The 57,671-nt window shown below is 47.4% G+C and carries 47 protein-coding genes (2 of these 47 cut by a window edge); 37 read left to right on the forward strand and 10 right to left on the reverse strand.

The window, feature by feature from the left end; all coding sequences use genetic code 11:
- The 4 genes from PIL01S_RS15945 to rlmD all read left to right on the forward strand — a co-directional run.
- Window positions 1–470, forward strand: partial view of a ketopantoate reductase family protein gene (locus PIL01S_RS15945; protein ID WP_127538351.1) — the 3' portion only. Its footprint begins 448 nt before the window's first position; only the last 470 of its 918 coding nucleotides appear in the window; its start codon lies beyond the left edge, outside the window; its stop codon occupies window positions 468–470.
- A gap of 99 nt (window positions 471–569) precedes the next feature.
- Window positions 570–986, forward strand: coding sequence for a DUF4395 domain-containing protein (locus tag PIL01S_RS15950; RefSeq protein ID WP_127538352.1), 417 nt, complete (start codon window positions 570–572; stop codon window positions 984–986).
- Between the two features lie 429 nt (window positions 987–1,415).
- Complete coding sequence (locus PIL01S_RS15955) at window positions 1,416–2,297, forward strand: diacylglycerol kinase (RefSeq protein ID WP_127538353.1); 882 nt, start codon at window positions 1,416–1,418, stop codon at window positions 2,295–2,297.
- A 152-nt stretch (window positions 2,298–2,449) separates the two neighbouring features.
- Window positions 2,450–4,189, forward strand: a complete 1,740-nt coding sequence (rlmD, locus tag PIL01S_RS15960) for a 23S rRNA (uracil(1939)-C(5))-methyltransferase RlmD (protein ID WP_127538354.1) — start codon at window positions 2,450–2,452, stop codon at window positions 4,187–4,189.
- 108 nt (window positions 4,190–4,297) lie between these two features.
- Here rlmD and PIL01S_RS15965 read toward each other — a convergent pair whose 3' ends face one another.
- Together PIL01S_RS15965 and PIL01S_RS15970 are read right to left on the reverse strand one after the other, a co-directional pair.
- The gene (locus PIL01S_RS15965) at window positions 4,298–6,160 is read right to left on the reverse strand and encodes a leucine-rich repeat domain-containing protein (protein WP_127538355.1); all 1,863 of its coding nucleotides are present in this window, start codon (window positions 6,158–6,160) and stop codon (window positions 4,298–4,300) included.
- Between the two features lie 184 nt (window positions 6,161–6,344).
- The gene (locus PIL01S_RS15970; protein WP_127538356.1) at window positions 6,345–7,226 is read right to left on the reverse strand and encodes a GNAT family N-acetyltransferase; all 882 of its coding nucleotides are present in this window, start codon (window positions 7,224–7,226) and stop codon (window positions 6,345–6,347) included.
- A 423-nt stretch (window positions 7,227–7,649) separates the two neighbouring features.
- On the opposite strand from PIL01S_RS15970, the gene PIL01S_RS15975 reads away from it, so the two are divergent.
- The 3 genes from PIL01S_RS15975 to PIL01S_RS15985 all read left to right on the forward strand — a co-directional run bounded on the left by PIL01S_RS15975 (window position 7,650) and on the right by PIL01S_RS15985 (window position 15,004).
- On the forward strand, window positions 7,650–12,095 hold the full coding sequence (locus tag PIL01S_RS15975; protein WP_127538357.1) for an endo-1,4-beta-xylanase: 4,446 nt from the start codon (window positions 7,650–7,652) through the stop codon (window positions 12,093–12,095).
- A gap of 334 nt (window positions 12,096–12,429) precedes the next feature.
- Window positions 12,430–13,329, forward strand: a complete 900-nt coding sequence (cysD, locus tag PIL01S_RS15980; protein WP_095288547.1) for a sulfate adenylyltransferase subunit CysD — start codon at window positions 12,430–12,432, stop codon at window positions 13,327–13,329.
- Between the two features lies 1 nt (window position 13,330).
- On the forward strand, window positions 13,331–15,004 hold the full coding sequence (locus PIL01S_RS15985) for a GTP-binding protein (protein WP_127538358.1): 1,674 nt from the start codon (window positions 13,331–13,333) through the stop codon (window positions 15,002–15,004).
- 218 nt (window positions 15,005–15,222) lie between these two features.
- Here PIL01S_RS15985 and PIL01S_RS15990 read toward each other — a convergent pair whose 3' ends face one another.
- Complete coding sequence (locus PIL01S_RS15990) at window positions 15,223–15,429, reverse strand: DUF2536 family protein (protein ID WP_127538359.1); 207 nt, start codon at window positions 15,427–15,429, stop codon at window positions 15,223–15,225.
- Window positions 15,430–15,968: 539 nt separating this feature from the next.
- Between PIL01S_RS15990 and PIL01S_RS15995 the strand changes: the two genes are divergently transcribed.
- Window positions 15,969–16,958 carry a tRNA dihydrouridine synthase gene (locus PIL01S_RS15995; protein ID WP_127538360.1) on the forward strand — a complete coding sequence of 330 codons (990 nt, stop codon included), beginning with the start codon at window positions 15,969–15,971 and terminating at the stop codon, window positions 16,956–16,958.
- Window positions 16,959–17,135: 177 nt separating this feature from the next.
- Here the strand turns inward: PIL01S_RS15995 and PIL01S_RS16000 are convergent, their stop codons facing one another.
- Window positions 17,136–18,221 carry an ankyrin repeat domain-containing protein gene (locus PIL01S_RS16000; RefSeq protein ID WP_246058346.1) on the reverse strand — a complete coding sequence of 362 codons (1,086 nt, stop codon included), beginning with the start codon at window positions 18,219–18,221 and terminating at the stop codon, window positions 17,136–17,138.
- A gap of 197 nt (window positions 18,222–18,418) precedes the next feature.
- On the opposite strand from PIL01S_RS16000, the gene PIL01S_RS16005 reads away from it, so the two are divergent.
- The 18 genes from PIL01S_RS16005 to PIL01S_RS16090 all read left to right on the forward strand — a co-directional run bounded on the left by PIL01S_RS16005 (window position 18,419) and on the right by PIL01S_RS16090 (window position 41,817).
- Window positions 18,419–18,988, forward strand: a complete 570-nt coding sequence (locus PIL01S_RS16005) for an SF0329 family protein (protein ID WP_127538361.1) — start codon at window positions 18,419–18,421, stop codon at window positions 18,986–18,988.
- A gap of 372 nt (window positions 18,989–19,360) precedes the next feature.
- Window positions 19,361–20,260, forward strand: coding sequence for a DUF5655 domain-containing protein (locus PIL01S_RS16010; RefSeq protein WP_127538362.1), 900 nt, complete (start codon window positions 19,361–19,363; stop codon window positions 20,258–20,260).
- 245 nt (window positions 20,261–20,505) lie between these two features.
- A complete protein-coding gene (locus tag PIL01S_RS16015; RefSeq protein WP_127538363.1) occupies window positions 20,506–21,666 on the forward strand; it encodes a cobalamin-independent methionine synthase II family protein in 1,161 nt (386 codons plus the stop codon).
- 379 nt (window positions 21,667–22,045) lie between these two features.
- Window positions 22,046–25,417 (forward strand): HEAT repeat domain-containing protein, encoded by a 3,372-nt coding sequence (locus tag PIL01S_RS16020; protein ID WP_164764252.1) that lies wholly within the window; start codon window positions 22,046–22,048, stop codon window positions 25,415–25,417.
- A 104-nt stretch (window positions 25,418–25,521) separates the two neighbouring features.
- Window positions 25,522–26,331 carry an AAA family ATPase gene (locus PIL01S_RS16025; protein WP_127538364.1) on the forward strand — a complete coding sequence of 270 codons (810 nt, stop codon included), beginning with the start codon at window positions 25,522–25,524 and terminating at the stop codon, window positions 26,329–26,331.
- Window positions 26,332–26,602: 271 nt separating this feature from the next.
- Complete coding sequence (locus PIL01S_RS16030) at window positions 26,603–27,190, forward strand: TetR/AcrR family transcriptional regulator (RefSeq protein ID WP_281280804.1); 588 nt, start codon at window positions 26,603–26,605, stop codon at window positions 27,188–27,190.
- A 38-nt stretch (window positions 27,191–27,228) separates the two neighbouring features.
- A complete protein-coding gene (locus tag PIL01S_RS16035) occupies window positions 27,229–28,518 on the forward strand; it encodes a cytosine permease (protein ID WP_127538365.1) in 1,290 nt (429 codons plus the stop codon).
- Window positions 28,519–28,522: 4 nt separating this feature from the next.
- On the forward strand, window positions 28,523–29,638 hold the full coding sequence (locus tag PIL01S_RS16040) for a DUF917 domain-containing protein (RefSeq protein ID WP_127538366.1): 1,116 nt from the start codon (window positions 28,523–28,525) through the stop codon (window positions 29,636–29,638).
- Window positions 29,635–31,218 (forward strand): ROK family protein, encoded by a 1,584-nt coding sequence (locus PIL01S_RS16045; RefSeq protein WP_127538367.1) that lies wholly within the window; start codon window positions 29,635–29,637, stop codon window positions 31,216–31,218. Before PIL01S_RS16040 ends, PIL01S_RS16045 begins: the two co-directional genes overlap by 4 nt.
- A gap of 497 nt (window positions 31,219–31,715) precedes the next feature.
- Window positions 31,716–32,894: a DUF4317 domain-containing protein gene (locus tag PIL01S_RS16050; RefSeq protein ID WP_127538368.1), complete on the forward strand. Its 1,179-nt coding sequence runs from the start codon at window positions 31,716–31,718 to the stop codon at window positions 32,892–32,894.
- 33 nt (window positions 32,895–32,927) lie between these two features.
- A complete protein-coding gene (locus tag PIL01S_RS16055) occupies window positions 32,928–33,314 on the forward strand; it encodes a hypothetical protein (protein ID WP_127538369.1) in 387 nt (128 codons plus the stop codon).
- 210 nt (window positions 33,315–33,524) lie between these two features.
- A complete protein-coding gene (locus PIL01S_RS16060) occupies window positions 33,525–34,229 on the forward strand; it encodes an ABC transporter ATP-binding protein (protein ID WP_127538370.1) in 705 nt (234 codons plus the stop codon).
- Window positions 34,229–36,568 (forward strand): ABC transporter permease, encoded by a 2,340-nt coding sequence (locus PIL01S_RS16065; RefSeq protein ID WP_127538592.1) that lies wholly within the window; start codon window positions 34,229–34,231, stop codon window positions 36,566–36,568. Before PIL01S_RS16060 ends, PIL01S_RS16065 begins: the two co-directional genes overlap by 1 nt.
- 111 nt (window positions 36,569–36,679) lie before the next feature.
- Window positions 36,680–37,387: a DNA alkylation repair protein gene (locus tag PIL01S_RS16070; RefSeq protein WP_127538371.1), complete on the forward strand. Its 708-nt coding sequence runs from the start codon at window positions 36,680–36,682 to the stop codon at window positions 37,385–37,387.
- 251 nt (window positions 37,388–37,638) lie between these two features.
- Complete coding sequence (locus tag PIL01S_RS16075) at window positions 37,639–38,448, forward strand: ABC transporter ATP-binding protein (protein WP_127538372.1); 810 nt, start codon at window positions 37,639–37,641, stop codon at window positions 38,446–38,448.
- Between the two features lie 91 nt (window positions 38,449–38,539).
- Window positions 38,540–39,295 carry an ABC transporter permease gene (locus tag PIL01S_RS16080; RefSeq protein WP_246058347.1) on the forward strand — a complete coding sequence of 252 codons (756 nt, stop codon included), beginning with the start codon at window positions 38,540–38,542 and terminating at the stop codon, window positions 39,293–39,295.
- A gap of 104 nt (window positions 39,296–39,399) precedes the next feature.
- The gene (locus PIL01S_RS16085; RefSeq protein WP_127538374.1) at window positions 39,400–40,410 is read left to right on the forward strand and encodes an ABC transporter substrate-binding protein; all 1,011 of its coding nucleotides are present in this window, start codon (window positions 39,400–39,402) and stop codon (window positions 40,408–40,410) included.
- A 48-nt stretch (window positions 40,411–40,458) separates the two neighbouring features.
- Window positions 40,459–41,817 carry an LLM class flavin-dependent oxidoreductase gene (locus PIL01S_RS16090; protein ID WP_127538375.1) on the forward strand — a complete coding sequence of 453 codons (1,359 nt, stop codon included), beginning with the start codon at window positions 40,459–40,461 and terminating at the stop codon, window positions 41,815–41,817.
- 112 nt (window positions 41,818–41,929) lie between these two features.
- On the opposite strand, the gene PIL01S_RS16095 is transcribed toward PIL01S_RS16090, so the two are convergent.
- Entirely contained in the window at window positions 41,930–42,871 is a 942-nt protein-coding gene (locus PIL01S_RS16095) for an AraC family transcriptional regulator (protein WP_127538376.1), read from the reverse strand.
- Between the two features lie 401 nt (window positions 42,872–43,272).
- On the opposite strand from PIL01S_RS16095, the gene PIL01S_RS16100 reads away from it, so the two are divergent.
- The 6 genes from PIL01S_RS16100 (at window position 43,273) to PIL01S_RS16120 (ending at window position 48,274) form a co-directional block, all read left to right on the forward strand.
- The gene (locus tag PIL01S_RS16100) at window positions 43,273–44,292 is read left to right on the forward strand and encodes a glycoside hydrolase family 88/105 protein (protein WP_095288562.1); all 1,020 of its coding nucleotides are present in this window, start codon (window positions 43,273–43,275) and stop codon (window positions 44,290–44,292) included.
- A gap of 12 nt (window positions 44,293–44,304) precedes the next feature.
- Window positions 44,305–46,485 (forward strand): 1,3-beta-galactosyl-N-acetylhexosamine phosphorylase, encoded by a 2,181-nt coding sequence (gnpA, locus tag PIL01S_RS16105; protein ID WP_127538377.1) that lies wholly within the window; start codon window positions 44,305–44,307, stop codon window positions 46,483–46,485.
- A 166-nt stretch (window positions 46,486–46,651) separates the two neighbouring features.
- Complete coding sequence (locus PIL01S_RS16110; protein WP_127538378.1) at window positions 46,652–47,095, forward strand: NUDIX hydrolase; 444 nt, start codon at window positions 46,652–46,654, stop codon at window positions 47,093–47,095.
- A gap of 1 nt (window position 47,096) precedes the next feature.
- Window positions 47,097–47,603, forward strand: coding sequence for an SMI1/KNR4 family protein (locus tag PIL01S_RS16115; protein WP_246058350.1), 507 nt, complete (start codon window positions 47,097–47,099; stop codon window positions 47,601–47,603).
- Window positions 47,564–47,827 (forward strand): hypothetical protein, encoded by a 264-nt coding sequence (locus tag PIL01S_RS29865; RefSeq protein ID WP_246058352.1) that lies wholly within the window; start codon window positions 47,564–47,566, stop codon window positions 47,825–47,827. The genes PIL01S_RS16115 and PIL01S_RS29865 overlap by 40 nt, the downstream gene beginning before the upstream one ends.
- 231 nt (window positions 47,828–48,058) lie before the next feature.
- Window positions 48,059–48,274, forward strand: a complete 216-nt coding sequence (locus PIL01S_RS16120) for a hypothetical protein (RefSeq protein WP_127538379.1) — start codon at window positions 48,059–48,061, stop codon at window positions 48,272–48,274.
- Between the two features lie 136 nt (window positions 48,275–48,410).
- Here the strand turns inward: PIL01S_RS16120 and PIL01S_RS16125 are convergent, their stop codons facing one another.
- A complete protein-coding gene (locus PIL01S_RS16125) occupies window positions 48,411–48,734 on the reverse strand; it encodes a hypothetical protein (protein WP_127538380.1) in 324 nt (107 codons plus the stop codon).
- Between the two features lie 164 nt (window positions 48,735–48,898).
- A complete protein-coding gene (locus PIL01S_RS16130) occupies window positions 48,899–49,822 on the reverse strand; it encodes an alpha/beta hydrolase (RefSeq protein WP_127538381.1) in 924 nt (307 codons plus the stop codon).
- Between the two features lie 216 nt (window positions 49,823–50,038).
- Between PIL01S_RS16130 and PIL01S_RS16135 the strand changes: the two genes are divergently transcribed.
- Entirely contained in the window at window positions 50,039–51,028 is a 990-nt protein-coding gene (locus tag PIL01S_RS16135) for a phosphotransferase (protein WP_127538382.1), read from the forward strand.
- A gap of 104 nt (window positions 51,029–51,132) precedes the next feature.
- Here the strand turns inward: PIL01S_RS16135 and PIL01S_RS16140 are convergent, their stop codons facing one another.
- Window positions 51,133–52,125 carry a DUF4003 family protein gene (locus PIL01S_RS16140; RefSeq protein ID WP_127538383.1) on the reverse strand — a complete coding sequence of 331 codons (993 nt, stop codon included), beginning with the start codon at window positions 52,123–52,125 and terminating at the stop codon, window positions 51,133–51,135.
- Window positions 52,126–52,158: 33 nt separating this feature from the next.
- Window positions 52,159–52,308 (reverse strand): DUF6713 family protein, encoded by a 150-nt coding sequence (locus PIL01S_RS30130; protein ID WP_307720992.1) that lies wholly within the window; start codon window positions 52,306–52,308, stop codon window positions 52,159–52,161.
- Between the two features lie 199 nt (window positions 52,309–52,507).
- Here PIL01S_RS30130 and PIL01S_RS16145 point away from each other — a divergent pair, with 199 nt between their 5' ends.
- The 4 genes from PIL01S_RS16145 to PIL01S_RS16160 all read left to right on the forward strand — a co-directional run bounded on the left by PIL01S_RS16145 (window position 52,508) and on the right by PIL01S_RS16160 (window position 56,396).
- Window positions 52,508–53,887, forward strand: a complete 1,380-nt coding sequence (locus PIL01S_RS16145) for an amino acid permease (protein ID WP_127538384.1) — start codon at window positions 52,508–52,510, stop codon at window positions 53,885–53,887.
- 225 nt (window positions 53,888–54,112) lie between these two features.
- Window positions 54,113–54,532 carry a hypothetical protein gene (locus PIL01S_RS16150; RefSeq protein ID WP_095288570.1) on the forward strand — a complete coding sequence of 140 codons (420 nt, stop codon included), beginning with the start codon at window positions 54,113–54,115 and terminating at the stop codon, window positions 54,530–54,532.
- Between the two features lie 15 nt (window positions 54,533–54,547).
- Entirely contained in the window at window positions 54,548–54,895 is a 348-nt protein-coding gene (locus PIL01S_RS16155; protein WP_095288571.1) for a hypothetical protein, read from the forward strand.
- Window positions 54,896–55,493: 598 nt separating this feature from the next.
- Window positions 55,494–56,396 (forward strand): SDR family oxidoreductase, encoded by a 903-nt coding sequence (locus PIL01S_RS16160; RefSeq protein WP_095360984.1) that lies wholly within the window; start codon window positions 55,494–55,496, stop codon window positions 56,394–56,396.
- A 93-nt stretch (window positions 56,397–56,489) separates the two neighbouring features.
- Here PIL01S_RS16160 and PIL01S_RS16165 read toward each other — a convergent pair whose 3' ends face one another.
- Window positions 56,490–57,671 carry the 3' end of a transglutaminase domain-containing protein gene (locus PIL01S_RS16165; protein ID WP_127538385.1) on the reverse strand. It continues 1,284 nt past the right edge of the window, so 1,182 of the gene's 2,466 nt are visible here — the last part of the coding sequence; its start codon lies beyond the right edge, outside the window; its stop codon occupies window positions 56,490–56,492.

Raw genomic sequence — 57,671 nt, forward strand, 5'->3', positions numbered from 1 at the left:
TGATTGGCGCACTGGACGGTAAGATTCTACCTCTGCTGGATCAGGCCTTTGCAAAAGCAAAGTATAAGCTGGATGTGATGAAGGATATCGACGCTTGGCTGAAGAGTCATCTCATCCCGATTCTAATGCTGAATGCGGTAAGCTTCAATGAAGAGCGAGAGTTGAAGAAGCTGGAGGGAAGCCGAGAGCAGCTCCTGCACATGATCGGCGCCTTGGATGAGGGAATTGCTGTACTGGAGGCGATGGGCATCGACATGATTCCGCGAGCACAGGCGAAGCTGATCCGCAAGCATAAGCGGCTGCTTTATCTTTTGCTGAAGATTTACAGCATGCTTCCGGTGCATAAGCTCGTTGCAGGTTCTTATGGCGAAATAGAGGCAATGGACCGAGCATTTACCGATTGGAAAAGCGTCACGAAAGTTCCTACACCCCATTGGGATGCACTCCGAAGGGATTTTACCATCCTATAATAAGATATGCATATGTTCAAATCATCTTTCTGTTGCTCAAAACTTCGATCCCGATTACAATAAAACCAACTAATAAAATGGGGATAAGGAGATATGAGGATGCGGGAAGTGCCTATGCGTTATGTCAAAGCGAATCAGGTCGGGATCGTGCTGTTTGTACTTCTATCGTTTGGGTTCAATCAACCGCTGATCTTGGGTGCGTTATGGATCATTCAGGTGGTCGGGCTCGTCTCTGGGGGGAAGCTGAATCTATTTGTCCAGATCGGGAAGGCTGTGCTTAAGGGAAAAGGTACGGAAACCCAGGCGGTGGAGCTGCAGCGTTTCAATAATATTCTGGCGGTCTTGTTCCTGTCTCTGGCTCTCATCTCATTCTCCCTGAGCTGGCAGGTAGCCGGTTATCTCTTCTCCGGAATGCTCCTGCTTGCAGCAAGTGCTGCTTTGCTCGGTTATTGTGTGGGCTGCACCGTTTATTTCTGGTACAAACAGCTTCGTGCAGGCAGAAGGATCGGGTTCTAAACCATTGATGAAGGTAAAATATAAGGTAACGTTGATGCGGCTTCGTAATTCGGAGCCGTTTCTTTGTGCTTTTTGAAGGAGAGAAAGGTTAAATTCTTGTCAGACGGGCAGAATGGGTGTCTATGAAATGGGTTAAATACAGTTGAAGAGAAAATCGCTGAATGTGTAAAATGAGAGGGAACCTTCTTGTCGGATGGCGTAAATACGTTACAGGCTAGGACATCTTCACATTTGATGATATGATAGAATATAAAGGCTCTGGAATGAGATGGAATTCCTTATGCATAGATATAGGTATGGATGAAGATTCGGGCAGGATTAACGGACGTGGGTGATCATGTAAAAGGTTCCCCGGTTGTGGACGCTCGCAAGTGAAAGAGAATGAGGTCGTTCAGACTCATGGATAATGTGGAATAGGTGGCGTATGAGATGAAAAAGGCTCGCTTAATATATAATCCGACCTCAGGCCGGGAAGAAATGAAGAAACGTCTGGCTGATGTGCTGCAGCGTTTGGATCAAGGTGGCATCGAAGCTTCAGTACACGCAACAACGGGTGAGGGAGATGCAACCCGTGAAGCGGAGCTGGCGATTGAACGTGGATATGACATGATTATTGCCGCAGGTGGCGACGGTACGCTGTACGAAGTCATCAACGGCATGGCCGAGCGGGAGAATCGTCCGCCGCTGGGTGTGTTCCCTTTGGGAACAACGAATGATTTTGCGCGTGCGCTCGGGATCCCGAGACAGTGGGAGGATTATGTGGATCTGGTCATTAATCAGCAGACCCGTCCTCTCGATCTGGGGAAGGCAAATGATAAATACTTCATTAATATCGCAGGCGGCGGCTCGTTGACCGAATTGACATATGAGGTGCCAAGCCGTCTGAAAACGATGATTGGGCAGCTCGCCTATTATATGAAGGGCATCGAGAAAATGGCCAGCCTGTCACCGCAGGAGCTGATTATCCGTGCGGCAGGCCAGGAAGAGATTCATGACGAATTCATGCTGTTCCTGATCGCCAATACAAATTCCGTCGGGGGCTTCGAGAAGCTTGCACCAGGCGCAACGATAGACGATGGAATGTTCGATGTGATCGGTGTGCGCAAATGTAATCTGGCCGACATGATCCGCCTCGTGACGCTTGCGCTGCGTGGGGAACATCTGAACGATAAGAAAGTGATTCATTTCCAGACGGATTATATGGAAGTGACGTCACCGGGATACGTACAGCTGAACCTGGATGGAGAGCTTGGCGGCACTTTGCCTGCGACGTTCCAGAACCTGCAGCACCACCTGCTGCTGTATCGTTAAGAGAACGGGGTAATGGTGCAGGTGGCAGAGTGTTTTTCCAGTTGCCGTCTGCGTGGGGATCACGTATAATCTCAGGGTGATATTGAAAAGATGAAGTGGAATGAACTCCCCATGCGTGGGGTGATATATAAGAAGAAAGAAGTGAATGTACGTTGTCTAATACGAACCGCAGCGGTCGTGGAAAAAACCGCCGGAATTCGGCTGCCTCTCAGGGGCAAGGGAATGCGATCGCATCCCGTCAGCCAGGTAAATCATCTCGTCCATCATCACGTCAGCAAGGGAAAGAGGTGCGGCCACAAGGCGCATCTCTTTCTGCCGTTCGTCCGAAGGGACGTGGACGTGAATCCGCGCCAATCGAAGGACTTCCGGTCAGCAAAAACGAAGAGACCGTCATCGACATCATTGGCATGAACCATGACGGTGAGGGTGTAGGTCGTGCGAATGGATACACGCTCTTCGTACAAGGTGCGCTCCCGGGTGAAACTATCCGCGTACGTGTGATGAAGACCAAGAAGCAGTACGGCTACGCCAAGCTGCTGGAGATCGTGAAGGCGAGCCCGGATCGCGTATCCGCCCCCTGTCCGATCTATGATCAGTGCGGCGGCTGCCAGATCCAGCATATGAGCTATGCCGGACAGCTTGCGTGGAAGCGCCAGCTGGTGGTGGATAATTTGCAGCGGATCGGGAAGCTGAACGTGATGGTTGAGGATGCAGGCGCTCAGGGTGATGAAGCGAACCTGAATAGACTGTCTGAAAAGAATATGGATCAGGCAGCTGAACTGGCTATTTCCGAAGAACAAGGGAACGGCAGCAATCGTATTCGTCTTCGGCTGGAAGGTGTCATGAACGAAGAAGCTGCTGCGCAAGGTATTCGTGTGCTGCCTACCATGGGTATGGACGAGCCGTGGCGTTACCGGAACAAGGCACAGGTGCCTATTGGAGTGACCGAAGGCGGCTTGGTGGGTGGGTTTTATGCCAAAGGAAGCCATCGGATCATTGACATGGAGACCTGCCTTATTCAGCATGAGCATAACGACGAAGTCGTAGCGAAGGTGAAGGAGATCGGCAGCCATCTTGGGATCAGTGCTTACAACGAGGAGACAGGCCGCGGCCTGCTGCGTCATGTGGTCGTGAAGAAGGCATTCCGCACAGGTGAGATGATGCTTGTTCTGGTCACCAATGGCCGAGATATCCCGCACAAGGATGAATGGATCGGCAGTATCCGTGAAGCGATCCCGCATGTGGAGAGCATCTGCCAGAACGTGAACAAGAAACAGACCAATGTCATCTTCGGCGACGAAACCCGTGTCCTGTGGGGCCGTGATGTAATCTACGATTATATCGGGGATGTGCAGTTTGCCATCTCTCCACGTTCATTCTACCAGGTCAACCCAGTACAGACGGAAGTGCTGTATGGTAAGACGGTAGAGTACGCTGGGTTGAGCGGCAAAGAGACAGTCATTGATGCCTACTGCGGCATCGGAACGATCTCTCTTTTCCTCGCGCAGCATGCGGATCAGGTGTACGGGGTAGAGATCGTGCCCGAAGCGATCGAAGACGCTCGCAGCAATGCGAAGCTGAACGAGATGAAGAATGTGAAGTTCGAAGTCGGTGCATCGGAAGATGTCATCCCGCGCTGGAAAGAGCAGGGCATCGAAGCCGATGTCATCGTCGTTGATCCGCCACGTAAGGGCTGTGATCCACGTTTACTGGATACGATCCTGGAGATGAAGCCGGAGCGCGTGGTATACGTGAGCTGTAATCCAAGCACGTTGGCACGTGATCTGCGTGTGCTGGAGGATGGTGGGTATCGGACGGTTGAGGTAACGCCGGTGGACATGTTCCCGCATACGGTACATGTGGAGTCGGTGGCGATGTTGGTTAGAGGCTAAACATAAACAGAAGGGGTTCGAGAATTCATATATGATTCTCGAACCCCTTCTTGTCTTTGTTTTAATACCATTCATTAATTTGTGAGTAATTCTGGAGTGAGGCGGTAATTAATATACGTGCACACCCGTACCAAGCACGGATTTGTTTTGTACGGAATTACCGGATAGATATACCTTTTGCAGATTAGGCAGCTGGCTCAGGGTCTCGATATTGGAAATGGCATTGTTCTCGAGGTGAAGCTCTTCTATGGCCTGCCAGTTACTCATAAATTCGAGAGAAGCCAAATTGCTGTCTTGCAGGGTGAAGGAACGCAGAGCGGACAGTTTGGCAAAGTAAGACATCATTTGGTCAACTTCATTTACAGAGGTGTTGGTTATGCTGAAATACGGCTGCTCTAAAGTTAAATGTTCAAGCACGCTGTTCTCCGCGGCGGCCGTTTGTTCAAAGTTCAGCCTGCACTCGGAGCATATCAGAGATTTGACCTGCTTCAAACGAAATAAAGCATCGCTCTCCTTATATAGTGACGAGTCATAAATGCTTAGGGCCTCTAGGCTGGACAAGCCGTCCAGGGCGCCAAGACGGGTTACTTCACTGACCTCCGAGAGGGAGAGTTGCTTAAGTTTCGGAAATTTCCCCAGCGCCGCCAAATTCAACTCTCCGCTTCCGCCACGGAGCGTCAGGCTGGTTGCGGCGGGCGCTTTCAGCCCGGGGAGAAAGGCGCTCGGAATTTCTACTCGCTCTACTTTAGGCAGTGTCAGCGCTTCTGCATTCTCGTAGTAGCCGGACAACGCTAATTCCCGCAAAGAGGATAGGCTATTGATGGCATTTACTGAACTAAGTTGACTTAGTGAAGCCAGACGTAATTTCGTGATGGAGGCCTTGCCGGTCAGGGGCTTCAGACTGGAGAAGTTTACATTTTCAATATCTAACATTTGTAGAGCAGGCATATTTTGCACAAAGTCGATGGATTTTACGTTGGTTAAGTAAGAAAGCCGGAGCTCCTGAAGCTGAGTTAAGGCGTACAGCGGCTGCAGGTCTGTGGCTTCACTGTAATCGATGGACAGGGAAGTCAGCCCGGTCATGGACGACAACCATCCCAGTTCATTGATATAGGTGAGCGACAGGGACTTTAGCGGCAGTTTGTTCAACAAAGAAAAATCCGTTACCGATTCATCCACATAGGTAATGGATAACGAGTTCAGATTGGGGAATTCCAGCAGTAGGGCCAATTCCTGATTGCTGCGAAGCTGAGTGGAAAGCTCCGTAACTTTGGACTTGTCACCAAAGTAGCTCGAAAATGTACTAAAGGATTCGTTAAAAGCGCCTCCGTAGCTTTTTAATCCGGACATATGAGCAAACGTGGTTTGGTTCGACTGGGAGATTTCATAGGTATTCGTCAGGTCCAACACCGTCAGACCGTTAAAAGCTTCAAAATCTCGCTGATCAATCTGCTGGCTATTCAGTTTCTTGTCTTGAGTAACATACGTGATCTTCTTGGCCTTTTCGTCGCTGAAGGGATCGGAGAGGCTATATGTAAACTTCCACTGATCATTCTCCGAATGCTCTACGGTTAAATAGCGAAGGCGAGCCAATTCCTCCTCTGTCGGCAGGGCAGACCCTTTATCGAAGATATCCCGCAAAAAGGAGAGCAGAACCTCGCTTTCAGGCATCTTTCGCACAGGCAGATTGGCTTCTGCTTGGGGATGAGTGGAGCTGACGCTGTAATAAAAATAAGTGCCAATGGCCCCGGTCAGGAGCATCAATATCAGCAGCAGCCTTACAGAGACGTTCAGCTTCGGTGCTGTTTTTGGGGGCGTTCCGTGGTAATGATTAATGGTCTGGTCCACGTAATAGACATGATTTTGCTTCAATAAAAGCTCTGTTTCACAATAGGGACACTTTAATATCTCACCCTCTTTGTATTCAATTCTTCCGTTGCAATTGGGACAGTTTAACGGGATAAAAGCCACGAATGTCCCCTCCTTCATTATGATGGTCATAAGATTATGCTGAACGGGCATCTAATTGCATTATACCTTGTGAATTTACGTTTGATGAGAGAAAGAAGTTTCGCATAGCGAAGGAGCAGGGAAACCCTGCTCCTCTTTGATCTTTTTAAAGTAAGGCTGGTTGTGGGCAATATTACATAAGTCATTAAGCGATCGAAGTAATTGGATGTTTAACTTGCACAGGGTAGAGAAGATCACCAGGGGTTCTTACAAATAAGCCGTCATTGGTGAGGGTACTTTTTAGAACGAGATGTTCTGTTGCACCTGGTGTGAAATGGAAGGTTATTTTCTCCGTATCCTCATCTGCAATCTGATGTAAAATATCGATCATATGGATTTCGTTTAGACCAATAACATCGAAGAGGTCAATATGATTGTCTTCCTTCTGATAAATCACGATGACATTTTTATTTTCCAAGTGATAAATATCGTTACTGAACACATTCAGGCAATAAAACATGAGTATGCCATGAGTCTGGGCGGTTCCGAAATGTTGCGAAACAGGTAGCCTTTCGGATGTAAATTTTAGGATAAGGCGTAAATCTTCCGCGTTAGTAACATCGAGTTTTCGAAGATTCGCAGGCTCGGGTAATTTTTTTGCCTTATAATCCATTGAAAAAAGATGTTCTTCCACCGGTTTAAACCCAAACTTAGGATAAAAATCAAGCACCGATTCATTGGCAAAAAGGTACATGAGATCGTACTTGTTGTCGTACTCCTCTAAAATCTTGTTCATTAAACAAGTGGATAGTCCTTTCCCTCGATAATCGGGATGTGTCATCACCGTGCCGATTTGAATCGCTCTTTTCTTCCCCCCGTGAATGATGAGTTCAAGGATGTTAACAGAAGCGTTGGCAATAACCTGGTCTCCATCTACAAATGAAAAAGGTTTGTATCCTTCTCCCCAGAACCCTTGTTGGTACCAATTTTCAAATTTTAAATCAAATGTGTTAGCAGCAAGTTCGAAGAAACTTTTTCGAAGGACTTCATTGTTTTTATAATCCTTCTTAAATATAAATTCCTGCATTCTATATTCCCCCCCTTAACTCTCAAAAGTGACTGTCTGTATATTATTGGTATTATCTAGTACATAACCTGATATATCAAGCATCAAATTTACGGAAACGCTTGACTGTGGATTTGATGTATTTGATAGAGGTTGATCATGATATTGAACATAACAATTTCGTGACGAGTAATGAATCATCGTTTCAGCTTACATAGCTTCTCGAGTCTATCTATCACTGCCTGATCATCGGACGAAGAGTATGTCCGTATCCGTATAAGACTTTGCATATATATGAAATAATCTAGGATTCACCTTTAATTTGGAGTAAGAATTCTCTTCCATGAAGTGGTATTATCTGGGGTGAAAGGAGGCTGGTTACAGTAAATTATGTAAGCGCTTTACATGGTTTATAAAAAATTTGGTATGGGGGGAAGGCTTCGAATGAGGAAATCATTTAAGCAGGTCGTTTCCGGGTTACTCGCAGTGGCTCTGCTTCTTCCGGGCGGCTTGACGGCTTCGACAGTAAGTGCAGCAGATCCAGCAGCATCGAATTCACAGATTGTCTATCAGGAAACATTCCAGAATGGTCAAGGCAAAGCAACTCAATCCGGCGGTGCCCAGCTGGAAGCTGTGACAGGCAAGCCGTTTGAGGGCAATGATGATGGAGCAGCGTTGAAAGTCAGTAACCGAACCAATAACTTTGATGGCGTGGATCTCGCATTCACCGATCTTGGTTTGACCAATGGCCAAGAGTATTCTGTAACCGCTTCCGTTTATGTCGATACGGATGCTACCCCACCTGCAGACGGGAAAGCCGTTCTGGAAATTGTAAGCAATAAGGGCGTTGATGGATCTGAGGCATACACTGGAATTAGCTCTGCTGACTTTATAGCCGGGCAAGGCATTACACTAACCGCTGATCTCTCCGTTAACAGTGTGGACAAGACAGCTCTGCGGATCAAGTCTGATGAAGCAGGTAAGGGTGTCTCTTTCTATATTGGAGATATCACAATTACCCAGGCAGCAGCACCTGTCGAACCCACGGTAGTCCTTAACCAAAGTTTTGAGGACGGCAGCACCGGTGGATGGGGCAAGCTGGGTTGGGGATCGAACGGCGACACTGCGGTCGTTGACGACGTAGCCTCCGAAGGTGTGAAATCTCTGAAGTTCTACAATCGGGCCGATGAGAAAGCCGTTCCTGCCCTCGTACTTACAGGCAAGATGAAATCCGACCGTAAGTACGATATCTCCCTCAAGGTTAGACTCGGTTCTGGTGAAGGCCAGTTCCATCTGGCTTCCAAGATCGATTCTGAAATCCTAGCGGATGATCAGAAGTATCCTTGGATTATAGGGAACAAACTTGTAACCGCTTCCGACTGGACTTTATTTGAAACCAAAGGCTATGAAGTGCCTTCTAAAACAAATGAGGTCATCATCTATGTTGAACCATCAAACAATACGTTAAAATCCGATATTTACATTGATGAATTCATCATCACCGATGTAACCTCTGGTGAAACCGCACCAGAGATTGTGGATAAAACAGGAATCACTGCAGACTTTGAGAGCGGTCTGGATGGATTCAAAGCACGCAACGGCCGTGAAACAGTAGACCTCTCCCAGGACGATAATCATACACCTGACGGCAAGCAAAGCTTGCTTGTAACGACTAAGGCACAATATGATGCAGCTTTGGTTGATGCTGCAGGCAAAATGGCGAAGAATCACGAATATGAGCTGTCTGCTTGGGTGAAAATGGCACCAGGTGAGGCGCCTACAACACTTCGTATTAGTGTTCAATATGCGGAGAGTGGCTATGCGAACGTTTCACAAAATGCAACCGTTACGGATCAAGATTGGGTACATTTAACAGGAAAATATACACTCACGACGACTCCAAGCGTACTCAATGCGTATATTGAAACGGCAAATGACGATGGTGGAAACCGTACCTTCTTCCTGGATGATTTTGCTCTGAAATATGTGGGTCCTGTAAATGCTGCGCCTCCGATTCAAGAAGACCTTCCTGATCTGAAGGAGGTTTACAAGGATGATTTCCTGATCGGTAACATTGTTAATCCGGCGACCTTTGACGAGACCCGGCTCAAGCTGCTGACGAAGCATCACAATGTCGTCACGTTTGAGAATGATATGAAGCCGGATTATGCATACAACACGGACAGACAATTTGATTTCACCGCAGAAGATGCCCTTGTCCAAAGAGTACAGGATGCAGGCCTTGATCTGCACGGTCACGTGCTCGTATGGCATGCGCAGTCTCCTACATGGCTGCATACGGCAGCAAACGGCGAACCTTTGAGCCGTGAAGAAGCTCTGGAGAACCTGAGAACACATGTTCAAACGGTCGTTGAACACTTTGGTGACCAAGTCATTTCCTGGGACGTTGTCAACGAAGCCATGAACGACAACCCGGCTAATCCGCAAGACTGGGAAAATGCATTGCGTAACTCTGGCTGGTTACAAGCCATCGGCCCTGACTATCTTGAGCAGGCATACCTTGCAGCCAAGGAAGTCATTGACGAGAATGGCTGGGATATCAAGCTTTACTACAATGACTACAACGATGACAACCAGAATAAATCTACTGCGATCTACAGCATGGTGAAAGAGATCAATGAAAATTACGCCAAAGATCACCCTGGCGAGAAACTGATTGATGGCATCGGCATGCAAGCCCACTACAATTTGGGCACGAGATTGGACAATGTGAAGATGTCACTCGAACGTTTCATTTCCTTGGGTGTGGAAGTCAGTGTCACCGAATTGGACATTATGGCAGGCACCAACTCTGCAATCACTGAAAAAGAAGCGAAGCAGCAGGCTTATCTGTATGCCTCATTGATGGATCTCTATAAGAAGAACAGCGAGCATATTCCGCGTGTGACTTTCTGGGGATTGAATGACAGCACGAGCTGGAGAGCCGAGCAGAATCCAACTTTGTTTGACAAGGATTTTCAAGCCAAAGAGGCCTTCTACGGGGTTGTTGATCCGGAGAAGTACCTGGCAGAACATCCACCCGAAGAGCTTGATTACAAGAAATCAACTGCCTTCTATGGGACACCATCCATTGATGGTTCTGTAGACAGCATATGGAGCAAAGCTCCTGAGTTAAAACTGGATACGAAGCAAATGGCGTGGTCCGGTGCAACAGGAACGGCAAGAGTACTGTGGGATGACGACAATCTCTATGTGCTCGCTCAAGTCAGAGACGATCAACTGGACAAGACCAATCCAAATGTATGGGAGCAGGATTCTGTTGAGGTATTCGTCGATGAAAATAACGGCAAAACGTCCAGCTTCCAGGATGATGATGGACAATACCGAGTGAACTTCGAGAACCTTGCTACCTTTAATCCTGCAGAAATCGCAGCAGGTTTCGAATCCAAAGTCGCTGTTTCCGGTACCAACTACACGGTCGAGATGAAAATTCCATTCAAAAAGGTGAAGCCTGCGAATAATGCGAAGATCGGCTTCGATGCGCAGATTAACGATGCCAAAGACGGCAACAGAATCAGCGTAAACGCATGGAATGATGCATCCGGTCAAGGTTACCAGGATACATCCGTATTCGGTGAGTTGACGCTCACGGGCAAACCTTCTCCAGGAGGAAACAACGGTGGCGGCAACAACAGTGGCGGGAATAATGGTGGCAGCAGTGGCGGATCGAACTCCGGTACTACTCCGCAGCCGCAACCACAGCTTCCAGGCAGCGACTCGGCAATTGTGCCAGTAGTGAAAGTCGAAAATGGAACAGCCACAGCAACCATTTCAAGAGACAGCCTGAATAAAGCGATTGAACAGGCTTCCCCAGGTGCAAATGGCAAGAAACAGGTTACCATCGAAGTGCCGAAGCAGGCAAACGCCAAATCCTATGTGGTGCAGCTGCCAACTTCAAGCCTACAGAGCAATAATAATGTTGAGTTTGTACTTAAGACAGACTATGCAGCACTTCAAATTCCGTCCAACATGCTGTCAAACATTACGGAACAAGCGGATCAAGTCTCTATTCAGATTAGCAAAGTCTTGGCAGATCGCTTGAGTGCAGAAGTCCGCGCCAAAGTGGGCAGCCGTCCGGTGATCGACCTTAGCATTAAAGCTGGGGACCGTGTGCTGGCTTGGAATAATCCAGCAGCGCCTGTAACGGTATCTATACCGTACACACCTGCTGGCCAAGAGCTTGTCAATGCACATCAACTGGTGGTCCTGAATATTGACAGTCAAGGAAAGGCAGCAGTTGTACAGAACGGACGATACGATGCTAAATCCGGATCGGTTGTGTTCAAGACAACGGAATTCAGCACGTATGCCGTAGCCTACGTAACCAAGTCTTTTGCTGATGTACAGCATGTCCTGTGGGCAAAAGAAGCCGTTGAAGCAATGGCTGCACGCGATATTATTAAAGGCATTTCGGATGAGAGCTTCGCTCCTTCAGCTTCCATTACGAGAGCTGACTTTATCACTTTGCTGGTAAGAGCCCTTGAATTGAAGGGCCCGGACACGAACACGGCGGTCTTCAGCGATGTACAGCCTACTGCTTACTATGCACAGGCCGTGGCCATTGCCAAGGAGCTGGGGATCGCCTCTGGATTTGAAGACAACACGTTCAAACCAGGCAGCAGCATTTCCCGTCAAGACATGATGGTTCTTACGGCGAAAGCCCTGAAGGCAGCAGGTAAGCCATCTGCGGGCAGCGGAAATCTGGCTTCGTATTCCGATGCTGCGAGTATTTCCACTTATGCGGTGGATAGTGTAACTTCCCTCGTAGGAAGCGGAATTGTCAATGGAAAAGGTGGCAAAATTGCACCAACTGAATCATTGACCCGCGCTGAAGCAGCGGTGATTCTGTCCCGTATCTGGAACATGTAAGTGATTGTAAAGGACATTTTGAAATAACGAGGCAACTCATTGAAGCTGCTGTCTGTACTTTACAGACGGCAGCTTTTTTCAAATCCCATGGCCCTCGATCATGATTGCAATATAGATCGTTAACCAACCGATTCCATTTGCAGCTCAGCAAAAATCATTCGTTTAGGCGATTTTATGATAGGAGGGAGCCGCTACTCTATGCTGAATATTGTCGATCCAACACATAGACATCATAAATTTTACTTTTTTCCACTTTGCAATAAAGATGGAATCTGATAGGATAAGTTTATAAATACGATGGTTTTAGTGAGGATTAAAAGGAGGCCGCCTTGCCATGCAAGAACTAACACATCTGGATCAACTTGAGGCTGAAGCGATATACATTATCAGAGAAGTAGCAGCGGAGTGCGAGAAACCGGTCATGTTATATTCCATCGGCAAGGACAGCTCGGTCATGCTGCACTTGGCCCTAAAGGCTTTTTACCCCGAGAAGCCGCCGTTCCCATTCATGCATATCGATACAACCTGGAAATTTAAGGAAATGATAGAATTCCGCGACCGAAAGGCGAAGGAATTTGGTATCGAGATGATCGTGCACTCTAATGAAGAAGCTATTCAACAAGGAATCAACCCTTTCGACCATGGTTCCGCATATACCGACATTATGAAAACCACAGCCCTGAAGCAGGGATTGGATAAATACGGATTCACGGTTGCGTTCGGTGGGGGAAGACGTGATGAGGAGAAGTCGCGTGCGAAGGAGCGGATTTTCTCGTTCCGGAACAAGAACCACTCGTGGGACCCGAAGAACCAACGTCCGGAGATGTGGAAGCTGTTCAACACGCGAATCAACAAGGGTGAGAGCATTCGAGTCTTTCCGCTGTCCAACTGGACTGAGAAGGATATCTGGCAGTACATTCGTCGGGAGAACATCGATATCGTTCCGCTTTACTCCGCGGACGTAAGACCGATCGTTAATCGTGACGGGCATATCATCATGGTGGATGACGAGCGGATGAAGCTTGAGCCTGGCGAGAAGATCGAGATGAAGAAGATTCGTTTCCGCACGTTGGGTTGTTACCCGCTCACGGGCGGAGTCGAGTCCGATGCTGTTACGCTGGACGAGATCATTGAGGAGACATTGGGTGCGTTATCCTCCGAACGGACCAGTCGGGTTATCGATCAAGAAGCAGCGGGAAGCATGGAACGACGCAAACGGGAGGGCTATTTCTAACATGAAGAGTCTACTTAAATTCATTACCTGCGGAAGTGTGGATGACGGCAAGTCCACGCTGATCGGACATATGCTCTATGACGCCAAGCTGCTGTTCGCCGATCAAGAGCGCGCGCTTGAGCTCGATAGTCGATTGGGAAGCCGAGGCGGCAAGATCGACTACTCGCTGCTCCTCGATGGTTTGCTGGCCGAACGCGAACAAGGGATTACCATTGATGTGGCTTATCGTTATTTTACGACGTCTCATCGTTCCTTCATCGTGGCGGACACACCGGGACACGAAGAATATACGCGCAACATGGCTGTAGGTGCTTCCTTTGCCGATCTAGCCATCATTCTGGTGGACGCTACCAAAGGCATCATCACCCAAACCAAACGCCATGCCCGGATCTGCGCCCTGATGGGGATCAAGCATCTCGTATTGGCTGTGAACAAGATGGATCTGGTTGGCTTCGATCAGAGGACGTTCGAGGCAATCAAGGAAGAGTTCATCCAAACGACGGCCGAATTCCAAATCAAGAGCATTCAGGTCATTCCCGTGTCCGCTACGGAAGGGGACAACATCACAACTCAGTCGCCAAATAGCCCCTGGTACGAAGGGTTAGCTTTGTTGCCGTATTTGGAAAATATAGATGTTCATACTACCGATGATACAAAGCCTTTCATGATGCCGGTTCAGCGTGTAAGCAGACCGGACCATACGTTCCGTGGGTTCCAGGGCCAGATTGAGGCTGGAAAGGTTTCAGTCGGAGACGAACTCATGACGCTGCCAAGTCGGGAGAAAGCAAAGGTTAAGCGGATTTTGGTGACGGACCAAGCTCAGGATTCGGCTTATGCTGGCCAACCGGTTACGATACAACTCGACCGCGAAGTTGATGTCTCGCGTGGCTGCGTGCTCACGATGGATAATCAAGTCCAAGAAGCTGACAGCTTCGCTTCTACGATCCTGTGGATGGACGATTCCGTCCTGACTCCGGGCAAGCATTATTGGGTTAAGGTCGGAACGAAGACTCTTCCAGGCACTGTAACGGCAATTACCCATAAAATTGACATTAACACGGGCCAAACCGTTCCGGCGGATCAGATTGTTAAGAACGAATTGGCCAAGTGTGAATTCACGCTGTCGGATCAGATCGTCTTCGATTCCTTTGAGCACAATAAGAGCATCGGAGGTTTTATCCTCATTGATCGTGTCACCAACATGACGTCCGCTTGCGGAGTCATCGATCAAGCGCTGAAGGGAGACAGCCGATTTGCCACGCTGGATACGGGGATCACGAGAGAGGTTCGCGCCCAGCAGAAAGGACAATCTCCGCTCACGGTCTGGTTTGCTGGCTCGGATACGGTAGCTCTCGCCAAGGAAGTGGAGAAGCGACTAGTGTCATCCGGTTACCATACCATGCTGCTTGAGAGCGTCAGTGGAGAAACGCTCCGCGGTACGGCGGAGATGGCAAAGGTGTTGAACGACGCTGGTCTGATCTCACTGGTATCCCATGAGTCTATCAGTGCGGGCGAACTTGAGACAGCCCGAGAGATCATTGGGGGCAAAGGATTCATTGAAGTTAACGCGGATGAGATCGGCGGAATTTCCACCCAGGATGCCGCGAAATCCGTGGTTAAACGAGTCGTGCAATCCATTATCGATCACAGTCCTTCGAATAACTACGACATTTAATAAGCATGTCAGATACAGCGGTTGCCGATCAGGCAGCCGCTTGTTTGTTTAAGATTAATGAGCAGTTAGAAATCTTTGGAATTCTTATGTAAGAGTCGGTGTAAAAAAATTATAAAGCATAAGTTTGAAAAAAGTATGATCACGAAACAAAGCAAAAACCGGATTGAGCATAGATCAATCCGGTTTTTTGCTATTTCCATCCATTTACCTATGTCCCATCAATCAACGGCAAAATGCACAACGGCACTATATAACATCTTGTTGTGAATGGGGTGGTATGTCACTTGATGCTGAACCTGCTTCACTCGCAGCATTAGCGCTTTGTTGATTCCGATTCGGTCCTCAATCGCCCGCTCCAGTTCTTTGAAGTCATAAGCCTGCAAGCATTCAACTTTGTCTTTAATCATATCCAGTGAAATTTCCATGTTTGATCCAGGCCACCTTCATGTCACGATTTGCAGGTACAAAAGCCTGCCGAGCTTTAATTGTAGAGGAGCTTGTTCGGTTCGGCAAGAGCTGACAGCGAGAATCATTAGAACGATGGAGACGGCTTGATTTATATATGGGGGAGGCAAAGCGGGAGTTGAGTTAGGCTTTGAGACATGACGAATAAACTCGTGCTGAAAATCAGCTTAAGACGTGATAAAATTAAAAAAAGGACAAATGGAGGAAGGGTAACCGATCCAAGTTCCATTGGGTAAATAGCCAAGAGGGGCATCGCCCCTCTTTTTTATGCGAATCCATAGAAATCAGACTTCTGTTCAGGTTAAAATGTATTCGTTTGGACGTAGCATTAACATATAATGCTGTTTGAACTACGCTGCGGTAACATGGTATAAGTGAAGATGGTGTAATTGAAGAAGATGCAGTAACATTCGTACTAAATGGATGAACTAGGGAATGAACAGATATTTACTATTCTCGGGGCCATGTTGGTCCCGGTATATATAGAGGAGTTTTTAAGATGAAAGACAATTTTTGGCGTGAATTGCCACGACCATTTTTTATATTGGCACCGATGGAAGATGTAACAGATGTTGTGTTTCGCCATGTTGTGAGTGCAGCGGCCAGACCGGATGTATTTTTTACGGAGTTTGCGAATACTGAGAGTTACTGTCACCCGGAGGGGAACAAAAGTGTACGTGGGCGTTTGACATTTACAGAGGATGAACAGCCCATGGTAGCTCATATCTGGGGAGATAAGCCGGAATTCTTCCGTGAAATGAGTATTGGTATGGCGAAAGAAGGCTTTAAAGGCATCGACATTAACATGGGTTGTCCTGTAGCCAATGTGGCGGAGAACGGGAAGGGGAGCGGACTGATCTGTCGTCCCGAAACGGCTGCGGAAATTATCCAAGCTGCAAAAGCCGGGGGACTGCCTGTAAGTGTAAAAACAAGACTTGGTTTCACTGAAGTGGACGAATGGCGCGACTGGTTGACCCATATTTTGAAACAAGACATCGTGAATCTCTCGATTCATCTGCGCACAAGAGAAGAAATGAGCAAGGTAGACGCTCACTGGGAACTGATTCCGGAGATTAAAAAGCTTCGTGATGAGGTAGCACCCAATACACTGCTGACCATTAATGGAGATATTCCTGATCGTCAGACCGGCTTGAAGCTCGCTGAGCAATATGGCGTGGATGGCATTATGATCGGGCGTGGTATCTTCCAGAACCCGTTTGCTTTTGAAAAAGAGCCGAAGGAACATACCAGCGAAGAATTGCTTGGTCTGCTGCGGATTCATCTGGATCTCTATGATCAGTATTCCGCACAGGAGCCGCGTTCGTTCAGCCCGCTTGCGCGCTTCTTTAAAATCTATGTTCGCGGATTCCGCGGGGCAAGTGAACTCAGAAACAGCTTAATGAACGCCAAATCCACAAAGGAAGTGCGTACGCTGCTTGATGAGTTTGGAAGCAAGAATCATGATGAAGCAGAGGAACAAGGAAATTAAGTTGCCAAGTTCCGACAAATAGTTGAGATTTATTGGCGGGTTACCAAGAAAAGAAGCGGGAAATATCCCGCTTCTTTTTTTTAGCTGCTATACTTCTATTTTAGTCGTAACACATTCATTGCCCAATCTGTCCACGAATGGGACTGAGGAACTTCAAAGCCGTCTTACCTAGGTAAATTAACGAGAATATCCCGGTTGTGCCATCGTTACCGGTTGAGGATTGTTAAGCACCCATAACACCGCCAATTCGCATAATCTAGCAGGCGCATCATAATCCGATCCATTGCGAAGCCTGCCGACCAAGTTGGTTGCCTCTTGCAGAAGTGCTGGAGCTAATGGCGTACCGGTGCCCAGGTATCGAAGCAGCGCATCCAGCATCTTGAGGTATTGGCCATCCCAATTTCCCCCGCCATTATCCAATACTTCATGAGACACGCGCCCGGTGATGCGGATGACCTCTCCCTGTACCGTTTGAGCATGACCCTTGGGAGGAATGAGATATTCCCACAGCTCTTGGTGCTGCTCGGGCCAGGTGGTTGCCTTTACCTGAATGGGGGCAGTTCCATCATGCATGATCCGATTCGCTACCGGCTCGACACCAAATAGTCGATAAAGCTTGAGAAGCGCGTCTGACACTTCGTCAACGCTGTCTTGATTGAACTTTTCCCGGACGAATTCAAAATCCTTGCCAATTCGCTTTACCGACTCTTTCATAGCAGGGGTGATCGATGCTCCGGCATCCAGCAAAATGGCTGAGATTTCAGACATACTTACAATATCACTATTCCGACAATTGACTAATCCTTTAGCGAGCGGGGTGTTCCCCTGTTTATTCTCTACGTTGATATCAGCACCTCGGGTTACCAACTCTTGCACCACTGTAGTTCTATACGAATTGACTGCTGAATGCAACGGTGTTTCATTGGTATAATCAACCGCGTCCAGCTCTGCACCCAATTCGAGGAGCAAGGGTACATTTCCTGACCAGTGCGCAGCATGGGCGTGCAATGGCGTACGCTGGTACTTGTCCCGGGCGTTCAGATCAGCTCCTTGCTCTACCAGCCATCGAACGGCTTCATCCGAAATCTGTCGGAAACTGAGGGCTGTACCTTTGCTGTAACCCCCGCGGGCATCCCATTCGCATTGCTCAAAGACCTCTTTTACAGCAGTGATATCATTATTTTTAATGAGTTGCTCCATATGGGCGGGTAATGTTGTTTTCTTCTTAGCCATTAACGTCTTCCTCTCCTTTATGAATAGCAACGTACTATCCCATGATAGGCAATGACAGTTTAATAGATATATAATTTCCAGCCATTTTATCACATAGGGGAATTAAAATCCAAAAATAGGAATTCTCCCGTCTGAAGTCTAGCTCCACATCCTGTATCAACCCGAGATGTCAATTCGGTATGCTATGTTATAATTAAGGTAGTAGGCTTTTGAGAAGAGGAGGATTTATGTCCTGGAGTAAATTGAAGCAACAACTGGAGAGCTTCCTTAGCCCGGCATTAGTCGGAAGAGTTGAATACCGCGCAACAAGCTACCGTTATGCACTTGATAAATCAGGAAGCTGTTACCTTTCCGTAGATAAGAAGAACATACTCAATATGAGTGACACAACAACTCCAATCCGCTGGTACCAGACGGAGCAGGAGATCAAGAACGATCCGAATTCTGAAATTCCTGTGGATAACGAAGAGATTGAAGCGATTCGAAAAGAGAGCAAAGGAGCCATTCCGGAGGAACGTCTTCACGTCATTGCAAGAAGCAGAAAAATCTCTGTTCTGGCCAAAGAGCTTTTGTCAGCTCAGTCATCATTAAGCAAATCTAATTTTACGGTTGCAGCGACTACGTTTTTATCAAGACCTATAGAGGAAAGTCTGGAGAGTCAGGATATCTTGCTGAACATTCTGGCTTTGGTAGACAGACGCGTTGGCAAAAAGCGAATTTTGAACATGTCTGAGAAGATCAAGTTAAAGCACCCAGCCGTGCAGTATTTTTATGAACTTCGGCGTAGGACGTTGTGAATTAGTTGAGAGTTAGATGTTTATCGTTTTTATTCTACGCTTGCTAAGCCTTGAATTGAATTCCTCAATTGTCACGTTATAATAAGGGCATGGACAGTTTATAATGCAAAGAGAGCCGTGCGTCAACACGACTCTCGGAGCGATAACCGCTTTTAAGGGCGGTGGGCTTAACAAGAGGATATAACGTCAAGTAGACCGCAACCTTTGCACGGTGGGGCGGTCTACTTGTGTTTATCTAACAAAAGTGCTTCTATCAGCGTTCCAAAGGAACGGCATAGTGGCTTCAGACACCGAGACAATAGAAAAATAAAAATAACTTGAAACTACGATAAGAAATCTTCTGGTGTTCAAGTTTTAGAAAGTGAGACATAAATGTCGGATACTAAGCTGTTTCATATAACGGGAGAAGTTAAAGAGTTGCCAGCCAATTCTGTTCTACTTGAGAGAGAATTACAAGTATTGATCGAAAAGAATATGCCTGTTTTTTTTGGAGTAACTTTTCTAAAAAGCGAATATACGACATCGAACGGTGGTAGAATTGACAGTTTAGGCTTAGATGAAAACAACTGTCCTGTCATTTTTGAATATAAAAGAACCAGTAACGAGAATGTGATTAACCAAGGGTTATTTTATCTCGATTGGCTACTAGATCATAAAGCAGAATTTGAGTTGTTAGTGATGAAGAATCTAGGAAAAGAGTGTTCGGATAAGTTAGATTGGAGTATGCCCAGACTTATTTGTGTAGCAGGAGACTTCACAAAATATGATAAATATGCAGTTAAACAGATCAATAGAAACATTGATCTTGTTCGTTACAAAAAGTTTGGCGCAGATTTACTTATGATGGAGCTAGTAAATTCAAGTACGGTGAGACCTTACAATATTCAGGAACAAGGAGATAAGTGGACTAAGCCATCATCAGACAAGACTTTTCAAGAACAACTTCAGTCAACAACGCCCTTGCTCAGAGAACTGTATTATTCCATTAGAGCCTATATACTTGCACTCGGTGATGACGTTACAGAAAATCAGCTCAAGTTGTATACAGCTTTTAAAAAGATGAAAAATATCATTTGTGTAGAAGTCTACCAAAAGCAGATACTACTGCACATGAGATTAAATCCTGGTGAGATTGAACTTGAGGATGGGTTTACTAGAGATATGCGTAATGTGGGGCATTTTGGGACTGGTGATTTGCAGATTATTATTAAATCCCCTGAAGATTTTAAAAGAGCAGAGCCTTTGATCGATAAAGCTTATAATTTAAACTAGCATAGCTAACACCCAAGCGCTCTAGACCAACAATAGAAAAGTTCGGAAAATGTGAAATAGAAGAACTGATGAAAGCAGATAACCCAGTTAATTCAGTTAACCGGAAGCATTAATGGAATCATTTTGATAATTCACTTTAGTTTTTAGTTATAGCTTTTAGCTATAACCAGTTATCTTCTTTTGGTTATTCTTCGAACTCCGCTCGGCGTGCTATGATACTCGTATACAACGAGGGGGTTATTTACATGACTGATAAGTTCCAGATCGTAGGAAGTTTGTTGCGGCCCGAAGAGCTGCTGAAATATAAAACGCAAATTGAGCATCGTGATGATATCCAGTATCCTTTCTATGAAAATTTTGAAGGATATGAGCAATGCGAGACCGAGGCAATCAAACAGGTTGTGAAAAAGGAAATCGATCATAACCTGTCGGTTGTTACAGACGGCGAGTTCTCCAAGTCGATGTGGCATCTGGACTTTGTCTGGGGCTTTGACGGAATTGAACGTTATATCGCGGACCACGGCTACTTTTTCCGGGATGTGGACGGAACATCCAAATATGAAACTCGTAAAGATATCGGATTGCGCATTACGGGTGAACTGAGCGGGAAGAACCATCACTTCATTCAACTGTTCAAACAACTGCAGGATACAGCAGGCGATCAGCAAACAAAACTTTGCGTACCGTCACCTTCCCATATCTTCGGAGAGCTGTCCTGGTCGGATAACATCGGCGGTACGAATGCTGTATATCAGAACAAACAGGAGCTCAAGGCGGGTCTTGAGAAGGCATATAAAGAATTCGTAGCGGAATTCGCTGCGGCTGGCGGCAAAATTCTGCAATTCGATGACTGCCTCTGGGAGCTGTTTGCAGACGACAATCCGAACTCTCCGTTTACCGGCGAGCATATTGATCAAGCAGAAGTAGCGGGTCTTGCCACCGAATTTATTGATATTAACAATACCGTAATTGACTTCGGTCATAGCCTGGGCTTGAAAATGTGGACACATAACTGCCGCGGTAACTACGATTCCCGCAACATGGGCGGTGGATCTTATGCGAAAATCGCCAACCTGTTCCTGAAACAGTTGAAATATGACCGTTTCTTCCTGGAGTGGGATGATGACCGTGCAGGTTCAATCGAAGCATTGGAAGTGTTCAAGGACAGACCGGAAACGGAGATCGTTCTCGGCCTGCTGTCTTCCAAAACAAGTACACTGGATGATGAAGCACGCGTCATCCGTCTGCTTGACGAAGCATCCAAAATCATTGATAAGGATCGTCTGCTGCTCTCCCATCAATGCGGCTTTGCCTCCTGCGATGGCGGTAACGAGCTGAGTGAAGCTCAGCAATGGGCGAAGATCGACCAAGGTCAACGCATTGCGAAGCAATACTGGAATAACTAAGAGCTACGGGAAAATTAACGATACTTCATCGTAGTCTCTAAAATTCGAATACGCATCATCTGAGCTTGAAGGGATGACTCAAGGGGCCACAAGTGCCTCGTGAGTCATCTTTTTTTTTGTGCAGCATTCTCCCAATCAAAACGCAGAAGCCCCGAAAAAGGACGTTGAATATGGCTTTATCTAGCTTTCGTCAGCCATTCATCAGGCCGAGAAGGACAAATGCTGTGCGCTAACTTGGTTTGAAATGTGGAATCAAACAGGAGAAGCGGCTGCTTACCAAGAAGTTATACTATTCCAGGAATACCCTGTGAAGTATGTTTGTGGAGTTGTTTTGATCACTTATAAAGAGCTTATTAGAGACATGAGGGGAGAGAAAATGATGACAGATAACCATGATCTGATAAATAGAGAACAATTGCTTACAGAGCTCGACTCGCTGGGGTATTCGGAAAGAATGAAACGGATGGCACTTCTGGGGCGCCAACGTGCAGGAGATGCGAATTATTCCGCGCTGCTTGTATCCTTGCTCGAAAGCGGCACCGCCTATGAGGCACATCTGGCCTTGACGGGTGCGGGTGTAGTGAATGATGCTCATGCGGTTGTACTGGCCCTGCAGCATCCCAAGGCAGGTGTTAGGGGCCGGGCGGCTGGACTACTGCCAGAAGTGGTGACTGACCCGGACTTTTCAATTGAAACCGAAATCACCCTGATGTCATACCACTGCCGCCGCCAATTGCTGCGGAGCATCTTGAATACACATCGTCAGGATTGGGCAGAGCGGCTGCTGCCGATCGTGCTTAACCGCTGGGGAGCACAAGAAGCGGCCTTGTTACTGGCTGTGTGCAGCGAAGAGACGGTACGCAGCAGGCTGCCAGAGCTGGGATATGCGTTACTGAACTGGCGGCTCTTAACGAAGTACCACCCCGATCTGGTGGCAGCGTACTTCAAGAATGCTTTACAGCATGCAACGCACCGGGAGAAGACCCATGTATGGTGGACGCTCTCTTCCCCGATTGAAATACTGAGTTTTTCTAGACCGGCGATTGTGCTGGAATGTGCGCTTACGCTTGGGCCATCGGATACGATTCACCCTGTACTCAAGCAGCAGCTGGGGATTCTGATTCAGGCCAGCCCAGAGGACGTTTTTGAGCTGCTGACACGTGAGGAGACAAGGGAATATCTTTTGAATCATGGCGTTCCGGCAGGTGTTTTGAAAAAAAGAAAATGGTTCACCACAGCGCAGTGGACGACACTGGCTGCATTGCTTGCAGATCAGCCTGTGCACCTGGCCAAGGTGCTGGATACCCTTGCGCCGTCACATCGCGAAGCGATCTTTGATGCGACTTATCTGGAAGATGAGCGGAAGACACGGATTTTCCCTACGCTGCTGCTGGATGTACTGCCACACCAGTTGCGTGACAAGGAAGCTGCCCGCATGCTGGAACTGCGTGACATTCGTGATGATCGGGACGCCATGCTCGAAACGACGGCACGGCTTGCCATCGTTCATGCACGGGAGAAGCTTGAACAAGCCGTTCAGGTGTCTAATAGCGACGAGCGTGCTGCGGCCTATGCCCACCTCGTTCGAAGCACAGCACTTTCCCGGCGTGGTATGGATGAGACGCTGCGCTTCCTGACCCGAATCAAGAATGATCAGGATCCGGTACGCTTCATGGTTATGGCTCAGCTCTCCAACTGCCCGGCTCCCATGTTCAAGGAAGAGCACATTGACGATCTGACGGTGCTGGTGGATAGCGTGATTGAAGCCAGAGACACGTCATACGGGACAAGGTCCGCAGTGGAGAGACTGGCTTTTGCCATACTGCGTGAACATGCACTTGAGCCGAAGGGCACCCTATTCAAGTTTGCTCTGAGAACGTTTGGAAGATTGACGATGCGGGACGGACAGTTTGCATTGTACACGATGGATTGGGATAGCATACCGAGTTCTGCTCTTGAGGCGTTATTCGATGAGATCTATGCCTTTGGTGTGGAAGCGAACAAGCGCGAAAACACGAGCGTGATTCTGCGCATGGCAGACTTGTTCGGAAAAGCCGTGGATCGGTTGCCGAAGCTCCAGCTTCTGCTGGAAGAACTGCTGCAGGCCAAAACGGTGTCTCCACAGGCAGTCCATTACTGGCTGGCACCCTATAAAACCCGGGATACAAGGGTTAGAGAATTGCTGGACAAAGACCCATCCTTCATCTCATTCCATGACGTATTCTTGCATCTGCATCTGAAGCGTCAGGAGTGGCTGGACCCGTTTATCTCGGGGGAAATCATCAAAGGCAAGCATTTATCGGGAAAAACAATTTATGTTGTGCCTGCGCATAACGGGTTCCATCGGTGGCTGCCGCGTCAGCAAAAGGCATTCGCTTCCCTGCTGGAACGGGTGGCACTCGACGCCAAACGAAGCTTCCATGAACGTGCATCCGCGATGCGCAGCTTAGCCAGCATGCCAGATTATAGTTCCGACCAACTGGAAGTCCTATTGCAGGATGAGGAAGTGCATGTTGTGGAGGCAGCGCTGTATGCGTACTCGTTATGGGAAGAGCCTGAGAAGGCACTGCCTGTATTGCTAAACAACCTGGATGGAGACCGGGCCCGGGTAGCCATGTACTCGATTCCAAGATGCATGCGCAGGGTCAGTCCGGTGATGTTGACGTCCATGCTGTCCGACCTGCTCCATCGGGAGAAATTGAAGATCACGGTAAGAAAAGAGGCCATTAGGCTGCTTGGGGCTTATAAAAGTGAGGAGAGCATGGCACTTCTCATCCGTGAATACAAGAAACCGAATGTACACAAGGACGTGATGATCGCCATAGGCCATGCGGCCAGACAATGGCTGGATGATGAACGCAGCTGGGCCATGATGAGTGCCATGGCTGCTTCCCCGCAGCGCGATATCGCACGAAGCCTACTTAACCAGTATTCTGGCGGTATTCCCGTAGAAGCCCGGCCAAGGTATTTGCAATTGATTATCGAGATCTCCGGACATGCCGATCCGGTTGTGGCCAGAGAGGCATTCCAAGCGATGAGCCACTGGGTGAATGGAAGTGAAGAGAAGGTGGCAGCTTCGGCCAGCAAAACGATTCTGGATCTGGAGGACAATGCCAGGTGGAAGGCAGCGATGGATACACTAATTACGGCTTGTCGTGACGGAAAGGTGAATGATCAGGTCATTAACGTTTGCACACAATTGGCGGGCACGGAGACAAGATCCGAATGGAATGCCGCTTTGGAGAGAGACCTTCCAGAACGGCAGCGTCTGGTCGCATTGATAGACAAGCTAATCTCATTGCCTCCACTTACGAAGCGGGGACTCGTTCCTTTATATACAGGCATCATTGCTGCTCTTCAATCCCAAGAAACTCTGAAACCGGCCGTGATCAAGTTACATTTGGCATTTATGGAATGGAACGAGGTGGATCAGGCCGCCCTGCAATTGGACCCTGTGATTCAAATGGTGGACAAGCATCCGTATCTATTGGATGTGGCCTACAGGCAGATCAATCGTGCAGCTAATGCCAGTCAGGCATATTGGAAACCGGAGGCGATTCTGGATCTGGTGGACCAACTGAGAGGCCAGCAGCAAATTGCGGCCCAGTATCTTGGGCTTTCCCTGCTGAAGATTGCGGGAACCGCATTACGGTGGAATCAGGCTTGTGCCGAACGTTTGAGAGCATACCGGAATCATGAGCATGATGCCATCCGTATGGCGGCATTGGATATTTGGACGGTGCTTGAATAGAAAAGTGGTCCGGGACGGATGGTTATATGGATAGATTATTAATAATGAATATCATAAATTAAAATAAATTGAGGCTTATCATTTTCCGGGAGGGGAGCGAGACGATGCTGCATTTAAGTAACTTCAAACTCTCTTCTGTCATTTCCAGCAACCCGAATATCTATCCGGATCATGTGTTTAGGCACATAGCAGGGGAGGTTCTGCTGTTTGACCGAATCACGGTACTCCACGGCAGTAATGGCTCCGGCAAATCCACTTTGCTGAATCTGATTGCGAACAAAGTGGGAGTGGCGGGCGCTGAGCGAATGTCCACTTATGGACACAGCATCTATGTTCAGCGGTTTATTGAGGAAAGCAGCTATCAACTTGGGCAGGATGAACAGGAGCGTCCCTTATATAAGCTGCCCGAGGGAAGTCGGTACATCAAGTCAGAGGATCTGCTATATGAAATCAAGAAAATACAGCAGGAAAGCGTGCTTCGCAAAGGGCTGCTTCATGAGCAATTCGTACAGGGAAAGAGCAAGGCTGAGGTCGAAGAGCTGGAGCGGTCGTATGCTTTTGACAAAAGGATGGATATCATTCGATTCTCGCAGGAGAAGTATTCGAACGGGGAAAGCTCGATGCAGTTTTTTGAGGAGCATTTGCTTCCCGGGCAGCTGTATTTACTGGATGAACCTGAAACGTCATTGTCTCCCGCGAATCAAATCAAGCTGGCTGAACAAATGAATGATCTGGCACGTTATTTCGACAGTCAATTCATTATTGCCACGCATTCTCCCTTTGTTCTGGGCACACTTCATGCGAAGATCTACAATCTCGATGCCAGCATGCTGCAGACGGCAGAGTGGTATGAGCTGGACAATGTACGATTCTTTTACGAGTTTTTTCATAAGCATCAGCGGTTGTTTGAATGAATAGGTGTAACATTCTAGTAGAGGTATCCTGATGTCAGGGTACCTCTTTTTGCTATACATTTTATCAGGTTAGAGCCATATGGAACTCTTATGCACTCCTCTGCAATCTACTAATTCATTCCAGCCCAAATCTGCGAGGATATTGTCCCACTTGAATTTTGGCCGTATAACATTGAAATAAAAAGCTGACATAGCAATTAATTGCATTGATTTTTATGCAGATAATTGTATAATCTACTTAATTAACGTTAATTAGAATGGAGAAAAGGGGATGACCATGACCAGAACGAAGCTGAAGGAAGCCGCGCTGAGATTATTTGGGCAGAAGGGCTACGATGGGACGGCATTATCAGAAATTGCGAAGGAGGTCGGCGTCAAAACTCCGGCAATCTACGCCTTTTTTGAGAGCAAGGAAGATCTGTTCATGACGGTCTTCGAAGAATCGATGAGCGCCTACAACGAATATATCCAAGCGATGGCGGAAACCAGCAAGGGAATGAATACGGAGAAAAAACTGCATGCGCTGCTGCTTCGCCAATACGATTTTCACCGAAACAAAACAGAGCTTGCCGTGTTTGCCTTCCGGTATTTGATTTTTCCGCCGGATTTCCTATTGGAAAGAATGCAGGAGGCATTCGGACGTTTCGATACATTGCTGAGCAGCATTATCGGCGAGATCATGCAGGAAGGTCTGGATCGCGGCGATTTGGCTGCCGTTCCGATGGAGACGCTGGTGGATTCGTTCCTCACCTTGATGGACGGGCTGGGCATGCAATATTACTACTATAAATCGCCGGAGCTGTTCGAACGGAAACTGAAACATGCCTTTGAGATGTTCTGGAGATCCGTCGCAGCATAGGCAATCAACAAGATTGTACAGAAAGCAGAGGGTGGAACATGAGCAACGATACGAAAATAGAAGATTACGAACGGGAACCCGTACCTCAGCATTTACGAAAATCATGGCTGTCGATGGCGCTTGTCTGGATTGCGATCGGGATCGACCTGTCCGCCATGTTTCTGGGGGCACAGCTCGGCGCAGGCATGAGCATTGGTGACTCGCTTACTGCGGTCATCGTTGGTTCAATCATTTTGGGTATTATCGGGGCTGTGTGCGCCTATGTTGGGGCCAAAACAGGTCTGTCGACGGCCATGATCAGCCGGTTTCTGTTCGGAAACAAAGGGGCTCTTATAGTCTCCGTCATTCTCGGTATTTCATCGCTGGGCTGGTTCGGCGTACAGGTTGGCTTCTTCGCAACCAACTTCCAAACGGCGCTAAGCGAGCTGTGGGGTTGGCATTGGTCACTCTGGGTACTATCGATCATTGGCGGACTGCTCATGATGTCCACGGCAATCTGGGGCTACCGTGCGATTGAAAAACTAAGCGTCTGGTCGGTACCGCTGCTGGTCGTGTTTATTATTGTCGCGCTGGTCATGGCGCTGAACGGCGAAGGTGGCAGCACGGTTTGGGCACCTTTTGAAGGTGAAGCCCTGCCGATGGGAACGGCAATATCGCTGGTTATCGGAATCTTTATCCTGGGTACAGCATTGTCTCCTGACATTGCACGCTGGGCCAAGACACCTAAGCATGCGATTACCGCAGCATTTGTCGGTTTCTTTGTCGGCAACAGCTTCATGACGATCATTGCCATTTTCTTGTCACGGGCGATGGATTCCGACGATCTGACGGGCATTTTCCTAACGCTCGGACTTGGTATTCCCGCCATTATCGTGCTGACACTGGCACAATGGACAACCAATACCAACAATTTGTATTCCGCAGGACTGGGTTTCTCGGTCGTATTCAGACGGGTGCCGAAGTCCGTCATTACCATCATTGCAGGCTTGATTGCAACAGCACTCGCTTGCTTCGGCATTTATGACCGTTTCACAACGTTCCTGACATATATTACGATGCTTGTTGCACCGCTGGGCGGTATATATACGGCAGAGTATTTGCTGGTGAACAAAAACAGATTCTCGTTTGAAGGGCTGGACAGCAACCGGAGCTGGATTCCTCGCTCCATCGTGGTATGGGTCCTTGCCACATTCTTCGGATTCATGACAACGATGGCTCCGGATGGACTTGGTTGGTTCCAGGTGACGCAGGTTCCGGCGCTGGACAGCTTCTTGATGGCATTTATCGTACAAGCCATCATAGGCAAATGGGTAGTAAAGAAGGGATGAAAGCATGAACAAGGCAGCAAGATTAACTACACTTGATGAACAGGCTATTGAATATATTGCAATTGGCGCAGCGGTGCTGGGCACAGGCGGCGGGGGCGACCCGCATGTCGGTAAACTGATTGCCATGGAGGCCATCCGCAAGCATGGGCCGGTCCGAATCGTACAGCTTGAAGAACTGGATGATGAAGGACTTATCGTACCGGTATCGATGATTGGTGCACCTACGGTGATGCTGGAGAAAATCCCTTCGGCAGAACAGCTGACCAAGCCGCTGGATCTGATGGAAAGAGAACTGGGCCGCAAAGTGGATGCTGTCATGCCGATCGAGGTCGGTGGCGGCAACTCACTCGTTCCGGTCATTGCGGCGGCGCAGCGCGGAATTCCGCTTGTAGACGCCGATGCGATGGGGCGGGCTTTTCCTGAATCGCAGATGGTCACGTTCCATCTGGAAGGCATCCCGTGCAGTCCGGTAGCGATGGCGGACGAGCGGGGTAACAGCGCTTTGATGCATACGATTGATGGCGTATGGGAAGAGCGCATGGCGCGTGCGCTGACCGTAGAGATGGGTGGTTCTGCTTCCATCTGCGATTATCCGGTATCCGGTGCGCAGGCGAAGCAGAGCGCCATCGGGGGTACGCTGACGCTCGCTTATGAGATCGGGCGGACGCTGTTCGAAGCGAAGCAGGAGAAGCTGAATCCTGTGCATGAACTGCTCACGAAGCTGCACGGACATGCCCTGTTTCATGGCAAGGCCGTGGATATCCGCCGCCGTATGGATGGCGGTTTTACGCGCGGTGAAGCAGTATTTGAAGGCACCGGGGAGAACAAGGGAAAAACGATGCGGCTGTTTTTCCAAAATGAGTTCCTGCTCGCCACCGTTGATGACCAACCACTCGCCATTACCCCTGACCTGATCACGCTGTTGGATCAAGATACGGGTATGCCGGTAACGACGGAAAATCTGAAGTATGGTGCCCGGGTGACGGTAGCAGGCTTGCCATGCGATGACAAATGGCGTACACCAAAAGGTATTGAGACGGCGGGGCCGCGATACTTCGGATATGATTTCGACTATGTGCCGATTGAGACGTTGGTTTTGAAAGGAGGTGCGGCGCAATGACCAAGGGTATTATGACTGAAACAAACACAAACCAGGTGTACCGGATCGGCATTGATGTGGGTGGAACGAATACGGACGCCGCCCTGCTGGATTCCAACTTGCACTGCGTGCACAAGGTCAAGGTCCATACGACTGCTGACGTGAACGAAGGCATTGTGGAGGCTGTTCGCCGCCTGCTGCAGGAGAGCGGCGTAAATGGAGCAGACATTCGCTACGCGATGCTTGGCACTACGCACTGCACGAATGCGATCGTGGAGCGCAAGCATCTCGGCCGGGTCGGCCTGATTCGTATCGGCGCTCCGGCAACGACAGCCGTTCCGCCGCTTGCTGGCTGGGACGAATCGCTGCGCGCGGCGGTAGGACCACATAGCTATATCGCCTCTGGGGGTTATGAGTATGATGGACGTAAGATTGCGAGTCTGGATGAAGCTGAGATTGCTGAACTGGCCAACCGAATGAAGGGCGAAGTTGACGCTGTAGCGGTGTGTGGGGTCTTTGCCCCAGTGAACCGTGACCAAGAAAAGCGGGTTGGCGAGATCATCCGCGAGGTGCTGGGTGCTGACATGCCAGTTACCTATTCCAGTGAGATTGGCAGCATCGGACTCCTTGAGCGGGAGAATGCATCTGTGCTGAACGCGGCGCTGCTGCAAGTCATTGCGGGTGTCGTGCGCGGCTTTGAAGAAGCGCTGAACGGCTTCGGCATCCATGCGCAGCTGTACATTTGCCAGAATGACGGCACGTTGATGAAGAGCGAATATGCGCTCCGTTATCCGATTCTGACGATTGCCTGCGGACCGACGAATTCCATTCGGGGCGCTGCACACCTGTCCGGTCTGACGGATGCGCTGGTCGTTGACATTGGCGGTACAACAACGGATATTGGTGTGCTTGTGCAAGGCTTCCCACGCCAGTCCTCGGCTGCGGTGGATATCGGAGGCATTCGTACGAATTTTCGGATGCCGGACATTTTGTCCATTGGTCTCGGCGGTGGAACCATTGTCCGATTGGATGACGCTGGCGGCGTATCGGTTGGTCCGGATAGCGTTGGCTATGAGCTGACGAAACGGGCCCGCATCTTCGGCGGTGATACACTGACAACGACGGACGTGGCGGTGAAGCTGGGCCGGGCCGTATGGCCGGGCACCAACGCGGATGCGGTGGACGAAGCCGTATGCCTCAAGGTGGATGCAGTCATGCAGCAGAGCCTGGAGGACGCCATTGACCGGATGAAAACGAGTGCTGATCCGGTAGATGTCATTCTGGTCGGCGGCGGCAGCCTGCTGGTGCCGGAGACGCTCGCTGGGGCGAGCCGAATCATCCGGCCAGACAACTATGATGCGGCGAATGCGATCGGCGCAGCACTGGGAGAGGTTAGCGGCGAGTCGGAGCGTATCTATTCACTGGACGACTGGAAATATGACGACGTCATGCAGGATGCCAAGGAAAGCGCCGTGAACGAGGCGACTGCAGCTGGCGCGAACCCGGAGACGGTACAGATTGTGTCCGTCGAGGACATTCCGATTGCCTATTTGCCAGGCAACGCACTGCTCGTGAAAGTGAAGGCTGCGGGTAAGTTGTAATACCATAAACGATATGCCCTCTGTGCTCGACAGCATGATCTGCTACATGAGAAGCGTGCGTGCCATAATTAGTCAGGCATCCAGCTAACGCTGCTCGGCCCGGAATGATGCATAAACAGAATAATATGAATATGAACTGGTGATATGGATTAAATTCCGTATCACCTTTTTATTTGAGAGGATAGTTTGCCTGACGAGATAGGATTAAGAAATGCTGGGAAACTGTGGATCCATACTCTAGTGGATAGCGTTCTTTTTTTGATATCACCATAATGCTGCAGGCTTGGGAAAAGGAAAATAAGCACAATGAAGTAAGATGTTTTTTTCAAGGAAATGCCCTCGACTCGGGTATCTAAATATGCCACAATAGAGGATCAGGTGCACAGGAGAATGGACCCGTAGGCACAGTAATGCAAGCCGCAAATCGCTAACAAAATAACGCTCAATAATTTATACTAAATAAGCCAGAATATATCGAAGGAGCTGCCGAGTCCGCTATGAACAAAAAAGAAGTTGCCAACATCCGCAAGCAATTCAAAATGGATCACGATCTACTGAATATTTACGATATCCTCAATGTCTATATTACGAAGGAAACAAATGAAGTCTACCACTGGGAGCGCAATCCGTTTGAACTGGTGGACCGGGAGAAGCAGGAGTTATACATGGGGAATTTCAAGAAACTGCTGACCGGCGAACTGGATCAAAAATTGTTCGAACTGAAGTTTCAGGAAGAAGCCGAAGAGCCTGCGCAGGTACTGCTTCATCAAGCACTCGTAACGGGTGATCCGGAAGAATGGCAGGACATGATGCTGCTGCTCGTGGACCGAATGCTGGCGGATGCCAAGTATGAGCGGGACATGGTGGTCACGTTTGTTCGGGGACAGTATTATTTACCGACCAAGGCGAGAAACGATGAAGCGGAAGAGAGTGAGAAGAACGAGGTGTTTGCCCATCCGTTTATCTTATGCAGTGTGAACTCCACGGAGAAACAGCGGAAAACTCTTTTGTTCGATTATGTGGAGCGGGAGTTCAAGTACAATGTCATTGTCGATCCGATTATCAAGTTAAGCACGCCGGAGCAAGGATTCCTGTACCCTAGCGTGACGGACAACTATTCCGATGTGAATCGGATTCTATACTGTACGGGAAAATCGAATTTCCCGGATCCGCATTTTGTCGAACAGGTATTGAACGGAGAAAGATCGGTGACGGCACTGGAAGAGCGAGCAATCTTCGAAGATATCGTCAAGGAAGTAGCCGGCGAAGAGCTCGATTCAGCTACCATTGCTCAGGTGTACGAAGAAATTAACCGGGTGATTGAAATCAACGAAGAATCGAAGGAGGAAGAACCTCCGAAGCTGGATTACAAAGACCTGGAGCGTGTTCTGAACGCAAGCGGCGTAGAGGATGTGACCACCGAGAAGGTGGAACGGGCATTCGAAACGATCGTGGACAACAAGAACTATGAGATGAAAGCGACCAGCGTTATGCCGAAGTTTACTTCCAAGTCCATTAAGATCGAAACCAAGGTCGCTACAATTTCGATCAGCCCGCAGGATTTGAGATACGTCAAGCAGGTGAATTTCCAAGGGAAACGCTGCATCATGATTGAAGTGGACGAAGATGTCGCGATTGAAGGCTTTACGCTGGCGTCAGAGACACTTATCCAATAAAAAAGCTTTAACGCAGGCAGGAGATGACTTACGATGAACAGACTGCTTATGATCCTGATTGCGGCCGCAACGATGTTGACGGCTTGCCAATCGAACCAGACGGATACCGTGAACCCCTCGGGGAGCAGCGACCAATCCGCACAGACCGAAACGGCGCAGCCAAACAACAAACCAACCGAAGAAAGTACAAGCCAGAGCGAGTGGTCTTCGCTTCCCGAATATGACATGATTGTTCAGAAGATCGATTCCCAGGATTATACCTTTCGAATGGTAACCGATAACGAAAACGAACGCATTCTTCTACTTACTGACCAAGACGGTGAGGAGAAATACAAGACCATTTTTATCAAAAACACAACTCGTCTTAAAATCATTGACATTGATGGAGGCGGACAGCTCTTCAACGATGTTCTGGAATAGCTGGAAGAATGGAAAAGACCACAATCCCTTAGTCGGATCGTGGTCTTTTTGTTTTTTGTGTCCGAGCAATTCAAGGCCAGCCAAAGTGAAATCCTTCTTGAGGCTGATGCTGGAATACATCGCTTGTCGGGTGTCTCTTGCACGGTAAGGTGTAACATGGAGAATAGCGCATCACGGCCAACTGAAAATTCATTGCGAGGAGATGTAAGAGTGAAAACGTTCATTGAGTTCAGGAAGGTAACGAAAGAATATCAAATTGGGGAAGTTCGGATCAGAGCTTTGAACGACGCGGAATTTTCCATATCAGAAGGAGAGTTCGTCGTTATTTTGGGTGCAAGCGGTGCCGGTAAAAGTACGATTCTGAATATACTTGGCGGTATGGATACGGCGACTTCTGGTCAAGTGACCGTTGGGGATCAGGACATTGCCACATGGAATGAAAAAAAATTGACGACCTATCGTGGAGAAAAAGTTGGTTTTGTATTTCAGTTCTATAACTTGATCCCGAACTTGAACGCATTGGAAAATGTTGAATTTGCCACAGAAGTAGGTAAGAATCAGCTGAATGCCGCAGATATTTTATATCAAGTCGGATTGAAGCATCGCATGAAAAACTTTCCTTCCCAGCTCTCTGGAGGTGAACAACAACGAGTTGCGATCGCCAGAGCTGTTGCGAAAAATCCTTTACTCCTGCTCTGCGACGAGCCAACTGGCGCATTGGATTATGTTACAGGCAAATCCGTCCTTAAGCTTCTTCAAGATGTGAACAGGCAAATGAAAAAATGCGTCGTTCTGGTCACTCATAATACGGCAATTGCTCCTATGGCCGACAAAATAATCAGAGTTAAAAGTGGGAAAATCGAAAGTGTAACGATAAATGATAATAAACAAAGCGTTGAAAGCATTGAATGGTGATGGTGATGACGAAATTAGCAGTGAAGCTCCTTAGGGACATTAAACAATCTTTCGTTCAATTTACAGCCTTGGCATTGGTAATCGCAGTAGGGGCTTTTTTTTATGCAGGACTGAATAGTTATAGCAAGGAGCAGCGTGCTTATGTACAAACTTATTATACAGAGCACAATTTAAGTGACTTGAATGTTTATTACGATCATATTTCCAGTGCAGATGCTGCTCGTTTAAGTGAAGTGGAAGGCATTAATAGAATCGAAGCACGGTACACTACGGATGCAACGCAGCATGTTGAAGGTGGCACTACCTCATTGAAAATCCATTCAATTCCCGCAGACAACCACATCAATACATCTACGATTATCGAGGGACACATACCGTCCAATAAAAATGAGATCATCATGGATTCCCATTACGCCCAAGAGCATCATTATCAGGTCGGTGATACGATCCGTATGATTGCGAATGATAGAGAGCTTGCGTTTAAGATCAGCGGTTTGGTCGAAAATGTTGAATATGTGAAAAAGAATGCGACACAAGACCATAAAACCTACGGATTTGCTTATGTTGCCGAAGAGGCGATCACCGAAGTATCAGGGACAGGTAACGTGGTCTATAATGAACTTCTCATTGATGCCAGCGAAGGCTATGATGTGGATCAGTTGGGCCAAGTCATCGAAAGGCAATCCAAGGGTCTTTCTTATCTAGATCAACGCAGCAAAGAGCGGTCATTCGGTTACGCTCAAATTCATCAAACCATTTATAACAACAGCATGATGAGCAGGGTGATTCCCTTGGTGCTCTTTTTGATCTCTGCCATCATCCTGTTTCTTACGATGTCCAGAACGATTGATTCGCATCGACATCAAATTGGGATTATGAAAGCTCTGGGGATCAAGGACAGAAACATTATGCTTCATTACATGGGATACCCTGTTCTAATAAGTATTGTTGGGTCGATCATGGGGTGTATCATTGCAGCTAACGTATTTATTCCATTGGTGACTGCGTCCAGTTCAACGTCATATTCATTGCCTGGCATCTCGTTTTCGCTTTCATTATTTTCGGTCATACCACCTATTATTTTTTCCTGTTTTTTCGGACTCTTGTCCGTTTACTTTAGCGGGAGAAGCGTACTGAAGGAACGTGCAGCACACGCGATGCGTCCCAAACCACCCCAAAAGATGAAGAAGCTGTTAATCGAACGATTTCCGGGGATCTGGAACCGGACTTCTTACAACCATAAGCTCATTTTGAGAAACCTGTTTTTAAATAAAAGAAAAGCGCTGGCAAGCTCCATTGGCATCATTGCAAGCACCGTATTGTTGATTACTGCATTGGGTACGCAATCTGCCTTGCAAAAAATAGCCAACCAAGTCGAAGAGGTATACACCTATGACTTTAAAGTGGATTATAAGACAGATTCATCGTTGGAAGCATTACAGCTGCCTTCCGGCATCAAACAACCATTTTTGTTGTCTACCTTTCCTGTTGAATTCATAAAAGGGAAGGATAAAGAAAACGCAACGTTGATTGTAACAGAAGAAGAAAACCATCTCATTCGTTTCCATGACGAGAACGGGAATGAAGTATCGTTGCAGCATAATGGCGTGCTTGTGCCCAAATCTTATGCCGACCATTACAACATTGCAGAGGGCGATACCATTCAAATCAAGTTCACCAAACCAGGGCTTCACAATCAATCCGTTGATATGAAGGTTATACAAATTTCCTCTCAGTTCAACAATCCGTCCTTTTATATCACGCCAGATTACTTGAAAAGCTTTCACATCGACTATACACCGACCTCACTTTTGGTTGAAGCGAATAATGGTGCGGATCTTTCCGACATTCGAAGCTTCTTCGAACAGGATCAGCAAGTAGATACCATAGCGGACAAGACGGATTTGAAGGAATCGGCCCAGTATATTTTGAAACAAAATCGCTTTATGTTCATCATGTTTGTCATTAGTGCTGTGGTGCTCTCTTTTGGCGCTGTATACACGATATCTTCCATAAACATATACGAACGTAAACGTGAACTTGCGACGCTTAAGGTATTGGGCTATCCCAAAAACAAAATAAACAGGCTCATCTTTGTTGAGAACGTTATACTCACCGCTTTTGCGGTCGTTGTAGCGCTGCCTATGGGAGTTCATTTTTATACCCTAGTCGTACAGGCGTTGTCGAGTACCCACCAACAGATTCCGGATCAGTTAAATCTTATTGTCATGTTGATAGCGGTTCTTCTAGCGTTTGTGCTGACCATTCTGTGCAACTTGCTGCTACGATTAAAAGTTACCAAAATCAATATGATTGAATCGTTAAAAAGTATAGAATAAAATGGTGAAAAGAAGAGAATACAAGTTCTGATTTACAAGCAGTTGCATGCTCAGAAACGGAATGTGACTGCTTTGTTTATTTTTAAGATCAATATGAAGGAGCGCTGCGTAATGAATTTGGAAGAAGTGATGCAGGAGCTTGAGGCACTTGGCAAGGAGCGCACGAAAAAGATATACATGTCGAATGGTGCACATGAACCACTCTTCGGCGTGGCTACAGGTGCGATGAAGCCGATCGCCCGCAAAATCAAAAAGGACCAGGCGTTGGCCGAGCAGCTGTACGCAACCGGGAATTATGATGCAATGTATTTTGCGGGTGTTATTGCTGATCCGAAAGCGATGACAGAAGCGGATTTCGACCGTTGGATCGAGGACGCGTATTTTTACATGATCTCTGATTTCATCGTTGCTGTCACGCTTTCCGAGACGGATATCGCCCAGCAAGTGGCGGATAAATGGATCGCCAGCGGTGAAGAGCTGAAGATGTCGGCAGGCTGGAGCTGTTACTGCTGGTTGCTAGGCAATCGTCCGGACAGCGAGTTCTCCGAGGATAAGCTGAGCGCGATGTTGGAAGACGTGCAAGCGAAGATCCATCAAGCTCCCGAACGAACCCAATATTCAATGAATAATTTCGTATACACTGTGGGGGTTTCCTACGTTCCGCTGCATGACAAGGCTGTCGAAACGGCGAAGGCTATTGGTCCCGTCGAAGTTCAGAAGGACAAGCCCAAGAGCAAGTTCCTGAATGCTTCCGAAACCATTCAAACTGCCGTAGAAAAAAATCGGATTGGTTTCAAACGCAAGTATGTAAGATGTTAAAGGAAGACAACGCATGTGTTTTTATCTGGATCTCACTTGACAAAAATACATTATTTTCAAGTAGTTGTTGACAATCCTACAGCTCTAAAATATAGTAAACACATCAGATTAATGTAAATTGAGGATGTTCAAATTTTAACCATTGAATGGAAGCTGACTGGTTTATCCAGAGGCTCAGAGGGCAGCGCTAGTCGTTGTCAGCTGAGCCTTTTTTGCTTAGTACCCCAATATAAATTAGAGAGGTGAAGTCAATGGCTACTGCTGAAAAAATCAGATTTGAGAGTGTCACCAAAACGTTCACGGTCCGCGATCCCAAGCAAAAGGAAGCAACTCAGGCATTTACTGCTGTAAAAGACCTGGACTTTTCGGTAAGAAAAGGTGAGTTTATCACCATCGTGGGTCCGAGTGGCTGCGGAAAATCAACCTTGCTTGATATGATCAGTGGACTATCCTCACCGACACAAGGACGCATTTTAATTGATGGCCAAACCATTACTGGCCCAGGGCTTGACCGGGGCATTGTCTTTCAGCAGTACGCTTTATTTCCGTGGAAGACGGCACGCGGCAATATTGAATTTGGTTTGGAAGCCAAGGGTATTCCGAAGCAGGAGCGTAAGGAGCAGGTGGAGCATTTTCTGTCGCTAGTCGGGCTTACTCACTTCGGAGACCGCTATCCGCATGAGCTATCCGGGGGGATGAAGCAGCGTATAGCCATTGCCAGAAGCCTTGCCTTTAATCCGGATGTCTTATTGATGGATGAGCCCTTTGCCGCATTGGATGCCCAGACGCGTGAATCCCTGCAAAGTGAACTTTTGCGTATTTGGCAGAAGACCCAGAAGACCATCATTTTTATTACGCATGGTATCGATGAGGCGGTTTATCTTGGAGAACGAGTAGTGGTATTGACGCCAGGACCCGGTATGGTGAGACAAATTGTGGATATTCCGCTTCAATCACGATTGGAGGATGCGGATATTCGCTCCCATCCCGACTTTGTGAAAGCTCGCCATGAAGTATGGAGTCTGCTGCATGAACCTGAATACCGCGGTGCGTATATCTAATTGATTAAAGGAGTGTATTCCTATCGAATCCGTAAAGACGGCCCATTCAACCCTACGGCTTGGTAAACGAAGTCCTGCTGCTTTTTCTGGTGTGCTGAAGTTGTTCAAACAGTCGATTGTGTTAATTGCCTTGGTCTTACTGTGGGAGATCGCACCAAGGACAGGCTTGGTAGATGCAGCATTTTTCCCTGCTTTTTCCGAGGTCATTCGGGCATTATGGAGTTTGATCATCTCAGGTGAGCTTTTCACTCACTTTCTGGCAAGCATCATTCGTTCATTCAGTGGTTTCGCCTTAGCCTTACTTATTGCAATCCCATTAGGATTACTGATTGGCTGGTATCCATTAGCCAGACAGCTGTTGAATCCCGTGCTGGAATTGTTTCGAAATACGGCTGCATTAGCGCTGCTTCCGGTATTCATGCTGCTGCTGGGAATCGGTGAAACCTCCAAGATTGCGATCGTCCTCTTTGCCTGCACATGGCCCATTCTTCTCAATACGATTGCTGCTGTCGGCAGCGTTGATCCCTTGCTGATCAAGGCAGCAAGATCGATGAATATTAAGTCCTTCAGATTATTCCTTAAGGTCATTTTGCCGGCATCGGTTCCCACGATTTTTACCGGTATTCGCATGGCAGGGACAGGGGCAATCCTGGTACTCATAGCTGCTGAAATGGTAGGAGCCAAGGAAGGGTTGGGCTATCTCATTACGTATTCCCAGTATAACTTCCAGATTCCTCAGATGTATGCCGGGATATTAACCATTGCTTTGCTGGGGTTGTTAATCAACCAAGGGCTCAGCATGCTGGAACGTAAATTCTCCAAATGGAAACAGCAAGTGAATGAATAGTCCTGTTCAAATGTCCCCTCATTATTTTTTTATCATTAATCCTTACTAAATCAATTGAATTAATGAGTTATGAATAAGACATCGTTTGGAGGAGGAGAAGCGAGATGAAACGAACATTAGGCATTCTTGTACTTGCAGGCTTGGTCAGTGGTGTCCTATCAGGCTGCTCAGATCCCAAGACCTCCGCGAAGAGCGGAGAAGAAGATCAAGTTCTGCAATATCAGTCTTCACCTGGAAGTGTTTCTTTTCCGGAGCTGGCTGCAGATTTGGGCTACTTGGGGGACTTGAAACTGGAATCCATAGGCGACAGCGTTGGGGGACCGGAGAGCATTCAATTAACGGCAACGAAACAAATCGACTTTGGATCAGCTTTTAATGGAGCCATTATCAAATCCTACTCCCAAAACGTAAAAATAAAATCGGTCGTCGGCTCATACGGCAGTGATGAACATACGTACATCGGCGCCTATACCCTTGAGGGGACGCCAATCCAATCGGCCAAAGATTTTATTGGGAAAAAGGTAGGCGTCAATATTCTCGGGGCCCATTTGGAGTTTGTCCTCAAAGACTATTTACGACAAGGCAATCTGACGGAAAAAGAAATTGAACAGGTCACTTTGGTGACTGTCCCAAGTTCAAGTGCGGAACAGGTTCTGCGGAATCAACAGATCGACGTGGTGATGTTAAGCGGAATCGGCCGGGACAGGGCTCTGGCAACAGGAGGAATTACCGAAATTTTCAGGGATATCGATGTGTTTGGCAAGGAGTTTACTGCAGGCGACTATTTCTTCAGTGAGGATTACATCCGGGAGAATCCGAATACGGTGAAGCAATTTGTAGACGGGGTTGCCAAAGCCATTGACTGGGCTCAGACCACACCTAGGGAGGAAGTCATCTCGCGGTTCGAGGACATTGTGAATCAGCGGGAACGCAAGGAAACGACGGAAAACCTTAAATACTGGAAGAGTACAGGCATATCGGAAAAGGGAGGCGTCATTACTCCATCGGAATACAGAACATGGATCGACTGGCTTGTGGCGAATGGTGAGTTAAAAGAAGGTCAGGTGAAACCGGAAGACTTATATACCAACGAATATAATCCGTTTGCTAAATAATTTTTTATATACATTCTTGATTAAAACATGAAAAAGGGAGTGGTTCGTATGACTAGAAAACAAATGAAACTGGGAGCTTTCATTAATCTGCCGGGACATCATGTAGCAAGCTGGCGTCATCCTTCTTCAGGTGCAGGCCGTGCATTTGATCTGGATTATTTAACGGAGATTTCACAGACAGCTGAGCGCGGTAAGTTCGATATGATATTTTTTGCCGATGTCCTGGGTCAGCGGCTTTCCGGTAATGCACACTCCTCTTTGAAGCTGGACCCGGTTATCATCATTTCGGCCCTCGCGGCTGTGACGAGAAATATAGGGCTAACGGCCACGCTGACCACGACCTATAACGATCCGTACCATGTCGCGCGTAAATTCGCAGCGATTGATCATCTGTCCAAGGGACGGGCTGCCTGGAATGTCGTCACATCTGCCAACGAAGGAGAAGCCCTTCTGTTTGGTAAAGAAAAGCATCTGCAGCATGCACTCCGTTATGAACGTGCTGAGGAATTCGTGGACGTTGTCAAGCAGCTATGGTTGTCCATCGAGGATGAGGCGCTGGTCATCGACAAGGAAAATGGCCGATATCTGAATGTAGAGAAGGTACATCCGGTTAACCATGAGGGGGCATGGTTTAAGGTGCAGGGTGCCCTTGATTCCCCAACAACACCGCAAGGGCATCCCGTGATTGTTCAGGCCGGGTCTTCGGAATCTGGCAAAGAGCTGGCAGCGAAGACGGCTGAAGTCATTTTCACAGCTTGGCAAACGCTTGAAGAGGCACAGGTCTTTTATCGGGATGTCAAAGGGCGACTGGCTAAATACGGACGCAAGCCGGACGATCTGAAGATCATGCCTGGCGTGTTCATTACGGTGGCCAAAACAGAGGCAGAAGCCCTGCTGAAGCAGCAGCAGTTAAATAGCTATATCCTGCCTGAAGTGGGATTAGCATATCTCTCTGCTTTTACGAATATTGATCTGTCCGGGTATGATGTCGATGAACCACTTCCGGAAGCAAGCTCCATCGAAGATGAGACCAACCCGCGAATCCGCTATAACATCATTCGGGATATTGCGAAACGGGAGAACCTGCAATCGATCCGTGCAATCTATGAACGAATCGCAGGAGCACGCGGTCATCGGGAGATTGTCGGGACTCCGGAACAAATTGCGGATCAACTGGAAGAATGGTTCCTGAATGATGGTGCAGATGGCTTTAATATCATGCCGCCTCATTTCCCGGAGGGCTTCAACGATATCATCGAACTGGTGGTTCCCGAATTGCAGCGGAGGGGATTATTCCGTACCGAATATGAGAGCAGTACTTTGCGAGGGAATCTGGGGCTGTCTGTACCTGCCGTAAAAACACCCGAGAAGGCATTAACCGGTGCGAGTACAGGTGAAATTGTGTAAGGCATTGGCATTGACATAACGCAACCGTTCATGGTTGCGTTTTTTTGTTGGGCCAACGAAGTGACCTCCATAGGGAGGAGGAAGCTTATCTTCTCGCCTTTCAAGCCTGGTCCTAGACCCATCCCGTAAACTCCAGTATGGATGCTTTGGCAGACTGTACTTCGGTTTGTGCACTTTTACGCCAAGCTTTGGGGGACTGCCCCATCAGTTTGGAGAAGCAGCGATTGAAGCTGGAAATGGAATGAAAACCGACTTGCTCGGAGATCGACAGAATGGAATGATCGGTGCTCTTCAGCTGTTTGCAGGCCTCTTCGATGCGTGTGCTGTTGATGAATTCGAGAGGGGTCGTTCTCATAATCTCATAAAATTTTCTGCGGAAATGCGTTGTGCTCAAGTGGCACAGATCGGCCAAAAAGTCGATGGTCATGGGGGTCATGTAGTTCTTGGTGATGTACTCGAGTACAGGAGAGATAACAAGGTCCCCTTTCAAGCCATGATCTGTACCCTCTTCTGACAGAGGGCGATTCCGGGAATGAATTCGAAGGAGCTCAATATACAGGGACAGCATCAAGCCGTAGGCACTTTCCTGATAATAGGGATTCTGTTGTCTTAACTCCTCTACGATCGATGTGGCAAGCGTGTACACCTTGGGATGCTGCTCCTTGCTGAGCACACAGTTCATTCCCTGTACTGCCCACAGATTCGGCTCAAAATCACGGTATGTACCTTTTAATGAATGCTGAAACAGGTCCTCCGGCGAAAAGAAAATATAAGCCCACAAACTGGCTGTACCAGGCGTGCTGTACGTTGTATGAGGAAGATATCGCGGAATGAAGGTCACATCGCCGGCCTGAAAGGGGACGGATTCTCCCTTGATCTCCATAATGCCGCTATCGGAGTAGCAGATGCCAATCTCCAGATGGTTATGAAAATGAAGATGCTCGCTCTTGATATCGGATATTTTCCAGCGTTCACCGCTTAATAGCAGGACGGGAAAATGGATGGGCAGGCTGTAATGACGGTATTCAATAACAGGCTTCTTTTTTTTAGGCATATACGATCCCCCTATTTGTTAATTGGAGTCCATTGTAATTAGAAACTACAGTAAAGGTAACCTTTAAAAAGGATGAACTTCTACAATTACACGGTAACGGAGAGGGCAGAACAAATCTGGAGAAGCGAAGCGTTCGCCTTTATCACCTGATTTTTCCCATAGAAAAGGAATCAAAAAATTCTGGGGATAACAGCGATCGGAAGATTGTTCTGTCAGCGGAGTGACTTAGTGTAAACCTTTGAGTTTATTCATAAATGGTTGAAATTGCGCAGATTTGTTACGAATATGCTTAGATTGACACCATTTTACTGCGTAGAATGGAATAAGTAAAGCGTTTACAATACGAACGGACACCTCTCAGGGCGCACTTGGGGGCGTGTGTCCAGGAGAGGGGAATACTGATGCTTCAAGTGAAATATGACAGGGAAGAGATTTTGAAGGTCATCGATAATGTCACCCAAAAAACACTATCCATGGATCTGACATGGGACTGGCCTTGCGGTGTTGCCTATTACGGTGTAACCAGAGCCTACCAGACGACAGGCAACAAGGAGATTCTGGACAGGCTGGTTCAGTGGGCGGATGAATATATTGAGCTGGGCCTGCCGAGCTGGACGGTAAACACCTGTGCCATGGGACATATGCTGATTACGTTGTATGAAGAGACAGGGGACCAGAAATATTGGGATATCGCGCTGAGCAAAGTGGATTATCTTCAGAATCATGCACTCCGCTTCGGAGACAACGTGCTGCAGCATACCGTATCCGTTGCCAATGACTTTCCGGAACAGGCATGGGCGGATACCTTGTTTATGGCTGCATTTTTCCTGCTGCGCGTAGGCAGCAAGTTGAAGGATGAAGCCATGATTCAGGATGCCCTGAATCAGTATTACTGGCATATCAAATACCTTCAGGACCCAAGCACAGGCTTTTGGTATCACGGGTATAACAATGTCAATAAGGACCATATGTCCGGATTTTACTGGGGAAGAGCGAATGCCTGGGGTGCTTACACAATGTCGCAGGTGAAACCTCAATTGAAGGACTGGTATTTGTATCCGCAGTGTATGGACGTTGAGTGCTCGCTTCGGGACCAACTGGCAGCATTGAAGCTGGTTCAGACGGACAACGGCTTGTGGCGAACGGTGCTGGACGATGAGGAGTCCTATGAAGAAGTATCAGCGTCTTGCGGTATAGCGGCGGCCATGATCAATAACGGCAATCCGCTGCATACCAAGTATGTACAGAAGGCATTGGACGGTGTACTGAAAAATATCACTGAAGATGGACGTGTACTGGGCGTATCTGGCGGCACGGCAGTCATGAAGGATCGGGAAGGGTACCGCAAAATCCCCAAAGACTGGATTCAGGGCTGGGGTCAAGGCCTGGCACTCGCTTTTCTGTCCGACATGTTGAGATAGGAGGAGATCCAATTGTCCAAAAAAACAACGGGAGCCTTCACCCTGCCCGGAGAATCCGGTTATGAGGCACTGACACTGAAACTCGCTGAACGGTGGGGTGCCGATGTCATTCGTGACAGTGACGGGACGAAATTGTCGGATGAGATTATCAACGCCGGATACGGCATTTATTCGACGATCTGTATCATCCGGGATCATAATGAGTGGGCATCCCGCAATACGGATAAGCTGCAGCAATGTTTTCTCATAACGAACCCCAAGGTAGCTGTGCAGGATTACCTGTCCATCTATTTGATGGAGGATTTCTTCGCTGAACAGTTCAAGGTGAACGATTCTCGGGAAGCATTCAAGTATTGGCAGGTCTATGACCGGACGACGGGGGAAGAGGTGCCGAGAGAACAGTGGAATTATGAACGGGAATCCGGGAATGTGGTCATTACCGGCATTGTTCCGTGGCACAAATACACCGTCAGCTTCATGGTTTACCGGATATGGGAAGAGATTTCGATGTACAACCATACGACGAATGACTGGGACAAAGAGCATCTGATGCAGATCGATCCCATCTATCCGGAGACACAAGCATACTTGCTGAATTGGATGGAAAGTTGGTGTCAGGAGCACAAGGAAACGACCGTTGTTCGGTTTACTTCCCTGTTCTATAATTTCGCCTGGATCTGGGGCAGCAGTGAGCGCAATCGCCATCTGTTCTCGGACTGGGGTTCATATGATTTTACGGTAAGTTCAAGAGCGCTTGATCTGTTTGCCAAAAAGGCTGGCTATTCCCTCACGGCTGAGGATTTTGTGAATGGCGGTAAATACCGGGTCAGTCATATCCCTGCGAATCAGCGCAAGCTGGACTGGATGGCGTTCATCAATGATTTTGTGATTGAATTCGGCAAAAAGCTGATTGATATTGTACACAAACATGACAAGCTGGCCTATGTTTTCTACGATGATAGCTGGGTCGGGATGGAGCCTTATAATGACCGCTTCCAGGAGTTCGGATTCGACGGCATGATCAAATGCGTATTCTCCGGGTATGAGGCCAGAATGTGTTCTGGGATCGACGTGGAAACGCATGAAATTCGGCTGCATCCATATCTGTTCCCGGTTGGTTTAGGTGGACTCCCTACCTTCAAGGAGGGCGGCGACCCTACGCTGGACGCCAAGAAGTATTGGATTAACATCCGGCGTGCCCTGCTCAGAGAACCGATCGATCGAATCGGACTGGGCGGGTATCTGCATCTGGTGGAGCCTTATCCGGATTTTGTGGAATACATCGAGAAGATTGCCAATGAATTCAGGGAAATGAAGGAGCTGCATCAGGCTGGCATGCCTTATCAGATCAAGACCAAGGTAGCCGTGCTGCATAGCTGGGGCAAACTGAGATCATGGACCTTGTCCGGGCATTTCCATGAAACGTACATGCATGATCTCATTCACGTCAATGAAGCATTGTCGGGATTACCGGTTGAGGTGCAGTTTATCGATTTTGAAGACATCCGTCAGGGCGTACTGCATGACTGCGATGTCGTGATCAATGCTGGCTCTGCCGGTTCCGCATGGAGCGGTGGTGAACACTGGAATGACCATACTTTTGTGGACCTACTGACGAAGTGGGTGTACGAAGGTGGTACATTTATCGGAATCAATCAGCCTTCGGCGATCGAGGGATACGACAGCTTTTTCCGGATGGCACATATTCTTGGCGTGGATGAAGATACAGGGGCCAGAGTCGTTCACGGAAAATGGTCGTATGAGGTACGAGATGAACATGGTTTGGTACCGGATGAAGCCAGCATAACGCCGAAGAAAGGCATCTATCTTACGGATGGCACAGCTGAGGTGCGGCATGAAACGGATGGTCACATTACATTGTCTACGCATGCATTCGGCAAAGGAAAAGGGATCTATCTCTCCGCATTCGCATTCAACTGGGAGAATACCAGATTGCTGTTGAATCTGATTCGCTATGCAGGCGAGGAGTACGAGGAAACGAAGTATATCCCGGATAACCTGTATACCGAGTGTGCGTATTATCCGGAAAGTAACATATTGGTTGTGATCAACAATAGTGACCAGGTTCAGACAACAACGATTGATACAGAGTTTGGAAAACAAACGCTGGAATTGGCTCCGTATGATACGGTTATTACCAAGATTGGTGCAACTAACTCGGTATCCTCATAGGATATCTTCTTTATCGAAAATCGTCTCATAGACCGTTACCCTAGCCAGGGAGCGGTCTATTTGGGCTAAAAAGGAATTTTGCTCATGAATATTTTATAATGTAAACCATACAGGCAAACCAATCGGATATCTTGCTCTAGATTTAAAGATCGTGGGGGTGTAATCAATGATTCGTATGGCTGTCGGCGCGGTCATTCAAAAGGGTGATGAATTGCTGTTAGTTCATAAGGTAAAGGGAGCACAGGGGAAAATCAAAGGAACGTGGGATTTCCCGAAAGGCGGGATGGAGCCGCAGGATGAGAGCTTAGAGGCGGCACTGCTCAGGGAGTTAGAAGAAGAAACGGGATCAACAAACTTTATAATTAGCAAACCGTTCAAGGACCGAATTGCCTTTCGTTTTGACGCTATAACGCAGGAGAAATTGGGATATCAGGGCCAGGAAACGACGATGTTTCTGGTCGAATACGCTGGAGACGGGACTGACCTGAAACCTCAGGATGATGAGATCGACGATATTCGATGGTTCCCCATAGACCATGTCGCTCCACTGTTATTTCCGGAGGCCCGTGTGTTCTTTGAAAGCTACGTTCTGGTGAGAGGAGAAGATTGACTTGATTGCAGATTTTAGAGTGTTGACCGAGTTCCTCCAAGGTCATGATGAAGCAAGAGGTTCCATTTCAGAGGAAGACATTCAGAAGCAAGAGCGTCGTCTTGGTAAGCCTTTTCCGGCCGCTCTGCGTGAATATTATAAAAGGTTTGGGCGGTCACAATATATTACGCAGCACTGCAATAATCAGTATGAGCCGATGCTTCTGGAGGATATCTTTGTACCGGATTCGGATTTCTTTACAACGGACAAGGCGTTTTTGATCTTTTATCAATGCGAAGAATCGGTGATCTATTGCGGCATACGTTTCAGTGATCTGACGAAGGAAGACCCGCCGGTGTATCTATGTGCCTGGAACCATCCGGATTGGTCGCTGGAGAATGAATCACTCACCAATTTCCTGGTAAGCAAAGCATTTATTCAGATGGGGTGGAGGACAGGCTGCCCTATTGGGTTATTTTTGATGAGAACATGTGGGGGTTATCGGACTATCGATCCTATTGGGGATTAAGCGACGGAGCATATGAAATTCCAGAAATTTCATCTCTTCAGGCTTGGCGGATATGTTGTAGGGATAATGTCATTCTCCTGTTCGAAATGGCTGTTGGTGAAAGCGAGGAAGACGTATTAGCCGTATATCTGGCTTCTTTTGACCGGGAGCGTATAGCGAGCCTGTTGAATCGTACAACGCAGGACAGGCAGCTGCCTGACTATCGAACCAATCTTGGTTCATAGTTACAACAAACCTTACTTTGCTGAAGGGTCAACCCTGCCAAAACGTCAAAATGGCTTTTGTGAACAGCTACATGTCCGCAAAAGCCTTTATTTCCGACTGGATTAATAAGTGAAGTGCGTATTATACACAAATTTAATCTGAATGGCAAGAGGAAAATGATTGCTTTTAAACGGGGGATCGTTTATTCTAAAAAAAGGAAGTCTACTAAATATGGTTAGGAGGAACATAGAATGGAAAATATGTGTATGAACATGATGATGAATATGTGTATGGAAGAAATGATGAGCAAAATGAAGTCCATGAAAATGATGATGGAGTGCATGGAAGAGAATAACATGATGGAAAGCATGGACATGAACAAAATGATGTCCTGCATGCAAGAGTGCGACGAAATGATGACTACCATGATGGGCATGATGAGCAGCATGAAAAAAGCTTCCATGTAATTATCGATAAAATCATCTAATGTAAAGCTGGCGGGCTTTACATCAGTGCAGAACAGTTGACTGTATGCATTGAGACGATCAGTAAGCCTTTAAACAAGGCGGGTTGAGCAGACAAACTGCAGACCGGCTTTTTTCTTTATATATATTGAAGAATTTTCCTCGATACATCAATACGCATCAGCTTCAACTTTAACCATTGCTCCTGCAAGGATTCTGCCTGAGAGCCTTCGGAAGCCCCCCGCAGCTTATTGAAGATTTCCAACAACTGATTGTTAATTCGGTCATAGTTAGCAAGCAGTTCACGCAGCAATCGAACTTTCCGTTCTTCTTCCAGCATGGTGTCCTTATGGTCACGAAGCTTCCTGAGAAGATCTTCAGCCCATGCCGAGTCCCCTATAGTCTTGGCATAGTTATATAAGTCCAAATAATCGTTAACCCAAGTTTGTGTCCAAGAACTCATGGCATTTTTCACTCCAGTCGGCTTCGCTTTTCTATATACCGAGTATTATACCCGGAATAATCAAATATACAAGTGCATAATTGAATTTTTTATTTAATTTTGCATAAATATTTGTGAGTATTACTGATGCGTTAACTTATGAAACAAGGAATTGGAGGCTGTGTTTAGTGCTTAATGGTGTCGATAATTTTGCGCTGAGCATCCTTGGCTTCCGGGATGGGATACAGGACAAAAACATGATTCATTTTGGGATAAACAAAGGTATGATGGTCAATGTCTTGGTCAGTTAGCATCTTGTCGAGCTTCATGATGTCGGGGAACAGCCCTTCATGTGTTCCGACAAACATGGTGATTTTCCCGAGTCCTTCGAAATCTCCGTAGATCGGACTAATCAGCGGATCATCCAGCGATTTGTCTGCTGCCCATATTCGCCGGATTACATCATATCCTTCTACAGCGAGCATGGGGTCTCTCGACTCATAATCAAATATGACTGGGTTGTCCAGAACCATATCCACACATGGAGACAGTAAAATAATATCTTTAGGCTGCGGAAGATGATTCATCTGAATGTAATGTGCCAGACTTAGCGAAATATTCCCACCCGCTGAATCTCCCATAATCGTAAGTTGTGAGGGATCTTGTACCGATTCAAGGATTTCACGATATAAGTTTAGTAGTCTTGGATACGTATGCTGATAGTTGAAGTGAGGCACTTTGGGATAAATGGGAGCGATCACTTTGGCGTTCAGTGCCTGGGCCAGGGTGTCCATGGATCTCCAATGCAAGCTTAGAGGCTGATGCGTATGAGCACCGCCATGTATATATAAGATGACTTTTTGTGCGTCTGAATGCTGGTCATTCAATGTAAATACCTGCATGTCCTCAAAGGAACGCTCTGATCGGGGAGATGTGAGTTTCACCTTACCTAACTGATAAGGCTTAATATTCTCAAGACCCACTTGGTCGATGTGCTTCCGGGTGTTGTCCCGCGTGGAGAAATTCTTCTTGGTGCCTGATAAAAGAATAAATTTTTCAAATAGATAGCTCATTAGAGAGCGTCTTTTGTTATAAACATTCATACTCATCTGTATGCCGCCTCTCGTCTTGATTACGATATCTACAGTATAAAGGTTGAAGTGTACTTCAAGGTCAAGGGTTAGATTCAAAGCGAGAACACTAAAGGTTGTAAAACGAGTTTGCCAGAATGCACACTTCTTTTAACTCCTCTTCCAAAATGTACCTGTAACCTATATATTAAATGATAGGAGTAACAGAAATTATTAAACCAAAGGAGCATTAATATGCTTAATTTTAATCAACCCATGGCATTGCGCTCTATTTTAAGCCCTAAATATTTGGAGTTTGCTCTAAGAGATCAATATGATATGGGTCAATGGGAAGAATGTTTGTTTTGGCTGCGAGGATTAAATGATACATACCGGGTAAAAACCTCCACTGGCTTGCACATCCTTCGGGTGTACCGTGCCGAGATCGGGGAGGAAGAAGTCATCACGGAGTTGTCCGTGCTATCTCAATTGAAAGCGATTTTGAATACTTCCGTGCATGCAGATGTTGGTGATTACATTAAGAGGAAGGATAGTAGTGATTACACCGTTCTGGATGCGCCGGAAGGCAAACGAGTGGCCGTGATGTTCCGCTATATTGAGGGGACCGAGAACAACCTGGAGGATGAGGAGTCCTGTTATGCTTTTGGTCAATCTGCGGCTGAGCTGCACAAGGCTATGGATCAGGTGGTAGTGGAGCAGCCCAGATATGAGCTGGATACACGATTTCTGATTGATCAGCCGCTCGCGCTTATTATGGCGTATATCGGAGAGTCGCATGAAGCAGGACCGTTTTTGTATGCGTTTACTGAGGAGCTGAAGAAGCGGATTACAGTATCTGCCCATAATCTGGATTGGGGACTGTGTCATGGCGATATGCATGGCAACAATAATGCCTTTCAGCAGGGAAGCTCGTTTACGCATTATGACCTGGAGTGGGCAGCCAAAGGCTGGCGTGCCTACGATCTGGCTCAAGTAAAGGCTAGAAAGAGACAATCCGGTGAGCAAAAAGCACAATTATGGAATGCGCTCATGGCAGGTTATCGTTCGATACGAAGCTTCTCTCCAGAGGACGAGCAGGCCGTAGACCTGTTCATTATCGCTCGCAGATTCTGGGTCATGGGCCTGGATGTTGCTTTTATCGAAAATGATATGGGTGCACTCGATTATGGTGACGATTGGCTGAACAGTTTCATTGAGGAGTTTCGAGAAACGGGAATCATATAGTTTCGGAAGATGATGAATTGTTCTACACCTATTTTGAATTATCTTAAGCCCCCTCTGAATCAATCGGAGGGGGCTTTTCATATAATAAGCTGCCTTGGCGAACGTTAGCTTGAAGAAGATGAAGCGGCAGCAGCAGCTGAAGCCGCGGCAGCGGAGGCCATGGCGGCCTGCTGTGCGATGATAATGTTGGTGATGCTGGTAGAGAGTGTCGTGGTCAGCACACCGCTTCGCAGATTCTCAACATGCTGAACAGCCACCAGGGCAGATGAGAATAGAAGCAGCTCCTGTTTGGTGATCGACCATGCCCCGAAGCCCTTTTGGTCACGCAGCCAGTCGAACGTTTCTTGCACCTGATCCACCAGTGTGTCTTGGTGGACAGGCAGCAGAGAGAGAACTCCGAGGGAGGATAGGGTATACGTTTTATCCAAGCGGATACTGCGTTTACGGAACGCCTCCTGTAATGCCAATACACGCGCGCTTGATTCAGGATTGTCGTCTCCAAGGACCAGTACCTGGGTCAATGCCTGCACGCTGTTGCCAGGGGAGAATTCTGGCTTCAGTTCACGATAGAGCTGCTCCATGCGGGCCACACCGGATTCCACATCCAGATCGGAGAGAGCCAGCATGGCTGCGAAAATATAGTCATCCTGTCCGGTCAGGAAGCGGTGTTTTGCTTTCATCTGATCGTAAAAAGCCTTGGCACGCTCCACCGTGTACTGAAACTGGTCAGGCGCTGCCTGGGCAGCAATCTGATAGGCAGCCACGGCCAGGAAATCGGAAGTGCGGAACTTGATCTGTTTCATCAGATCGTAGACATGCAGGGTGTCCGCCAGCTTCGTCTCCTGATCCGTGGTAAGGGAGAGCATGGCGGCAATACTGATGGCCGAATTGCCCCTGAATACGGAAAAGAGGTTTGTATTTTGCTTCATCAGATCATGACTCTGGCGAATGGCCTCACCATCTGCCGTTTTATTTTCGCCTGCATAGAGAAGTGCCGCAAGGCGATGCATCATCGGATTTTGCCATTTGAACGACTTCTTGATGATCTGTGCGTTGGAAACGAATAATTCGACTCGTGCTGTATGCTGCTGCTCCATATGCACACCTCCCGAAATGAGTAGTTGTTACCCCTAGTTTATTAGGAATATTAAATGAATTAAAGCAAAAACTTCCATGGGGTAGATGAATGCCCTTGAGAACGAATTTTTAAATGGATTGCGAGGGTGCTTCTCAAACAAGAAATGCAATATCGTATGTAAGATGAAAAAGATGTCCAGCACCCAGAATGTAATCGTTTGTTATCCAGAAACCGTTATAAATGATAAACATTCTCATTAAAAACGCTTCCTTACATTCCTTGTTGTATTTCTGCGGCACATCTCGTACAATTTGGTGAAGCAATTCTGCATTGCGTTAATGTGAACATAAAAATGTAATTCTGACAACACGAAGCTGCACACAAGAAAAGGGGAGAATCGTTTGGAATCGAAGCAACTATCTAGAGGGCTTAAGCCCCGTCACGTTGAGCTGATTGCACTCGGGGGTACAATCGGCGTTGGATTGTTCATGGGCTCGGCGAGTACGATCAAATGGGCAGGTCCTTCGGTGCTGCTGGCCTATCTGCTGGCCGGGATCATTATCTTTTTTGTTATGCGTATTATGGGTGAGATGTTGATTCAGGAGCCTGTCACCGGATCCTTTGCCACATTTGCTCATAAATATATCAGTCCGCTTGCCGGGTTCCTGACCGCCTGGAGTTACTGGTTCCTCTGGGTAACGGTGGGGATGGCGGAAGTTACGGCGATCGGTATCTATGTCGGGTACTGGTTTCCGGATATTCCACAATGGCTGCCGGCACTGGCTGGTGTGCTCATTATTGCGGCGGCGAATCTGGCTGCGGTGAAATATTACGGGGAGTTTGAATTCTGGTTCGCCATGATTAAGGTAACAGCCATTGTGTTCATGATCGTGATCGGAACGGGCTTAATCTTCTTCGGTCTGGGTAACGGTGGACAGCCAATCGGATTATCGAATTTGGTGAGTCATGGAGGCTTCTTCCCGGGAGGAATCAAAGGATTCCTGTTTGCTCTATGTATCGTAACGGCTGCCTATCAGGGCGTGGAAATGGTCGGCATTACGGCAGGGGAAGCGGAGAATCCGAAGCATACGCTGCGTAAAGCGATCAAAAATATCGTGTGGCGTATCCTTATCTTTTATGTAGGGGCTATCTTTGTCATCGTGACATTGTACCCGTGGAATGAAGTGGGACAGACGGGAAGCCCGTTTGTACTCACCTTTGCCAAGGTTGGTATCGTGGCTGCTGCGGGCATTATCAACTTCGTGGTGCTCACGGCTGCGATGTCGGGATGTAACAGCGGAATTTACAGTGCGGGACGTATGTTATATACGCTTGCTGAGAATGGACAGGCACCTGCCTTTTTCAAAAAGCTGTCCAAAGGCGGGGTTCCACGCAACAGCATCGTTATTACGATCTCCCTGCTGCTAATTGGTGTAATCTTGAACTACCTGATGCCGGATTCCAAACTGTTCCTGTATATTTACAGTGCTAGTGTTCTTCCGGGGATGGTGCCGTGGTTCGCACTGGCCTTCAGCCAGTTCCGGTTCAGAAAGCGCTGGGGTAGTGAGATGGGGGAACACAACTTCAAGTCCAAATGGTTCCCCATCAGCAACTACATTATTATTGTGTATCTGATCCTCGTTATCATCGGGATGGCGTTTAACCCGGATACGCGTTTGCCCCTGATTGTGGGTGCGACCTTTATGGCCATCGTGGTGATCGGATATTTCATATTCGGTATTGGGAAAAAGCAGCGTGTAGACGGTGGAGAAGAACAATAGATTTATGTTATAAAACTGTGGTGTGAATTGTTCAATGGGTACCCAAAATGCATTTCTTGAGTACATCGAAGAATCTTTAGAGATTCGGTGTCATTCAAGGGTGCATTTTTTGTTTTTTTTGTAACAATGAGTCGAAATAACAACTTAATTTATTGAACAGTATTAAGGCTTACCTTATAATCAAGGAGATTGAAGAATTTGTAAACATACTGGGGGAGTTTGCTAATGTTAGTAGGAAAAGGCGCAGTGCGTGAGATGTCAAATGATATCGACAAAGTCATCAGAGAAATCGACCAGATCACCCAATCCAAAATTGACCGGGTATCGGATAAAATTGACTCTGAATTGAACTCTTGTGGTCGTGAGCTTTCAAACGCTGCAACGACATTATCTCAGATCAAACCTCTGATTGACAGATTGGTCGCACAAGTTGGACAAGATGCTCCTGATCATGTACAAGTACTGGTAACATCAATTGCACAAGAAGTAATGTCCAAAGTTATAGCTACTAGCGGCAACATTGACGAGGTTCAGAAGAACATTAAAGATGTAGATAAGTTAACCAACGAAATTGATAGTCTCACGGACGAAATTGACAAGTTGACAGATAAGATTGATGAAATTACCGATAAGTATCAGAAGTAGGGAGGATAGGTCTCTATGAGCGATTATACACCACCTGTAGGTCAGCCCAATTACATATCGGGTGGCTGGGGCAACAAACAAGCAAAAGAAACGGCTTTAAAGATAGATCATATTGCAGATAAGGCCAAGTTTGGCATTGAGATGCTGGGTACAGGATTGGATGGAATAGATGCTATTGAAAAAGAATTGATTGAAATCTCCCATGCGCCGCAGCCTCCTACACAAGAGCAGATTCGATCGATGGCTCATCGCCTGGATGCACATCAAAAGCAACTCCAACTGGCTTTGGACCGGATTAAAGACATGATGACAGATATAGAAAAAGAAACGGATGCTATTCAAAAACCACGTACATCCTGGTAAGAGTAAGTTTACGTTGTTTACGAATTAGAATATGTAAAAAGAGAGGGGAGTTCCCTCTCTTTTTTTATTTGTCTTTTGAGCAGTGTCACCCTCTGAAAAATATCTCTTGAATCTCCTGTTACTGGAGGTTTTAGGATATGAACTAGAAAAGCTGCTGCGCGATCAATATCAATTCCATTGCAGCAGACAAGGGGGGATAAGCAAGATGAGGACGATGTAAACGATCCAGCGGTTTACGGAACAGCCTTCAATTTAAATGCTGCAGCTGCCTTAAGGAAATGATCAAGCCCAGTTTAAATTTCACCCATCTCGGTTACAAAGAAAAGAGTGCAACTTTTATGAAACCCAACTATAAATAAATTGAAATTTACACATTCTATTTAAATTGAACTTCACATCTACACATTAACGTAGAGGGCAGAGAAAACCTGGAGAAATGAAATGTTCGCCTTTATCACCGAATTTTCTCCTTCTAAAGGAATACAAAAAATTGGGGGATAACAGCGATCGGAAGGTTGCTTTGACCGCGCAGTGACCCGTGTAGAGTCCATTGGTTCTATTTTTAGAGAGTGTAAATTTACCCGAGGAGGAATTGAACATGGCTAATCAAGACCAGCATACTGTACAAGATCCGACGACACAATATCCGAAGGCAACATCAGAATGGAAACAGCAGCAGGAAGAGCCGGGACTTCAGCGCGAGATGACACCTGTGCCTGATGCAGGCGAAAAGAGCTACAAAGGCAGCGGACGTCTGACTGGACGCAAAGCCGTAGTAACCGGGGCAGACAGCGGAATCGGCCGCGCGGCGGCGATTGCTTTTGCCCGTGAAGGCGCGGATGTTGTGCTGTCTTATCTTCCTGAAGAAGAAGCAGATGCCAAAGAAGTGGTACAGCTGATTGAAGAAGCAGGCCGTAAGGCTGTTGCGATTCCCGGTGACCTGAAGGATGAGAATTATTGCGAGCAGCTCATTGAGTCTGCCGTTAAGGAGCTTGGCGGGATCGATATTCTTGCCAACGTGGCAGGTAAACAGCAGTTTGTGGAACAGATTGCGGATCTGACTACAGAGCAGTTCGATGCGACATTCAAAACGAATGTGTATTCCATGTTCTGGCTCTGCAAAGCGGCTGTAAAACATATGAAACCAGGCAGCTCCATTATCAATACGTCGTCCATACAGGCGTACAGCCCTTCGCCAATCCTGCTGGATTATGCAACGACGAAGGCGGCTATCAACACGTTCAGCAAAGCACTGGCCCAGCAGGTCGGCAGCAAAGGTATCCGCGTGAATGTTGTAGCGCCAGGTCCGGTATGGACACCACTTCAGGTGGTTGGCGGACAGCCTGTCGAGAAGCTTGCTAGTTTCGGCTCCAATACGCCACTTGGCCGGGCAGGACAACCTGCCGAGATGGCACCTGCCTTTGTATTCCTGGCGAGCCAGGAATCCAGTTACGTGAGCGGTGAGACCCTGAATGCCAACGGTGGTACCGTTAGTCCGTAACAGGAGACCGTAAATGGGCCCTAAATGGTTTAGCTTGTTAAGCAAAGAACTCCATTCCCGATATGGGTGATGGAGTTCTTTATGTTCTGGTTATTATTTTTGTTCCGGATTGGTTTCCAGAATCGTGTAACTGCCCAGCGTTGCCAGTTGTGCCGTGTTCAGCAGGGCTTCATCCACCGCAGCAAGTGCTTCGCCTGCTGCTGTCATTAATTCATCGGAGTCAACAGGAGAGGCAAATCTCAGAATAACCCGTTTCTCCCCATTTTTCAGTTCACTCTCCGTCTTTGTTTTATATTCATTGACCGAAGCGACTTCGAGTTCATTTTGCACATAATAGTCATTCGTATCACTTTCACCATGAAACAGTTCGAGTTCGGAATCGATCCAGTAATCTTGATCCGCTATCGTTTCCTGACTTGCAGCCGTCTCATCGTTTGCATTGTATAGGAAGTAGGGAATACCGGAGTTGGTCAGGTTGTTCGTGGCATCTACGTGGAACCATTCATTTCCGATTTTGACCTTGTTCCATGCATGAGGAACACCACTGGATGCTCCTGTTACGACAATGCTGTCCAATCCGGACAGATCGGAGAGCAGTTTGTAGACCGAAGCATAGCTGGCGCATACACCAACCCCTTTGACCAGAATACCGTAGGTGGTGAATGAGTCGTTAAACTGAGCGTCTACATTTTTGAAGTTGTTTTGCTCCGCACTTTCCAGTGCTGCATCGTCATACTTCGCATTATCATTCAAATAATCATAGATGGCTTTTCGTTTCTCATCATCTTTCATGCCATCCTTGATGATGGAAGCAACAACTTCGTTTGCTTTGGCAATAATCTCGCCTTGTTTCTTCTGGATGACATCTGCAGATTCATTGTAATGAATGGTGAGCGTCAACGTATCATAGTTGTATTCGAACCCTTCAACGCCGAGAATCAATGGATTCTGATACATCACTTTCAGGACAACATCCGAGAGCGTTGTGAAATTTTGGGCTTCGGGAAAAGCTTTCAGTGAGATTTGATCTTCAGCAGCAATCATGTTTTTGGCCAGCACTTCTTCCAGTGCAGAATCCGCATTGATGAGTTTATCACCTGCAGCCGGTTCAGGAACAGTTTCCTGGTTGCCTTCTTCAACATTCTGCTGTGTGTTCGATTTCTGTTCGTCCACCAGGTTTGCTTCTGCCGTTTCAGGGTTAGAAGCAGGAGCTTGTTCAGAACCTTCTTCAGTAGTCGTGTCCACTTCATCTTCAGGTGCTGGAACAGCAGTCGT

The organism is Paenibacillus illinoisensis NBRC 15959 (assembly GCF_004000925.1).
Lineage (GTDB): Bacteria > Bacillota > Bacilli > Paenibacillales > Paenibacillaceae > Paenibacillus > Paenibacillus illinoisensis.

Excerpts from the sequence above, each read along its gene's own strand:
- PIL01S_RS15950 (WP_127538352.1), top strand. The coding sequence starts at position 570 with ATGCGGGAAGTGCCTATGCGTTATGTCAAAGCGAATCAGGTCGGGATC.
- PIL01S_RS15955 (WP_127538353.1), top strand. The coding sequence starts at position 1,416 with ATGAAAAAGGCTCGCTTAATATATAATCCGACCTCAGGCCGGGAAGAA.
- PIL01S_RS15970 (WP_127538356.1), bottom strand. The coding sequence starts at position 7,226 with ATGCAGGAATTTATATTTAAGAAGGATTATAAAAACAATGAAGTCCTT.
- PIL01S_RS15975 (WP_127538357.1), top strand. The coding sequence starts at position 7,650 with ATGAGGAAATCATTTAAGCAGGTCGTTTCCGGGTTACTCGCAGTGGCT.
- cysD (WP_095288547.1), top strand. The coding sequence starts at position 12,430 with ATGCAAGAACTAACACATCTGGATCAACTTGAGGCTGAAGCGATATAC.
- PIL01S_RS15985 (WP_127538358.1), top strand. The coding sequence starts at position 13,331 with ATGAAGAGTCTACTTAAATTCATTACCTGCGGAAGTGTGGATGACGGC.
- PIL01S_RS15990 (WP_127538359.1), bottom strand. The coding sequence starts at position 15,429 with ATGGAAATTTCACTGGATATGATTAAAGACAAAGTTGAATGCTTGCAG.
- PIL01S_RS15995 (WP_127538360.1), top strand. The coding sequence starts at position 15,969 with ATGAAAGACAATTTTTGGCGTGAATTGCCACGACCATTTTTTATATTG.
- PIL01S_RS16005 (WP_127538361.1), top strand. The coding sequence starts at position 18,419 with ATGTCCTGGAGTAAATTGAAGCAACAACTGGAGAGCTTCCTTAGCCCG.
- PIL01S_RS16010 (WP_127538362.1), top strand. The coding sequence starts at position 19,361 with ATGTCGGATACTAAGCTGTTTCATATAACGGGAGAAGTTAAAGAGTTG.
- PIL01S_RS16015 (WP_127538363.1), top strand. The coding sequence starts at position 20,506 with ATGACTGATAAGTTCCAGATCGTAGGAAGTTTGTTGCGGCCCGAAGAG.
- PIL01S_RS16020 (WP_164764252.1), top strand. The coding sequence starts at position 22,046 with ATGACAGATAACCATGATCTGATAAATAGAGAACAATTGCTTACAGAG.
- PIL01S_RS16025 (WP_127538364.1), top strand. The coding sequence starts at position 25,522 with ATGCTGCATTTAAGTAACTTCAAACTCTCTTCTGTCATTTCCAGCAAC.
- PIL01S_RS16030 (WP_281280804.1), top strand. The coding sequence starts at position 26,603 with ATGACCATGACCAGAACGAAGCTGAAGGAAGCCGCGCTGAGATTATTT.
- PIL01S_RS16035 (WP_127538365.1), top strand. The coding sequence starts at position 27,229 with ATGAGCAACGATACGAAAATAGAAGATTACGAACGGGAACCCGTACCT.
- PIL01S_RS16040 (WP_127538366.1), top strand. The coding sequence starts at position 28,523 with ATGAACAAGGCAGCAAGATTAACTACACTTGATGAACAGGCTATTGAA.
- PIL01S_RS16045 (WP_127538367.1), top strand. The coding sequence starts at position 29,635 with ATGACCAAGGGTATTATGACTGAAACAAACACAAACCAGGTGTACCGG.
- PIL01S_RS16050 (WP_127538368.1), top strand. The coding sequence starts at position 31,716 with ATGAACAAAAAAGAAGTTGCCAACATCCGCAAGCAATTCAAAATGGAT.
- PIL01S_RS16055 (WP_127538369.1), top strand. The coding sequence starts at position 32,928 with ATGAACAGACTGCTTATGATCCTGATTGCGGCCGCAACGATGTTGACG.
- PIL01S_RS16065 (WP_127538592.1), top strand. The coding sequence starts at position 34,229 with ATGGTGATGACGAAATTAGCAGTGAAGCTCCTTAGGGACATTAAACAA.
- PIL01S_RS16070 (WP_127538371.1), top strand. The coding sequence starts at position 36,680 with ATGAATTTGGAAGAAGTGATGCAGGAGCTTGAGGCACTTGGCAAGGAG.
- PIL01S_RS16075 (WP_127538372.1), top strand. The coding sequence starts at position 37,639 with ATGGCTACTGCTGAAAAAATCAGATTTGAGAGTGTCACCAAAACGTTC.
- PIL01S_RS16085 (WP_127538374.1), top strand. The coding sequence starts at position 39,400 with ATGAAACGAACATTAGGCATTCTTGTACTTGCAGGCTTGGTCAGTGGT.
- PIL01S_RS16090 (WP_127538375.1), top strand. The coding sequence starts at position 40,459 with ATGACTAGAAAACAAATGAAACTGGGAGCTTTCATTAATCTGCCGGGA.
- PIL01S_RS16095 (WP_127538376.1), bottom strand. The coding sequence starts at position 42,871 with ATGCCTAAAAAAAAGAAGCCTGTTATTGAATACCGTCATTACAGCCTG.
- PIL01S_RS16100 (WP_095288562.1), top strand. The coding sequence starts at position 43,273 with ATGCTTCAAGTGAAATATGACAGGGAAGAGATTTTGAAGGTCATCGAT.
- PIL01S_RS16110 (WP_127538378.1), top strand. The coding sequence starts at position 46,652 with ATGATTCGTATGGCTGTCGGCGCGGTCATTCAAAAGGGTGATGAATTG.
- PIL01S_RS29865 (WP_246058352.1), top strand. The coding sequence starts at position 47,564 with ATGTGGGGGTTATCGGACTATCGATCCTATTGGGGATTAAGCGACGGA.
- PIL01S_RS16120 (WP_127538379.1), top strand. The coding sequence starts at position 48,059 with ATGGAAAATATGTGTATGAACATGATGATGAATATGTGTATGGAAGAA.
- PIL01S_RS16125 (WP_127538380.1), bottom strand. The coding sequence starts at position 48,734 with ATGAGTTCTTGGACACAAACTTGGGTTAACGATTATTTGGACTTATAT.
- PIL01S_RS16130 (WP_127538381.1), bottom strand. The coding sequence starts at position 49,822 with ATGAGTATGAATGTTTATAACAAAAGACGCTCTCTAATGAGCTATCTA.
- PIL01S_RS16135 (WP_127538382.1), top strand. The coding sequence starts at position 50,039 with ATGCTTAATTTTAATCAACCCATGGCATTGCGCTCTATTTTAAGCCCT.
- PIL01S_RS16140 (WP_127538383.1), bottom strand. The coding sequence starts at position 52,125 with ATGGAGCAGCAGCATACAGCACGAGTCGAATTATTCGTTTCCAACGCA.
- PIL01S_RS16150 (WP_095288570.1), top strand. The coding sequence starts at position 54,113 with ATGTTAGTAGGAAAAGGCGCAGTGCGTGAGATGTCAAATGATATCGAC.
- PIL01S_RS16155 (WP_095288571.1), top strand. The coding sequence starts at position 54,548 with ATGAGCGATTATACACCACCTGTAGGTCAGCCCAATTACATATCGGGT.
- PIL01S_RS16160 (WP_095360984.1), top strand. The coding sequence starts at position 55,494 with ATGGCTAATCAAGACCAGCATACTGTACAAGATCCGACGACACAATAT.